This window comes from Achromobacter sp. HZ01 (assembly GCF_003267925.1).
Taxonomy (GTDB): domain Bacteria; phylum Pseudomonadota; class Gammaproteobacteria; order Burkholderiales; family Burkholderiaceae_B; genus Achromobacter; species Achromobacter pulmonis_A.
The window spans coordinates 1-56,207 of sequence record NZ_LWKV01000005.1 but is presented as its reverse complement, the minus strand read 5'-3'; the positions used below and the strand labels follow the sequence as shown (position 1 = coordinate 56,207).

Annotated in this window: 52 protein-coding genes and 3 tRNA genes (1 of these 55 running past the window's edge); 17 read left to right on the top strand and 38 right to left on the bottom strand. The window is 67.6% G+C overall.

Going from position 1 to position 56,207, the window contains the following annotated elements:
• From A6B37_RS22950 to A6B37_RS22930, 5 genes are all read left to right on the top strand, one after another.
• Positions 1-321, top strand: the 3' portion of a protein-coding gene (locus tag A6B37_RS22950) for a hypothetical protein (protein ID WP_102774776.1). It extends 282 nt beyond the left edge of the window; 321 of the gene's 603 nt are visible here — the last part of the coding sequence; its start codon lies beyond the left edge, outside the window; its stop codon occupies positions 319-321.
• Between the two features lie 3 nt (positions 322-324).
• Positions 325-783: an Lrp/AsnC family transcriptional regulator gene (locus A6B37_RS22945; RefSeq protein ID WP_102774777.1), complete on the top strand. Its 459-nt coding sequence runs from the start codon at positions 325-327 to the stop codon at positions 781-783.
• 54 nt (positions 784-837) lie between these two features.
• Complete coding sequence (locus A6B37_RS22940) at positions 838-1,146, top strand: hypothetical protein (protein WP_102774778.1); 309 nt, start codon at positions 838-840, stop codon at positions 1,144-1,146.
• Positions 1,147-1,207: 61 nt separating this feature from the next.
• The gene (gene pdxA / locus A6B37_RS22935; protein ID WP_111827012.1) at positions 1,208-2,188 is read left to right on the top strand and encodes a 4-hydroxythreonine-4-phosphate dehydrogenase PdxA; all 981 of its coding nucleotides are present in this window, start codon (positions 1,208-1,210) and stop codon (positions 2,186-2,188) included.
• A 111-nt stretch (positions 2,189-2,299) separates the two neighbouring features.
• Positions 2,300-3,277: a bile acid:sodium symporter family protein gene (locus tag A6B37_RS22930; RefSeq protein ID WP_111827011.1), complete on the top strand. Its 978-nt coding sequence runs from the start codon at positions 2,300-2,302 to the stop codon at positions 3,275-3,277.
• 58 nt (positions 3,278-3,335) lie between these two features.
• Here the strand turns inward: A6B37_RS22930 and A6B37_RS22925 are convergent, their stop codons facing one another.
• The 12 genes from A6B37_RS22925 to A6B37_RS22870 form a co-directional block, all read right to left on the bottom strand.
• A complete protein-coding gene (locus tag A6B37_RS22925; RefSeq protein WP_006388372.1) occupies positions 3,336-4,718 on the bottom strand; it encodes a replicative DNA helicase in 1,383 nt (460 codons plus the stop codon).
• Positions 4,715-5,554, bottom strand: coding sequence for a hypothetical protein (locus A6B37_RS22920; protein ID WP_111827010.1), 840 nt, complete (start codon positions 5,552-5,554; stop codon positions 4,715-4,717). The genes A6B37_RS22925 and A6B37_RS22920 overlap by 4 nt, the downstream gene beginning before the upstream one ends.
• Before the next feature lie 80 nt (positions 5,555-5,634).
• Positions 5,635-6,090 (bottom strand): 50S ribosomal protein L9, encoded by a 456-nt coding sequence (rplI, locus tag A6B37_RS22915; RefSeq protein WP_102774782.1) that lies wholly within the window; start codon positions 6,088-6,090, stop codon positions 5,635-5,637.
• Positions 6,091-6,104: 14 nt separating this feature from the next.
• Positions 6,105-6,377, bottom strand: coding sequence for a 30S ribosomal protein S18 (rpsR, locus tag A6B37_RS22910; RefSeq protein ID WP_006218308.1), 273 nt, complete (start codon positions 6,375-6,377; stop codon positions 6,105-6,107).
• A gap of 97 nt (positions 6,378-6,474) precedes the next feature.
• A complete protein-coding gene (priB, locus tag A6B37_RS22905; protein ID WP_102774783.1) occupies positions 6,475-6,798 on the bottom strand; it encodes a primosomal replication protein N in 324 nt (107 codons plus the stop codon).
• Between the two features lie 51 nt (positions 6,799-6,849).
• On the bottom strand, positions 6,850-7,224 hold the full coding sequence (gene rpsF / locus A6B37_RS22900) for a 30S ribosomal protein S6 (RefSeq protein WP_102774784.1): 375 nt from the start codon (positions 7,222-7,224) through the stop codon (positions 6,850-6,852).
• A gap of 224 nt (positions 7,225-7,448) precedes the next feature.
• The gene (locus tag A6B37_RS22895; protein WP_102774785.1) at positions 7,449-8,363 is read right to left on the bottom strand and encodes a DUF817 domain-containing protein; all 915 of its coding nucleotides are present in this window, start codon (positions 8,361-8,363) and stop codon (positions 7,449-7,451) included.
• 7 nt (positions 8,364-8,370) lie between these two features.
• A complete protein-coding gene (gene folE2, locus A6B37_RS22890) occupies positions 8,371-9,168 on the bottom strand; it encodes a GTP cyclohydrolase FolE2 (protein WP_102774786.1) in 798 nt (265 codons plus the stop codon).
• Positions 9,169-9,357: 189 nt separating this feature from the next.
• Entirely contained in the window at positions 9,358-11,220 is a 1,863-nt protein-coding gene (gene dxs / locus A6B37_RS22885) for a 1-deoxy-D-xylulose-5-phosphate synthase (protein WP_111827009.1), read from the bottom strand.
• A 53-nt stretch (positions 11,221-11,273) separates the two neighbouring features.
• A complete protein-coding gene (locus A6B37_RS22880; protein ID WP_111827008.1) occupies positions 11,274-12,185 on the bottom strand; it encodes a polyprenyl synthetase family protein in 912 nt (303 codons plus the stop codon).
• A gap of 6 nt (positions 12,186-12,191) precedes the next feature.
• Positions 12,192-12,458, bottom strand: a complete 267-nt coding sequence (locus A6B37_RS22875) for an exodeoxyribonuclease VII small subunit (RefSeq protein WP_102774788.1) — start codon at positions 12,456-12,458, stop codon at positions 12,192-12,194.
• A 77-nt stretch (positions 12,459-12,535) separates the two neighbouring features.
• Positions 12,536-13,390: an IclR family transcriptional regulator gene (locus tag A6B37_RS22870; protein ID WP_102774789.1), complete on the bottom strand. Its 855-nt coding sequence runs from the start codon at positions 13,388-13,390 to the stop codon at positions 12,536-12,538.
• A gap of 140 nt (positions 13,391-13,530) precedes the next feature.
• On the opposite strand from A6B37_RS22870, the gene A6B37_RS22865 reads away from it, so the two are divergent.
• The 3 genes from A6B37_RS22865 to A6B37_RS22855 all read left to right on the top strand — a co-directional run bounded on the left by A6B37_RS22865 (position 13,531) and on the right by A6B37_RS22855 (position 17,071).
• Entirely contained in the window at positions 13,531-14,499 is a 969-nt protein-coding gene (locus A6B37_RS22865; RefSeq protein ID WP_102774790.1) for a tripartite tricarboxylate transporter substrate binding protein, read from the top strand.
• 113 nt (positions 14,500-14,612) lie between these two features.
• The gene (locus A6B37_RS22860; RefSeq protein WP_102774791.1) at positions 14,613-15,623 is read left to right on the top strand and encodes an acyltransferase family protein; all 1,011 of its coding nucleotides are present in this window, start codon (positions 14,613-14,615) and stop codon (positions 15,621-15,623) included.
• A 299-nt stretch (positions 15,624-15,922) separates the two neighbouring features.
• Entirely contained in the window at positions 15,923-17,071 is a 1,149-nt protein-coding gene (locus A6B37_RS22855; RefSeq protein ID WP_102774792.1) for an aromatic ring-hydroxylating dioxygenase subunit alpha, read from the top strand.
• 77 nt (positions 17,072-17,148) lie between these two features.
• Here A6B37_RS22855 and A6B37_RS22850 read toward each other — a convergent pair whose 3' ends face one another.
• The 5 genes from A6B37_RS22850 to A6B37_RS22830 form a co-directional block, all read right to left on the bottom strand.
• Positions 17,149-18,279, bottom strand: coding sequence for a TIGR03364 family FAD-dependent oxidoreductase (locus A6B37_RS22850; RefSeq protein ID WP_111827007.1), 1,131 nt, complete (start codon positions 18,277-18,279; stop codon positions 17,149-17,151).
• A 57-nt stretch (positions 18,280-18,336) separates the two neighbouring features.
• Complete coding sequence (locus A6B37_RS22845) at positions 18,337-19,359, bottom strand: putative 2-aminoethylphosphonate ABC transporter substrate-binding protein (protein ID WP_111827006.1); 1,023 nt, start codon at positions 19,357-19,359, stop codon at positions 18,337-18,339.
• A gap of 94 nt (positions 19,360-19,453) precedes the next feature.
• Positions 19,454-20,284, bottom strand: a complete 831-nt coding sequence (phnX, locus tag A6B37_RS22840; protein WP_111827005.1) for a phosphonoacetaldehyde hydrolase — start codon at positions 20,282-20,284, stop codon at positions 19,454-19,456.
• 16 nt (positions 20,285-20,300) lie between these two features.
• Complete coding sequence (locus tag A6B37_RS22835) at positions 20,301-22,052, bottom strand: putative 2-aminoethylphosphonate ABC transporter permease subunit (RefSeq protein WP_111827004.1); 1,752 nt, start codon at positions 22,050-22,052, stop codon at positions 20,301-20,303.
• 7 nt (positions 22,053-22,059) lie between these two features.
• Positions 22,060-23,133, bottom strand: coding sequence for a putative 2-aminoethylphosphonate ABC transporter ATP-binding protein (locus A6B37_RS22830; protein WP_102774797.1), 1,074 nt, complete (start codon positions 23,131-23,133; stop codon positions 22,060-22,062).
• A gap of 171 nt (positions 23,134-23,304) precedes the next feature.
• Between A6B37_RS22830 and A6B37_RS22825 the strand changes: the two genes are divergently transcribed.
• Positions 23,305-24,168 carry a LysR family transcriptional regulator gene (locus A6B37_RS22825; RefSeq protein ID WP_102774798.1) on the top strand — a complete coding sequence of 288 codons (864 nt, stop codon included), beginning with the start codon at positions 23,305-23,307 and terminating at the stop codon, positions 24,166-24,168.
• Between the two features lie 54 nt (positions 24,169-24,222).
• The gene (locus A6B37_RS22820) at positions 24,223-24,792 is read left to right on the top strand and encodes a phosphonate degradation HD-domain oxygenase (RefSeq protein WP_111827003.1); all 570 of its coding nucleotides are present in this window, start codon (positions 24,223-24,225) and stop codon (positions 24,790-24,792) included.
• A 37-nt stretch (positions 24,793-24,829) separates the two neighbouring features.
• Here the strand turns inward: A6B37_RS22820 and A6B37_RS22815 are convergent, their stop codons facing one another.
• Both A6B37_RS22815 and A6B37_RS22810 read right to left on the bottom strand, forming a co-directional pair.
• Positions 24,830-25,681: a sulfurtransferase gene (locus A6B37_RS22815; RefSeq protein ID WP_111827002.1), complete on the bottom strand. Its 852-nt coding sequence runs from the start codon at positions 25,679-25,681 to the stop codon at positions 24,830-24,832.
• Positions 25,682-25,721: 40 nt separating this feature from the next.
• Positions 25,722-26,576: a DMT family transporter gene (locus tag A6B37_RS22810; RefSeq protein ID WP_111827001.1), complete on the bottom strand. Its 855-nt coding sequence runs from the start codon at positions 26,574-26,576 to the stop codon at positions 25,722-25,724.
• 151 nt (positions 26,577-26,727) lie between these two features.
• Between A6B37_RS22810 and htpX the strand changes: the two genes are divergently transcribed.
• Positions 26,728-27,609 (top strand): protease HtpX, encoded by an 882-nt coding sequence (htpX, locus tag A6B37_RS22805; RefSeq protein WP_111827000.1) that lies wholly within the window; start codon positions 26,728-26,730, stop codon positions 27,607-27,609.
• A gap of 65 nt (positions 27,610-27,674) precedes the next feature.
• Here htpX and A6B37_RS22800 read toward each other — a convergent pair whose 3' ends face one another.
• Positions 27,675-29,066: an L-serine ammonia-lyase gene (locus A6B37_RS22800; protein ID WP_111826999.1), complete on the bottom strand. Its 1,392-nt coding sequence runs from the start codon at positions 29,064-29,066 to the stop codon at positions 27,675-27,677.
• A 178-nt stretch (positions 29,067-29,244) separates the two neighbouring features.
• Between A6B37_RS22800 and A6B37_RS22795 the strand changes: the two genes are divergently transcribed.
• A complete protein-coding gene (locus A6B37_RS22795; RefSeq protein WP_102774804.1) occupies positions 29,245-30,906 on the top strand; it encodes a Na/Pi cotransporter family protein in 1,662 nt (553 codons plus the stop codon).
• Positions 30,907-31,060: 154 nt separating this feature from the next.
• On the opposite strand, the gene A6B37_RS22790 is transcribed toward A6B37_RS22795, so the two are convergent.
• From A6B37_RS22790 to polA, 3 genes are all read right to left on the bottom strand, one after another.
• Positions 31,061-31,852, bottom strand: a complete 792-nt coding sequence (locus tag A6B37_RS22790; RefSeq protein ID WP_102774805.1) for a dienelactone hydrolase family protein — start codon at positions 31,850-31,852, stop codon at positions 31,061-31,063.
• A gap of 49 nt (positions 31,853-31,901) precedes the next feature.
• Positions 31,902-32,741 carry a ZIP family metal transporter gene (locus A6B37_RS22785; protein ID WP_102774806.1) on the bottom strand — a complete coding sequence of 280 codons (840 nt, stop codon included), beginning with the start codon at positions 32,739-32,741 and terminating at the stop codon, positions 31,902-31,904.
• A gap of 97 nt (positions 32,742-32,838) precedes the next feature.
• Positions 32,839-35,556 carry a DNA polymerase I gene (polA, locus tag A6B37_RS22780; RefSeq protein WP_111826998.1) on the bottom strand — a complete coding sequence of 906 codons (2,718 nt, stop codon included), beginning with the start codon at positions 35,554-35,556 and terminating at the stop codon, positions 32,839-32,841.
• Between the two features lie 64 nt (positions 35,557-35,620).
• On the opposite strand from polA, the gene A6B37_RS22775 reads away from it, so the two are divergent.
• A complete protein-coding gene (locus A6B37_RS22775) occupies positions 35,621-36,247 on the top strand; it encodes a TIGR00730 family Rossman fold protein (RefSeq protein WP_102774808.1) in 627 nt (208 codons plus the stop codon).
• A 33-nt stretch (positions 36,248-36,280) separates the two neighbouring features.
• Here A6B37_RS22775 and A6B37_RS22770 read toward each other — a convergent pair whose 3' ends face one another.
• Both A6B37_RS22770 and A6B37_RS22765 read right to left on the bottom strand, forming a co-directional pair.
• Complete coding sequence (locus A6B37_RS22770) at positions 36,281-37,705, bottom strand: M20 family metallopeptidase (protein ID WP_111826997.1); 1,425 nt, start codon at positions 37,703-37,705, stop codon at positions 36,281-36,283.
• Between the two features lie 40 nt (positions 37,706-37,745).
• On the bottom strand, positions 37,746-38,729 hold the full coding sequence (locus A6B37_RS22765) for a tripartite tricarboxylate transporter substrate-binding protein (protein WP_111826996.1): 984 nt from the start codon (positions 38,727-38,729) through the stop codon (positions 37,746-37,748).
• Positions 38,730-38,848: 119 nt separating this feature from the next.
• On the opposite strand from A6B37_RS22765, the gene A6B37_RS22760 reads away from it, so the two are divergent.
• Both A6B37_RS22760 and cynR read left to right on the top strand, forming a co-directional pair.
• Entirely contained in the window at positions 38,849-39,790 is a 942-nt protein-coding gene (locus tag A6B37_RS22760) for a LysR substrate-binding domain-containing protein (RefSeq protein WP_102774811.1), read from the top strand.
• Between the two features lie 153 nt (positions 39,791-39,943).
• A complete protein-coding gene (cynR, locus tag A6B37_RS22755; RefSeq protein ID WP_111826995.1) occupies positions 39,944-40,852 on the top strand; it encodes a transcriptional regulator CynR in 909 nt (302 codons plus the stop codon).
• A 7-nt stretch (positions 40,853-40,859) separates the two neighbouring features.
• Here the strand turns inward: cynR and A6B37_RS22750 are convergent, their stop codons facing one another.
• The 10 genes from A6B37_RS22750 to scpB all read right to left on the bottom strand — a co-directional run bounded on the left by A6B37_RS22750 (position 40,860) and on the right by scpB (position 53,033).
• Entirely contained in the window at positions 40,860-41,075 is a 216-nt protein-coding gene (locus A6B37_RS22750; protein ID WP_246842549.1) for a hypothetical protein, read from the bottom strand.
• Positions 41,076-41,079: 4 nt separating this feature from the next.
• On the bottom strand, positions 41,080-41,370 hold the full coding sequence (locus tag A6B37_RS22745) for a hypothetical protein (protein ID WP_111826994.1): 291 nt from the start codon (positions 41,368-41,370) through the stop codon (positions 41,080-41,082).
• 171 nt (positions 41,371-41,541) lie between these two features.
• Complete coding sequence (typA, locus tag A6B37_RS22740) at positions 41,542-43,365, bottom strand: translational GTPase TypA (RefSeq protein WP_102774815.1); 1,824 nt, start codon at positions 43,363-43,365, stop codon at positions 41,542-41,544.
• Positions 43,362-44,111, bottom strand: a complete 750-nt coding sequence (truB, locus tag A6B37_RS22735) for a tRNA pseudouridine(55) synthase TruB (protein ID WP_111826993.1) — start codon at positions 44,109-44,111, stop codon at positions 43,362-43,364. Before truB ends, typA begins: the two co-directional genes overlap by 4 nt.
• 37 nt (positions 44,112-44,148) lie before the next feature.
• Positions 44,149-44,550, bottom strand: a complete 402-nt coding sequence (gene rbfA, locus A6B37_RS22730) for a 30S ribosome-binding factor RbfA (protein WP_102774817.1) — start codon at positions 44,548-44,550, stop codon at positions 44,149-44,151.
• A gap of 24 nt (positions 44,551-44,574) precedes the next feature.
• Positions 44,575-47,613 (bottom strand): translation initiation factor IF-2, encoded by a 3,039-nt coding sequence (gene infB / locus A6B37_RS22725; protein ID WP_111826992.1) that lies wholly within the window; start codon positions 47,611-47,613, stop codon positions 44,575-44,577.
• 96 nt (positions 47,614-47,709) lie between these two features.
• A complete protein-coding gene (nusA, locus tag A6B37_RS22720) occupies positions 47,710-49,188 on the bottom strand; it encodes a transcription termination factor NusA (protein ID WP_111826991.1) in 1,479 nt (492 codons plus the stop codon).
• The gene (gene rimP, locus A6B37_RS22715) at positions 49,185-49,688 is read right to left on the bottom strand and encodes a ribosome maturation factor RimP (RefSeq protein ID WP_102774820.1); all 504 of its coding nucleotides are present in this window, start codon (positions 49,686-49,688) and stop codon (positions 49,185-49,187) included. Before rimP ends, nusA begins: the two co-directional genes overlap by 4 nt.
• Before the next feature lie 406 nt (positions 49,689-50,094).
• Positions 50,095-51,867, bottom strand: a complete 1,773-nt coding sequence (rluB, locus tag A6B37_RS22710; protein ID WP_168202302.1) for a 23S rRNA pseudouridine(2605) synthase RluB — start codon at positions 51,865-51,867, stop codon at positions 50,095-50,097.
• A gap of 35 nt (positions 51,868-51,902) precedes the next feature.
• On the bottom strand, positions 51,903-53,033 hold the full coding sequence (gene scpB / locus A6B37_RS22705; RefSeq protein WP_111826989.1) for an SMC-Scp complex subunit ScpB: 1,131 nt from the start codon (positions 53,031-53,033) through the stop codon (positions 51,903-51,905).
• A 64-nt stretch (positions 53,034-53,097) separates the two neighbouring features.
• Here scpB and A6B37_RS22700 point away from each other — a divergent pair.
• A tRNA-Met gene (locus A6B37_RS22700) sits at positions 53,098-53,174 on the top strand.
• Positions 53,175-53,728: 554 nt separating this feature from the next.
• Here the strand turns inward: A6B37_RS22700 and A6B37_RS22695 are convergent.
• The 3 genes from A6B37_RS22695 to A6B37_RS22685 form a co-directional block, all read right to left on the bottom strand.
• The gene (locus A6B37_RS22695) at positions 53,729-54,634 is read right to left on the bottom strand and encodes a LysR family transcriptional regulator (RefSeq protein WP_102774823.1); all 906 of its coding nucleotides are present in this window, start codon (positions 54,632-54,634) and stop codon (positions 53,729-53,731) included.
• 76 nt (positions 54,635-54,710) lie between these two features.
• Entirely contained in the window at positions 54,711-55,715 is a 1,005-nt protein-coding gene (locus A6B37_RS22690; protein ID WP_246842548.1) for a GTP-binding protein, read from the bottom strand.
• A gap of 70 nt (positions 55,716-55,785) precedes the next feature.
• A tRNA-Asn gene (locus tag A6B37_RS22685) sits at positions 55,786-55,861 on the bottom strand.
• A gap of 162 nt (positions 55,862-56,023) precedes the next feature.
• Here A6B37_RS22685 and A6B37_RS22680 point away from each other — a divergent pair.
• Positions 56,024-56,099 (top strand) — tRNA-Thr (locus A6B37_RS22680).
• The last annotated feature ends 108 nt before the right edge of the window (positions 56,100-56,207 follow it).

Here is a 56,207-nt window from a genome sequence, read left to right as displayed (position 1 = left end):
GCGCAGCCGGCCCCCGAACCGGTGGCCGACGAAGAACGCAAGTTCGGCATGCTGCTGGTCAGCCGCAACGGCGCCTTCCACGAAATGGAGCAGCTGCGCGAGTTCGCGCATTTCGCGCACGAACTCGGCGTCAGCCGCCACGTGCACTCCGCCTTCTATGACAGCGACATCGACCTCTGCCGTTTCAGCTTCGCCGACCACGACGACCTGGACGCCGCCAGCCGCGACCGCATTTTCGACGCGGCGCGCAAGACCATCACGCGCTTCGAATTCGACGGGCGCATCTATCAGGGCGGCATTCCTCCGGAGTCGGACGGTTAGGCCATGAACCAGAGACTGGATGACATCGACCGCAAACTGCTGAGCCTGCTGCAAGCCAACGCGCGCGAACCCGCGGCGATCCTGGCGCGCAAGCTGGGGCTGGCCCGCACCACGGTGGTGGCGCGCATCGCAAGGCTGGAGCGCGAGCACATCGTGAGCGGCTACGGCGTGCGCCTGGGACGCCTACTGGAAGAGGCCGCGGTGCGCGCCTACTGCTTCATCAGCGTGCTGCCCAAGACCCCTGCCGCCGTGATCCGCGAACTTGAGAAAATGCCCGAGGTCGAGGAGGTCTCCTCCGTCAGCGGCCCCTACGACTACCTGATTTTTTTGCGCTGCGAAACCCATGAGCAGCTGGACGAGCTGCTGGACCGCATCGGCCTGATCGACGGCGTCAAGCAGACGCAGACTTCCATCGTCCTGAGCCGCAAGCTGGACCGGCGCAGCGCCGTCGCCGCGCCCTGAAATAATGGTGTAATGACGATTGCTCCGACGATTGCCCCGATTTCAGGATTTTCCATGCTCGTACGCCTAGTCCCCGCCGCCGCCCTGCTCGCCGTCCTGGCAGCCTGCTCCAGCATGAGCGAGGTCAAGCAGGTCGACAAGGACACCTACAGCGTCACCTACAGCTCCGGCAGCCAGCTGCTGACCTGGGTGGAGCTCAAGAACCAGGCGCTGCAGCGCGCCGAGCAGCATTGCGAATCCATGGGACGCAAGCTGCTCAAGCCGGAGATCACCTCCAACCACGCCACCGGCCTGGGCTCCAAGCGCGCCACGGTCACCTTCGAATGCGGCGTCATCGAACCGCCGAAAAACGGCAAGCAGTAAGCCCGGCCGCGCCCGCGAACGGGTGTAGCATTATCCGCAACGCAATCCCATTCCCAGCACCGTGAACCCCTCCCTGCCCGTGGGCATCACCATGGGCGATGCCGCCGGCATCGGCCCCGAAATCGTCGTCAAGGCCTGCGCGCAGGGCCTGGGCGCGCCCTGCGTGGTGTATGGCGACGCGGCCCAGTTGCGCCGCGCCGCGGCCCAGCTGGGCGCCAGGCTGACGATCAAGGAAATCGCCGAGGTCGGCCAGGCCAGCGCCGCGGCCGGACACATCGACGTCATCGCATGCAGCCCCGCCCTGCCCGCCGACCTGCCGCTGGGCCAGGTCCATGCGGCCGCCGGGCGCGGCGCCTACGACTACGTCTGCGCGGCCATCGACGATGCGCAGGCCGGCCGCATCCGCGCCATCGTCACCGCACCGCTGAACAAGAAATCCATGCACGCCGCCGGCATCGACTATCCGGGCCACACGGAGATCCTGGCCGACCGCTCGGCCACGCGCGACTTCGCGATGATGCTGGCCAACGACGAGCTGCGCGTGCTGCTGGTGACCATACACGTGGCGCTGGCCGACGTGATCGCGCGCATCACGCCGCAAGCGGAGCTGCGGGCCATGCGCCTGGCCGACCGGGCCTGCCGGCAGATGGGCATCGCCCATCCGCGGGTGGCGGTCGCGGGCCTGAACCCGCATGCCGGCGAAGGCGGCAAGTTCGGCCGCGAGGACGTCGACATCATCGAGCCGGCGATCGCCGCCGCGCGCGCCGAAGGCATAGACGCCAGCGGCCCCTGGCCCGGCGACACGGTGTTCATGCGCGCGCGCCGCGGCGAGTTCGACATCGTGGTGGCGCAATACCACGACCAGGGCCTGATCCCGGTGAAATACCTGGGGCTGGACCACGGCGTCAACGTGACGGTGGGCCTGCCCTTCGTGCGCACCAGCGTGGACCACGGCACGGCCTTCGACATCGCCGGCAAGGGCGTGGCCGACCAGGCCTCGCTGGTGGCGGCATTCGACCTGGCGCTGGCGATGACGCCCTGAGGCGCGCCGGGCCGACACCTGGCTGTCAGGAAAGCCGGACGGCCCGGGACTACAATACGCCCCGTTTCCAGCGCCCCCGCGGCGCTTTTCGTCCGTATTCCCATCCCCCTCATGTCACGCCTCGCACGCCTGTTTCCCGACCGCTTCACGCTCTACCTGATCTGCACCGTCATCATCGCCAGCATCGCGCCCGCCCACGGCCAGGGCGTGGAGGTGTTCGGCTGGATCACGAATATCGCGGTGGGCCTGCTGTTTTTCCTGCACGGCGCGCGCCTGTCGCGCGAGGCCGTCATCGCGGGGCTGACGCACTGGAAGCTGCACCTGACCATCTTTTCGGCGACCTTCCTGATGTTTCCGCTGCTGGGCCTGGCGCTCAAGCCGGTGCTGGAGCCGCTGGTCACGCCCGAGCTGTACCTCGGCATCCTGTTCCTGTGCTGCCTGCCGGCCACGGTGCAGTCGGCCATCGCCTTCACCTCGATGGCGCGCGGCAACGTGCCGGCCGCGGTGTGCAGCGCCTCGGCCTCCAGCCTGCTGGGCATCTTTCTGACGCCGCTGCTGGTGGGCGCGGTGGTGGCCAACGCCGGCAGCGCGCCGATTTCGTTCGACGCGGTCGGCAAGATCATGCTGCAGCTGCTGCTGCCCTTCGTGCTGGGCCAGTTCGCGCGCCGCTGGATCGGCGCCTGGGTCCACAAGCGCAAGGCCATGCTCAAGTTCGTCGACCAGGGCTCGATCCTGCTGGTGGTCTATACGGCCTTCTCCGAGGCCATCAACGAAGGCCTGTGGAGCGCCACGCCGATTCCGGCCCTGCTCGGCCTGCTGGTGTGCTGCGCGGTGATCCTGGCCCTGGCGCTGGGCCTGTCGGCCCTGGCCGGCAAGGTGCTGGGCTTCAACGTCGAAGACCGCATCACGCTGCTGTTCTGCGGCTCCAAGAAAAGCCTGGCCAGCGGCATCCCGATGGCGCAGGTGCTGTTCGCCGGCCACGCCGTGGGCGCGATCGTGCTGCCGCTGATGCTGTTCCACCAGATCCAGCTGATGGTCTGCGGCGTGCTGGCCGCGCGCTTCGGCAAGCGGCCCGAAGGCAGGGACTGAACGCCGCGGCAGCCCAACGAAAACGCGCCCGAGGCGCGTTTTTTGTTGGTGCGGAGGATCAGTACATGTCGCGCGGCTGCGCGCCGGAGAAGTTCAAGAAGCGCGTGCTCGATCCCTGGAAGGTCAGGCGCACCGTGCCGATGGGGCCGTTACGCTGCTTGCCGATGATGATCTCGGCCGTGCCCTTGTCCGGCGAATCGGGGTTGTAGACCTCGTCGCGGTAGATGAACAGGATCACGTCCGCGTCCTGTTCGATGGCGCCGGATTCGCGCAGGTCGCTCATCACGGGACGCTTGTTGGGACGCTGTTCCAAGCTGCGGTTCAACTGCGACAGCGCGATCAGCGGACAGTTGAGCTCCTTGGCCAGGCCCTTGAGCGAACGGCTGATTTCCGACACTTCGGTGGCCCGGTTCTCGCCCGAGCCGTTGCCCGACATGAGCTGCAGGTAGTCGATGATGATGAGGCCGAGCTGGCCGCACTGGCGCGCCAGACGGCGCGCACGCGCCCGCACTTCCATGGGGCTGAGCGCGGGGGACTCGTCGATGTAGACCTGGGCGTCCTGCATGAGCTGGACCGCGTGGGTCACGCGCGGCCAGTCCTCGGCGATGAGCTTGCCGGTACGCATGCGGTGCTGGTCGAGCAGGCCGACCGAACCCAGCATACGCATCGCCAGCTGCACCGCGCCCATTTCCATGGAGAACACCGCCACCGGCAGCCCTTCCTCGATGGCCACGTGCTCGCCGATGTTCATGGAGAACGAGGTCTTGCCCATGGACGGGCGGCCGGCCACGATGATGAGGTCGCCGCCCTGCATGCCCGAGGTCATCTTGTCCAGGTCGGTGAAGCCGGTGGGCACGCCGGTCACGTCGGACGTGCTTTCGCGGTGGTAGAGCTCGTCGATGCGCTCGACCACCTGGGTCAGCAGCGGCTGGATCTCCTGGAAGCCGGCGGCGCCGCGCGCGCCTTCCTGGGCGATCTGGAATACCTTGGACTCGGCCTCGTCCAGCAGCTGGCGCGCTTCCTTGCCCTGCGGGTTCATGGCGGCCGAGGAGATTTCGTCGGCAATCGACACCAGCTTGCGCAGCATGGCGCGCTCGCGCACGATTTCGCCGTAGCGGCGGATGTTGGCGGCCGACGGCGTGTTGTGCGCCAGCGCGTTCAGGTAGGCCAGGCCGCCGGCGTCCTCGGCCTTGCCGGCGCTGACCAGCGACTCGTGCACGGTGATGACGTCGGCCGGGCGCGCCAGCCCGATCAGGCGGGCGATGTGGTGCCAGATCAGCCGGTGGTCGTGGCGGTAGAAGTCTTCTTCGACCAGCACGTCGGCGATGCGGTCCCAGGCCGCGTTGTCCAGCAGCAGGCCGCCCAGGACCGATTGTTCCGCCTCGATGGAATGGGGAGGAACGCGCAGGTATTCGAGCTGGGAATCGGCGGGTGTGTTCATGGCTTCAATAGTAACGGCTGCAGGATGTCCGCGACGCGGAAGAACCCTTGTACATCGCGCGAGGGCAGGCGCGCCAGCACGGCGCGCAGGGGCGCGGCGATGCTGCACAGAAGCCGCGCCAGCCGCGTCAGGCGGGCCCTGACTTCGGGGTCCGGATTGTGTTCGAAGTAGACCTGGAGCGCCAGTTTACCCAGCGTGCGGGCGTCGTCGTCCGGCAGCTTGCGCAGCGACGCCAGCGAGGCCAGCATCTGGAACAGATCATAGGCCTGGGCCAGCGGGCGCGACAGGGTCGAGCCTATGTTTTCTTCGAAATCGATGCGCCACAGCTCGCCGTCGCGCAACGTCACGTTGCGGATCTGCGCGCCGCCGTGCCACATGCCGCGCACATGGAACGCGGCCAGGTCGGCCGCCGCCGCGCGCGCCAGCCACAGCCGCGCGGTGGAATCCTCGTTGCGGATCAGGTCGGCCAGGTCCTCGCCCACGTATTCCAGCACGAGCAGATCCTGCTCCTGCCACCACACTTCGGGCACCCGGCAGCCGGCCTGCAGCAGCTGCGCAAGGCGCTGCGACTCGTGCGCCAGGCCGTTGCGCAGCAGCACGCCGGGGCACGGAAACTCCCCCAGGAACAGCTTGCAGCCCACACCCAGGAACAGGGCGCGGACATAGCGCGCCACGTAGCCCAGGCCCCGGCCCAGGCTGGGCCGGCGGCGCTTGATGATGCAGCGCACGCCGTCTATGGTCACGTCCCGCACCGACGGTTCACGCGATGCATCCACGCTGTCGAGCCAGGCTCGCAGGCCGGCAGGGGCGTTCTGGTGAACGGGTGGCTGGGTCAAAAAAGGCCTCTGAGGAAAGGTTCGCGCCGGGAAAAAAAAAGCCGGCGCGCGGGCCGGCTTTTTGTCACTGCGGTACCGGCTTAGGACAGTTCGCCTTCGACCAGAACCGTCACGTCGACCAGCACGTCGGCGTGCAGGGCGATCTGGGCCGGGAACTCGCCGACCGACTTCAGCTGGCCGTTGGGCATGCGGACCTGGGCCTTTTCGACGGCGTCGAAGCCAGCCTTGCGCAGGCCGTCGGCGACGTCGGCGTTGGTGACCGAGCCGAACAGGCGGCCGTCGACGCCGGCCTTCTGGACGACCTTCAGCTGGAAGCCGGACAGGCGCTCGCCCAGGGCTTGAGCGGCGGCCAGCTTTTCAGCCTGGGCCTTTTCCAGCTCGGCGCGGCGGGCTTCGAATTCCTTCATGGCGGCGTCGGTTGCGCGACGGGCCTTCTTCTGGGGGATCAGGAAGTTACGGGCGTAGCCATCGCGCACGCGCACGACTTCGCCGAGGTTACCCAGGTTGACGACTTTTTCGAGCAGAATAACTTGCATTTCAGTGCCCCGGATTAGTTGTGGTTATCGGTGTAAGGCAACAGGGCCAGGAAGCGCGCGCGCTTGATGGCGGTGTCCAGCTGGCGCTGGTAGATTGCCTTGGTGCCGGTCAGGCGAGCCGGGATGATCTTGCCGTTTTCTTGCACGAAGTCGCGCAGGGTGTCCAGATCCTTGTAGTCGATCTCTTCCACGCCGGCGGCGGTGAAGCGGCAGAACTTGCGGCGCTTGAAGAGCGGGTTCTGCTGCGTGAATTTGCGTTTTTCCTTGCGTTTTCCGAAGAAAGCCATGATATGTGCCTCTTTGTTTGAGGGGCCGGGCCTTGCCCGCATCCCCATAACCTATCCGTTTTCAGAAGGCGCTCATCGCGCCCCTTGCTCATTCCCTTCAGGCCACCAGCGGGTCGCGCCCTGCGCTGCCGGCTATCCTGCGCGCCTGCTGCAGATGCAGCTTGAGTTTCACCGAGTCCTTGCGCACGGGGGCCAGAAACCCCTGCACCAGCAATTCGGACCCTAAGGCGGTGTCCTTCAACAGCAGCGCCAGATCGCCCAACGCCACGGCCGCGATCGTCAGTTCCACACGGCGCGCAAGGCCGGCTTCGATGACTTCGGACTCGTGCGCCAGCAGCATTTCCAGCGCTGGCAATCCGGCGGGAGTGTGGCGCAAAGGCTCGCATTCGAGAACGCGGGCGCTGAGTTCCAGTTTGTTCATCCTGCCAGGCACCGGGGGGACCAGATGGAACGAGCTCTGCGTGAGCCCTGCTTACTCGGCCTGAGCCGCGGCCGCTTCCGCCGAAGCCTTGCGGGCTTCTTCGCGCTCGACCGACTTCATCATGATCGAGGGAGCGGTCTGGGCCTTCTTGGTCTTGATGACCAGGTGGCGCAGCACGGCGTCGTTGTAGCGGAACGAGTGTTCCAGCTCATCCAGCGTGGCTTGGCCGCACTCGATGTTCAGGCAGACGTAGTGAGCCTTGACGAGCTTCTGGATCGGGTAGGCCAGTTGACGGCGACCCCAGTCTTCCAGGCGGTGGACGGTGCCGCCTTGACCCGTGACCAGCGTTTGGTAACGCTCGACCATGGCGGGCACTTGCTCGCTCTGGTCGGGGTGAACGATAAACACTACTTCGTAGTGACGCATGAGTAAAACTCCTTGAGGATGTCTCGCTGGCCGGTAACCCCCACTTCCGCACCTCCGCGCTTTCCACCACGAAGGCTTTTTTTCTTTCAAAAAAAGGGATATGCCGGCCCGCAAGGGGCAGCCCGCTGCCAGGGGTTTTTTAAAACCAACCCAGCGGTCGAGCAAGAAAGCTCTCGATTATCGCCGATTGGGCGGCTGGAATCAAGCCGCCCTGCTGTGAACAATCAGGGACGGGCCATTTCACCGACAGCGGCGGCGGCCGGACCGGCGTCGGCCGCCTCGATTTCCCGCGGCCGGTTGACCACGCTGACCATCACGTAGCTGATGATCATGAGCAGAAACCACGAGCCCAGCTTGGCGATGGACACCCACTCCCAGCCGGCCGCCTGGTTCGGGTAGCGCCAGGCATGGGCGAAGGTGCCGATGTTCTCGGCGAGCCAGATGAACAGCGCCACCAGCGTGAATCCCAGCAGCAGCGGCATGCGGCGGTAGTCGCGCCAGATCCGGAAGTACACCCAGCAGCGGGCGAACAGCACCGCCGTCAGCGCGAACAGCAGCAGCCTGAAGTCGGCGATGAAATGGTGGGCGAAGAAGTTCACGTAGATCAGCGTCGACAGCGCCAGCGTGGCCGGCAGCGGCGGATGCGCCCGGAAGCGGAAGTCGAACAGGCGCCAGACCCGCGCCAGATAGCTGCCGACGGCCGCGTACATGAAGCCCGTGAACAGCGGCACGCCGCCGATGCGCAGCACGCTGGCCTCGGGATAGATCCAGGAGCCGGCCGCGGTCTTGAACAGTTCCATCGCCGTGCCCACCACATGGAACATCAGGATCACGCGGGCCTCGCTCCAGGTTTCCAGGCGCAGCGCGAGCAGCGCCGCCTGGATGCCCAGCGCGGCCAGGGTCAGGAAGTCGTAGCGGGCCAGCCAGACGTCCTTGGGGTACCACCAGTAGGTCGCCAGGAGCAGCGCGCACATCAGGCCGCCGAACAGGCAGGCCCAGGCCTGTTTCACGCCGAAGCGGAAGAACTCGTAGAGCGCGACGCCGAAACGGCCGCGGCCGGCCAGGTTGCCGGCCAGCCGCGATTCCCAGCCCTGCAGCCGCGCAATGAGCGGCCAGTCGTGGGCCGCCGGATGGCGCACGGCAGGCTCAGCCTTCGACGACGGCGTAGGCCGAGTGGTTGTGGATCGATTCGAAGTTCTCGGCCTCGACGCGGTAGCGCGCGATGCCGGGATGGGCGTTCAGGCGGGCCGCCACGTCGCGCACCAGGTCCTCGACGAACTTGGGATTGTCGTAGGCGCGTTCGGTGACGAACTTCTCGTCGGGGCGCTTGAGCAGGCCCCACAGTTCGCACGAGCCCTCTTCTTCGATCAGGCGGATAACGCTGTCCATGCTCAGGTCGCCGTCCAGGATGGCCGAGACGGTGACGTGCGAGCGCTGGTTGTGCGCGCCGTATTCGGAAATGGCCTTGGAGCACGGACAGAGGCTGGTGACGGGCACCTGCACGACCAGTTCGAACTCGACCTCCGCGCCCTGGGCGCGGGCGATCCACTGGACTTCGTAGTCCAGCAGGCTCTGCACGCCGGAGATCGGGGCGGACTTGTTGATGAAGTACGGGAAGGCCGCCGTGATGTCGCCGCGCTCGGCGTGCAGCAGCGGCAGCATGTCGGCCGCCATGGCGCGGAACAGGGCCGGCGTCATGGGGGTGCTGCGGTATTTTTCCAGCAGCGCCACGAAGCGGGACATGTGCGTCCCCTTTTCTTCGGCGGGCAGCGCCACGGTCAGGGTCCAGTTGGCCACGGTGCCCTGGGGCGCGCCATCGCCGCCCTGGATCAGCATGGGGTGGCGCACGCCACGGATACCCACGCGCTGGATCGGGATGTGCCGGGTGTCCGCCGAGCTCTGGACGTCGGGCATCACGATGGCGGGGTCGATCGGAGAATTCATTTCGGCTTACCTGTCCAGGCGTACAGCCGTCAATATGCTGGGAGCCTGGGAATCTAGATGAAGGGGGCCATTATCGCCCATAAGGCCGCATTCGCCAGTGAAAACCCTTTGCCGGGTAGGTTGACGGGGCCGGAACAGAGTGTTTCATCCGCGGACCCGGGCATGCCGCCCCGGTCCGCGGGCCGGGCTTCAGCCCAGCAGGTCGGCGTAGCGCGCGCGGATCGAGCGTTCGATGCCGGCCGCGTCCAGGCCGATGCCGGCCAGCAGCGCCGACTGCTCGCCGTGGTCGATGAATTCGTCGGGCAGGCCCAGCTGCAGCACCGGAATCTGCACCCCGGCGGCGCTCAGCGTTTCCAGCACCGCGCTGCCGGCCCCGCCCATGACGGAGGCGTCCTCGATCGTGACCAATGCATCGTGGCGAGCCGCCAGGTCCAGCACCAGATCGCGGTCGATGGGCTTGACGAAGCGCATGTCGGCGACGGTCGCGTCCAGTTTCTCGGCCGCGCCCAGCGCGGCCTGCACCAGCGTGCCGAAACCCAGGATGGCGATGCGGGCGCCCTCGCGGCGCACCACGCCGCGGCCCAGCTCGACGGTGTCCAGGCCGGGCGCGGGCTCGGCGCCGCAGCCCGCGCCGCGCGGATAGCGCACCGATGCGGGGCCGGGATACTGGTAACAGGTCGACAGCAGCAGGCGCGTTTCGTTTTCGTCCGAAGGCGTGGCCACCACCATGTTCGGCACGCAGCGCAGGAACGCGATGTCGTAGTTGCCGGCATGGGTGGCGCCGTCGGCGCCGACGATGCCGGCGCGGTCCAGCGCGAAGGTGACGTCCAGGTTCTGCAGGGCGACGTCGTGGATGAACTGGTCGTAGCCGCGCTGCAGGAAGGTGGAGTAGATCGCGACCACCGGCTTCTGGCCTTCACAGGCGATGCCGGCGGCGAAGGTCACGGCGTGCTGCTCGGCGATGCCGACGTCGAAATAGCGCTGCGGGAAGCGCTTTTCGAATTCCACCAGCCCGCTGCCTTCGCGCATGGCCGGCGTGATGGCGACCAGGCGGGTGTCCTGCTCGGCCATGTCGCACAGCCACTGGCCGAACACCTGAGTGAAGGTGCGCTTGCCGGGCGCCTTGGACTGCTGGATGCCGACGGCCGGGTCGAACTTGCCCGGGCCGTGATACAGCACCGGGTCGGCCTCGGCCAGCTTGTAGCCTTGCCCCTTGCGCGTCACCACGTGCAGGAACTGCAGGCCTTGCAGGGCCTTGAGGTTCTGCAGGGTCGGCACCAGCGCGTCCAGGTCGTGGCCGTCGATGGGGCCGACGTAGTTGAAGCCGAATTCCTCGAACAGCGTGGCCGGCGTGACCATGCCCTTGGCGTGTTCCTCGAAGCGGCGCGCCAGTTCAAGAACCGGCGGCACGTGCTGCAGCACCGCGCGGCCGACGTTCTTGGCCGCCGCGTAGAAGCGGCCCGACATCAGGCGGGCCAGGTAGCGGTTCAGCGCCCCGACCGGCGGCGAGATCGACATGTCGTTGTCGTTCAGGATCACCAGCAGGTTGATGTTGGGCGTGACGCCGGCGTTGTTCATGGCTTCGAAGGCCATGCCGGCCGACATCGCGCCGTCGCCGATGACGGCGATGTGCTGGCGCTGCACGCCGGCGTTGCGCGAGGCCACCGCCATGCCAAGCGCAGCCGAGATGGAGGTCGACGAGTGCGCGGTGCCGAAGGCGTCGTACTCGGACTCGCTGCGCTTGGGAAAGCCCGAGATGCCGCCCTGCTGGCGCAGGCGGGCCATGCCGGCGCGGCGGCCGGTCAGGATCTTGTGGGGATAGGACTGGTGGCCCACGTCCCAGACGATGCGGTCATGGGGCGTGTCGAACACCTGATGCAGCGCCAGCGTGAGCTCGACGGTGCCCAGGTTGGACGACAGGTGTCCGCCCGTTTTGGATACCGATTCCAGCACGAAGCCCCGCAGCTCGTCGGCAAGCTTTTTCAGCTCGCGGCGATCCAGGCGCTTGAGGTCTGCCGGGGATTGAATGCGGTCCAGTAAATCTGTCGTCATGCTTTTATTCGGTTCGTTGGCCCGGACTGCCTGCCGTCCGGGCTAGTCTCGGCTCAGCGGTCCCGAAGGACGATGAAGTCGGCCAGCTCGGCCAGGCGCTTGCCTCCCTCGCCCAGCGGCGCCAGCGCGGCCAGCGCGTCCTCGCGCAATGCTTCAGCAAATGCCCGCGCCTCGTCAAGCCCGAGCAGCGATACGTAGGTGGGCTTGTTCTCGGCCGCGTCCTTGCCCGGCGTCTTGCCCAGGCTGGCGCTGTCGGCGGTGACGTCGAGGATGTCGTCGACCACCTGGAACGCCAGGCCCACGGCCTGCGCATAGGCGTCCAGCGCCTGGCGCGTGGCCGAACTGGCGCCCGCCACGATGCCGCCCAGCGCCACACTGCACGCGAGCATGGCGCCCGTCTTCATGCTGTGCATGGTCTGGAGCTCGTCGCGCGACAGCGCGCGCCCGACGCTGAACAGGTCGATGGCCTGGCCGCCCGCCATGCCCTGGCTGCCGGCGGCGCGCGCCAGCGACTGAGTCGCCTGCACGATGAGCGCCGGCGCGATCGGCATGGAAGCCAGCAGGTCGAACGCCAGCGGCTGCAGCGCGTCGCCGGCCAGCATGGCGGTGGCCTCGTCGAACTGCACGTGGGTGGTGGGCCGGCCGCGGCGCAGCGTGTCGTCGTCCATGCAGGGCAGGTCGTCGTGCACCAGCGAATAGGCGTGGATCAGTTCGACCGCCGCGGCGGCGCGGTCCAGCGAAGCCTCGATGGCGAGGACGCTGCCGCTGACCGGGCAGGCCTGCCCCGCCGCATAGACCAGCGCGGCCCGCACCCGCTTGCCGCCGCCGAGGACGGCGTAGCGCATGGCTTCGTGCAGGCGCGCCGGCAGCGCGTCCGCGGGCGGCAGCAGATCGTCCAGCACGTCTTCGACGTGCCGCACGCGCCCCTGCAGCCACTCCGGGAAGGGGAGTTGTATTTGCTTCATCGGTTCTTATTCGTCATCCAGCGCCGCCGGGTCCAGCGGGCGCAGCAGGTCGCCCTCCAGGACCTTCACCTGCTGCTCGGCCTGCGCCAGACGCTCCTGGCAGACCCGCGTGAGCGCCACGCCGCGCTTGTAGGCGGCCAGCGATTGCTCGAGCGGCAACGACCCGTCTTCCATGGCCGCGACCAGCGCTTCGAGTTCGGCCAGCGCCGTTTCGAAATCCTGGGGCAAGGAGGAGTCATCGACCTGCGGGTCGGCTTGTGGGGAGTGGGCCAAACGGGTCTCCGAGGACGCTAGGGGTGGATCAATCCGTGAATTGTACGAGATACCCAAACCCTGTCGCGGCACGCATTTCAGGCGGGGGTTCCGGCCAGCCCCGCGACGGCGGCGCGCAGCAGGGGCGCCACCTGCGTGCGCAGCTGCGCCTCGGGCAGCAGGCCGGCCGGGCCGCCGCAGCTCATGACGAACACGCCCTCGCCCGTGACCGAGGCGAACGGCACCGCGGCCGCGTGGATGCCCGACTGCCACTCGCCGATGGCGTAGCAGCAGCCCGACTCGCGCAGTTCCGCGCGGGCGCGCTCGATGGCGGCGGCCGGCGGCGCGGCCTCGCCCAGCCGCGCCAGCGCTTCGTCGCAGGCCGGCGCCGGCAGGCTGGCCAGGTAGGCCCGCCCCATGGCGCTGTCCAGGCTGGCCCGGTAGCCGACCGGCAGGCGCAGATAGAGCGCGGACGAGCCGTGGATGGCCTCGACGTAGGTCATGGCGTCGCCGTCGAAGGCGCCCAGGGCGACGGCCGCGCCCGTGGCGCGGGCCAGCTCCGTCATGGAGGCCTTGGCCAGTTCGCGCACCTCCAGGCCGGCCAGCAGGCCGAAGCCCAGCGCCAGCACGCCGTAGCCGGGCGAGTACTTGCCCGTGTCGGGGTGATAGCGCAGATAGCCCAGCTCGGTCAGCGTGTAGGTGATGCGGCTGATGGTGGGCTTGGGCAGGCCGGTCAGCCGCGCCAGGTCCAGGTTGCCCAGCGCGGTCACGCCGTGGCGGAAGCAGCGCAGCACCTCCAGCCCGCGCGCCAGGGCGGTGATGAAGTCCGGCGAATTGGCGCCCTCTCCTGCGCCGGCGGCGCGCTTGCGGCGCGCGGGCAGGCTGAGCTCGACCTTGCCGTCGGGTTTGGCGGCGGGATGCGCGATACGCCTGGCGTCAGAAAAAGATTGCATTTCTATTCGCTTCGTTTTTATAGTTTATTTCGAATAACAAAATAAAATTCCATAGTTCGGAATTTAAAGCATGCCGGCCCGGATGACAAGCGGGCCCGCGGCCGGCCATCCACACCCGTACGCGAACCAAGGGGAAACACATGATGCGCACGAGCTTCAAATTGCTGGCTACCCTGGTCCTCGGCGCCGCCGCACTGAGCGCCCAGGCCGACACCTATCCGTCCCGCCCCATCAAGGTCATCTCGCCCTTCCCGGCCGGCGGCGCCACCGACGTGCTGACCCGGGTGCTGGCCGAGCGCATGGCCAAGACGCTGGGCCAGCCCATGATCGTCGAGAACAAGGCCGGCGCCGGCACCTCCATCGGCGCGGCGTTCGTGGCGCGCGAGGCGCCCGACGGCTACACCATCCTGATGGCCACCAACTCCACGCTGGTGACCAACCGCTACCTGTACAAGGACCTGCCCTACGATCCCGACAGCTTCGCCCGCATCGGCATGGTGGGCGTGGGGCCGCTGGTGCTGCTGTCCAGCCCCAAGCGGCCCTTCGCCGGCACGCAGGACGTGGTGGCCTACGCCAAGCAGCACCCGGGCAAGCTGACCTTCGCCACGTTCGGGCCCGGCACCTCGTCGCACCTGGCCGGCGAGCTGTTCAAGAAGCGCGCCGGCATCGACATCCTGCACGTGCCCTTCAAGGGCGCCACCCAGGCCCTGCCGGCGCTCATCAGCGGCGAAGTGGACCTGTTCTTCGACATGGTGGCCACCGGCATGCCGCAGGCCGACGCGGGCAAGGTCAAGGTCTTCGCCATCACCAGCCCCACGCGCCTGCCCACCCAGCCCAAACTGGCCACCATGGCCGAACAGGGCTATCCGGATTTCGACCTGACCGCCTGGTTCAGCTTCGTGGCGCCCAAGGGCACGCCCGCCCCCGCCATGGACAAGCTGCGCCAGGCCCTGGCCGAGACGCTGCAGGACGAGGCGATCAAAAAGCGCATGCTTGAAATGGGCATAGACCCGCGCTCGGGCACGCCGGCCGAACTGGACCGCCAGATCGCGAGCGAACAGCCCATCGTCGCGCAGCTGGTCAAGCAGGCCAACATGGCGCCGCAGTAAATACACGGGGCGGACCCTTGTTGTCAGCCCCTGTTACCAGGCCCTAACGCCTGGATACACCGGCCCCGCCGGCCCGGCTGCTATGGTGAAACAAACCCCATAGCGAATGCCCGATGCCGTACCTCGAAGAAAGATATGCACGGCTGGACGCTGCGCGCTGGCTGGCGGCCCTGGCCGTCGTCCTGCTGCACAGCGCAGCCATGATCGTCAGCAATCCCGCCGCCTATGGCGGCGGCGCGTGGCTGGCCGCCAACCTGTACGATTCGGCGGCGCGCTGGTGCGTGCCCGTCTTCGTCATGGTCAGCGGCGCCCTGCTGCTGGACCCCGACAAGCCCCAGGACGCGCGCCAGTTCTACAGCCGGCGCATGGCGCGGATCTGCGCGCCGCTGCTGTTCTGGACGCTGTTCTACCTGGCCTGGCGCACCGGGCTGGACTGGTGGGACGACGGCCGCATCGATTTTTCGTTCTGGCCGCGCAAGGTCGCCCAGGGCGAGCCCTATTACCACCTGTGGTACCTGTACATGATCGTGGGGCTGTACCTGTTCGCGCCCCTGATCCGCCTGCTGTATGCGCGCAGCACGCCGCGGGCGCGCGCGCTGTGGGTGGTCGGCATCCTGGGCGTGGCGATCCTGGACTCCCTGTACCGCCGCGCGCTGGGCGCGCCCGCCGGCTTCTTCCTGACCTGGTTCCTGCCGTATCTGGGCTATTTCGTGGCCGGCCGCCTGATCTTCGACGGCCAGATGCGGGTGCCGCGTCCGCGCCTGATGCTGGCGGCCAGCGTAGCCGCGACCGCGCTGGGCGTGTATGCCATGTCCAACAGCCGCACGCTGGACACGTATTTCTATGACTATTTCAGCCTGACCGTCCCGTTCATGTCGCTGGCGGCCTTCCAGTGCATCGTGTCGTCGCCGCGCCTGCCGCGGCTGGCTTCGCTGGCCCCGCTGACCTTCGGGGTCTACCTGATCCATCCGCTGTTCCTGGACGTGGCGCGCCGGGCCGGCGCGATCACGGGCGCGCGCAGCGACGCGTGGGCGGTGCCGCTGCTGGCGGCCGCCGTATTCGCATTGTCGGCAGCCAGCAGCTGGCTGCTGAGGAGGCATCCAGCCACCCGCAGACTGGTCTGAATTCTGCGGCGCCAGGACTTCGTCCGTGCTTGCGTATCATCGCGGGCGCGGGTCTGGCCCTTGGGGTACAATTCACGGCTTATTTGATCGGCCAGACACCGATTTTTCTTCGCGCCAGAACGGAATTCACCCAGCGGATTTCACTTGGCGGACTTGCCCAGCGGAATTCAGGCGGCGGATTTGGCCAGGCCATCAGGCCCGGCCGGACGAGATTGCCGCGCACGCCGGGCGAGCCACCAGGCAAAGCTGCTCGGCGACAGCTCAACCGTCCTGGCTTTTTTATCCGAGCGGAGGGAATCATGACCGACATCGGTCGGATGGCACATGTAGTGCCAGCTCGCACCCAGCTACCCGTCAGCGCATATTTTGACGAAGCCCTCTTTGCCCGCGAGCAAGAACTCATTTTCAAGCAATCCTCGCAATACGTCGGCCACCAGAAATTGGTGCCCGAGGTCGGGGACTGGCGCACGCTGGTCCAGGAAAACGGAGGTCGCCTGCTGGTCCGCAACCAGCAAGGCGTCGAACTCATCTCAAATGTCTGCCGCCACCGGCAGGCATTGATGCTTGGCGGCGAAGCCGGCAACGTGGCCGGCAACTGCAATACCAAGGGCAACCTGAAGGCGACCGGCGGCAACATCGTGTGCCCGCTGCACCGTTGGACGTACAACAACAAGGGCGAGTTGTTGGGCGCGCCCCAGTTCGACACCACGCCCTGCATGAACCTGCAGAAGTTCCGCCTGCGCGACTGCCACGGCCTGCTGTTCGAAGGCCCGCGCGACCCGGCCGCCGACATGGCGCCGCTGTTCGCGCGGCCCGAGTTCGACTTCGGCGACTACGTGCTGGACCACGTCGAGGTGCACCAGTGCAACTACAACTGGAAGACCTTCATCGAGGTCTACCTCGAGGACTACCACGTCGGTCCGTTCCACCCCGGCCTGGGCCGCTTCGTCACCTGCGACGACCTGAGCTGGGAGTTCAACGACTGGTACAGCCTGCAGCGCGTCGGCGTGCACAACGCGCTGGCGCAGCCGGGCTCGGAGGTCTACAAGCAGTGGCATGACCGCCTGCTGGCGTTCCGCGAAGGCGACGCGCCCGATTTCGGCGCGGTCTGGGTCACGTATTTCCCGACCCACATGATCGAGCTGTATCCGCACGTGCTGGTGCTCTCCACGCTGTATCCCAAGAGCCCGCAGGAAACCGTGAACGTGGTCGAGTTCTACTACCCCGAGGAAATCGCCGCCTTCGAGCGCGAATTCGTCGAGGCGCAGCGCGCCGCCTACATGGAGACGGCCATCGAGGACGACGAGATCGCCGAACGCATGGACGCCGGCCGCAAGGCCCTGATGCAGCGCGGCGTCAACGAAACCGGCCCCTACCAGTCGCCCATGGAAGACGGCATGCAGCACTTCCACGAATGGTATCGCCGCATCATGCAGGACCGGGTCTGAGGCCCTGCCGTGCAAACAAAAAAGCCTTGCTTGCCCGCAAGGCTTTTTTTTTTCGCCGGTGAGCCGGGCTGCGCGGATCAGCGGCCGAGCGTCCCGGCCACGGCGCGCTCGCCGATGGCCAGCCCCACCGTCATGCCCACGCCCGAGTGCATCACCGCGACGGTCGTGGCCGCATCCACGGCCATCACCGAGAACGGCGCCGGGCCGTGCGCGCCGTACACGCCCTGCCAGCGCTCCAGCACCCGCAGCCGCGCGCCCAGGGCCTGCGACGCCAGGTCCAGCATCGCGTCGTCCACGGCCTCGTCGTTGAACGGCGGGGCATCCTGGCCGTAGCGGTGCGAATCGCCGATGATCAGTTCGCCGTAGGGCGTGGGGCTGATCAGCAGGTGGATGCCGTTTTCCAGCAGCATGGGCGTGCGCGCCTGGATCACTTCGCGCAGCGCCAGCGCCGACGGCAGGTCGGAGAACGCGCCGTAATGCACGCAGGATAGGCCAGTGAGCAGGGGCCGATCGAGCGCGATGGGATCGGCCTCGAACGCGGCGCGCAGCATCTGCAGGCGCGTGACCTCCAGGTTCAGCGGCGCGAACAGCTCCGGCAGCAGGGTCAGGTAATCGTGGCCGGGGCAGACGAACACGTGCCCGCCCTGGAATTCGCCGGCCGACGTGCAGACCCGGCCGCCTTCGACGGCGCGCGCCAGCGTGCCGGTGATGAAGGTGACGCCCAGCGACTCGGCCAGGTAGCGCGTGATCGCCGGCAGCGCCTCGCGCGAATAGATCTGCAGGTCGTCATGGCCTTGCAGCGCGGCGCAGTGATGCGCCAGCCGCCCGCCGTACAGGCGCGCGACCTCGCGGCCCGACAGCAGTTCGGCGCGATAGCCTTCCTGCCGCATGCGGGTTTCGGCGAATTCCTGCAGCACGTCCGCCTCGTCGGCGTTGCGCGCCAGCACCAGCGCGCCGTTGGCCCGCACGTGGAAGCCCGCCTTGCCCGCCAGGTCCAGCCACAGCTCGCGCGCCTGCTGGGCGTGCGACAGCATCGTGCCCGGCGCCTGGCCGGTCACGATCACCTGGCCGAAATTGCGGACCGTGGCGCCATGCGCCTGGCGGCTGCGCTCGATCACGGCCACCGACAGGCCGCGCTTGGCGGCCGCCCAGGCGTGGGCGATGCCCAGCATGCCCGCGCCCACCACGATTACGTCAAAGTTCTTCATTTCTGGACCACTGGAAAGAATTGGGGGCCACCCTTGCGGCGGCCCCGATAACGCTGCTTACTTCTTCTTCGGCTCGGACTTGCCGTCGTAGCGCTTGGTCCATTCCGCGATGATGCGTTCGCGGTTCGTGGCGGCCCACACGAAGTCGTTCTTGATCATGCGCTTGGTCAGGTCGGACGGCAGGTTGGGGTTGACGGTCGCCACCGAGGGAATCGCCAGCACCGCGAAGTTGGCCTTGTACAGCTCGTTAGCTTCGCGGCTGGCCGAGAAGTCGGCCAGCTTGCGGGCGGCCTCGAGGTGCTTGGTGCCCTTGACGATGGCGGTGGCCTCGACTTCCCAGCCCAGGCCTTCCGACGGGAACACGGCCTCGACCGGCGCGCCGTCGGCCTTCAGCTTGGCGGCGCGGTAGTCGAACGACACGCCGATCGGGAATTCGCCGGCGGCGGCCAGGTTGCAAGGCTTGGAGCCGGAATGCGTGTACGAACCGATGTTCTTGTGCAGCGCGTCCATATAGGCCCAGCCCTTTTCTTCACCGAAGATCTGCAGCCAGGCGCTCACGTCCAGGAAGCCCGTGCCCGAGGAGGCCGGGTTCGGCATCACGATCTTGCCGGCGTAGACCGGCTTGGTCAGGTCCTGCCACGAGGTGGGCTTGGGCAGCTTTTGCTTTTCGGCTTCGATGGTGTTGAAGCAGATGGCGGCGGCGTAGCCGTCCATGCCGACCCACGAAGGCTCGGCCTTGGCGTCGCGCATGTTGGGCGCGATCTGGTCCAGGCCCTTGGGCGCGTACGGCAGCAGCATGCCTTCCTTGTCCATCAGGCCCAGGGCCGTACCGGCCAGGCCCCAGATCACGTCGGCCTTGGGATTGCTTTTCTCGGCCAGCAGCTTGGCGGCGATGATGCCCGTGGAATCGCGCACCCACTGGATCTTGATGTCGGGATGGGCCTTTTCGAAGGCGGCCTGGTAGGCCTTGATCTGGTCGGCTTCCAGCGCCGTGTAGACGGTCAGGGTGGTCTCGGCGGAAGCGGCGCCCATCACGCCCGTCAGGGCGGCGGCCAGTGCAAGCAGCTTGTAGCGATTCATGGAGTACTCCGTTGGTAGGCGGAAAAAGGCTGCAAAACCCCGCGGGGCCGGCGCAAGCCGGTCCCGTGTGCAGCGAACGCGGGGCGGTGAAGGGTCAGGGACGCTTGCCTGCCGACAAGCGGGATTCGATATCGGCGATCACACCGGGCAGGTCGGCGACGGTGTCGATCAGGTAGTGCGGCGCGGCCGGGGAAAGCTCGGCGCTGGCCCTGGCCCGCACCTGCTGGCGCCCGGCCTCGTCCAGGCTCAGGTACTGCTCCAGGGTCAGGCCGGCGGCATTGCCGGAAAGCAGCAGGCCCACGGTCCACATGCCGGCGCGGCGGCCCTCTTCGATGCCGGGCGCGGTGTCGTCGACCTTGATGCAGGCGGCCACGTCCGACAGGCCCAGCTCGACCACGTTCTTCAGCGCCATGGCGGGCGCCGGACGGGCGCGCGGCACGTCGTCGCTGGCCACGATGCAATCGGGTTCCAGGCCCTCGGCGGCGGCGCGCTCGACCACGCGGCGCATGACGCTGTCGGGGTAGCCCGAGCACGAACCGATCTTCAGGCCGCGCTGGCGCAGCACGCGCAGCAGTTCGGCCGCGCCGGGTATGGCCGCGGAATACTGGGCGACCTTCTCCAGCTGCATGGGCAGGAAGCGCTCGTAGATGGCGGTCACGTCATCGTCGGTGGGCAGGCGGCCGAAGCGTTCCTGGTACTGGCTGGCGATGGCAGGCTCGTTGCACAGCGTGCGGATGTGGTCCCACTTGCCCATGCCCATGGGGCCGCGGGCCTGCTCCAGCGACACGTCCATGCCGAACTGGGAGAACGCATCGACGAAAACCTTGGTGGGCGCGAAGGAACCGAAATCGACCAGCGTTCCGGCCCAGTCGAAGATCACCGCTTCCAGGCGGACGGGCAAAGGGGAAACTGTCATGGGGGTCATCCTTGAGAACAATCGGTCAATGGGCCGCCGGGCGGCGCCAGGCCTGGCTGCGCGCCACCAGCGCGCGGCTCGCCAGATGCAGGGCCAGGGCCGCCACGGCCGAGCTGGCCATGATCACGGTGCACATGGCGGCGGCCGGGCCGATAAAGCCGGCGTCGTCCATGTTCAGCACGGCCACCGCGGCCAGCACCGTGGAGGGGCTGTACAGGAACACCACGGCGGACACCGTCGTCATGGCGGAAACGAACAGGTAGCGGGCCACGTCCAGGGCGGCCGGCAGGCACATCGGCAGCGTCACGCGCAGGAAGGTGGTCAGGCGCGGCACCTTCAGCGACGCGGAAGCGGCTTCGAACTCCGGGTCCAGCGCATTGAGCGCCGTGGCCGCCGTCAGGTGCGCGCTGGTGTAGAAGTGCACCACCGTGCACAGCACCAGCAGCGGCATGGTGCCGTACAGCACGTTCAGCGGATTGAGCGGGCTGTTGAAGAAGAAGATGTAGCCCAGGCCCAGCACCAGGCCCGGCACCGCCATCGGCACCAGCGCCAGCATGCCCACCATGCCGCGCAGGCCACGGGCCAGCGCGCCGCGGGCCGGCACTTTTTCGACCATCCAGGCGCCGGTGAAGACTACGGCGGTACCGGCCACGGCGGTGTAGAACGCCAGCTGCAGGCTGTTGCGCCAGGCCAGCCAGCCGCCGCCGTCCATGTTGTCGAAGTCGTAGGAACGCAGCGACAGCGACAGGTTGTACGGCCACATCTTGACGAACGAGGCCCATACCGCCACGCCGATGATGAGCAGCAGGAACGCGGCCACCGCGCCGGCCAGCGCCAGGAACGCGGCGTCGCGGCGGCGGTCGGGGCCGGCGGCGTAGGGCTGGGCCCGGCCGTTCATCTGGGCGCCCTGGCGGGCGCGCAACCGCCGGTCCAGCGCGAAGGTCAGGACCGCGGGCAGGAGCAGCAGGATGCCGATGGCCGCCCCCTTGGGGAAGTTCTGCTGCCCCACCACGGCCTTGTAGGCCTCCATCGCCAGCACGTTGTAGTCGCCGCCCACGACCTTGGGCACGCCGAAATCGGTGACGGTCAGGGTGAACACCACGCAGCACGCCGAGAACACGGCGTAGCGGGTGCCCGGCAGGGTGACGGTGAGGAAGGTGCGCCAGGGGCCGGCGCCCATGGCGCGGGCGGCGTCGTAGAGACGGCCGTCGGCCAGCGTCAGGCCGGTCAGCAGGATCATCAGGGCGTGCGGGAAGGTATAGAACGCCTCGCCCGCCACGATGCCCCAGAAGCCGTAGATGGTGGCGCCGCCGAACAGGTCCTTGAGCAGACCCTGGTTGCCCAGCAGGTACACCAGCGCGATGCCGGGCAGCAGCGACGGCGCCAGCAGCGGCAGCAGCGCAACGGTGCGCAGCAGCCCCTTGCCCGGCAGGCGCGTGCGCGTCAGACCGTAGGCGAATCCGTAGGCGCAGGGCACGACCAGCAGCATGGTCACCGCGCCGACCGCCAGGCTGCGCCCGACCATGCCCAGGAAGCCTTCGCCGCCGATGATGCCGGCGACCACCGACAGCCCGGCCCAGGCGCCGTCGCCGTCGGTCACGGACTTGACCAGGATCGCCGCCAGCGGCAGCGCCAGGAACAAGAGCAGGCACAGCGCCAGCGCGCCCTGCCCGCCGGCCAGGCCGGCGGCGCCGACCCAGGCGGGCAAGGGACGCCGGCCCAGGGACGGCGCGGGCGCGGCGCAGACCGCCGGCGCGGGGGAAGCGGAACGGGTCATCGCCGGATCAAGCGTAGGCGCGTATCGCATGGCGCGGCAGCTCCACCCAGCAGCGGCTGGCGGCGTGAGGGCCCAGCAGGGCGTCTCCGATTTCGGGGGATACGACGGAATGCACGGTGGCGCCGGGCACGCCTTCGAGGCGCAGGGCCAGGCGGTAGCCGCGGCCCAGGAACACGCCGTCGAGCACGTCGGCCAGCATGGCGTTGGGCTGCTCCGGGCGGGCGGTGCTCACGCGCACCGCCTCCGGACGCACGAAGAGCCGGCCGCTGGCGGCGTCCAGCGCCTCGTCCACGGCCAGTTCCTGGCGGCCGACGCGGGCGCGGTGGGCGTCCAGGCGCTCGAACGGCAGCCAGTTCGCCTCGCCCACGAAGTCGGCGATGAAGGCCGAGCGGGGCTGGCGGTAGAGCTCGGTGGGGGTGCCGTACTGTTCGATGACGCCGCCGTTCATGACGGCGATGCGGTCGGCCATCACCATGGCCTCTTCCTGGTCGTGCGTCACCATCAGCGTGGTGATGGACAGGCGCTTTTGCAGCGCGCGCAGTTCGATGCGCAGGTGTTCGCGCACGCGGGCGTCCAGCGCGGACATGGGTTCGTCCAGCAGCAGCAGCGACGGCGAAGGCGCCAGCGCGCGCGCCAGGGCCACGCGCTGCTGCTGGCCGCCGGAGATCTGCCCGGGGTATTTGTCGGCCGCGCCCGCCAGGCCCACCAGCGTGAGCATTTCCTCGACGCGGTTGGCGACGTGGTTGCGGTGGGCGCGCTTGCCGCTCAGCCCGTAGGCCACGTTCTGGGCCACGGTCAGGTTGGGAAACAGGGCGTAGGACTGGAACAGGATGCCGTAGTCGCGCGCCTGCGGCTCGGCGTGGGAGATGTCGCGGCCGGACAGCACGATGGCGCCGCTGTCCTGGCGCTCCAGGCCCGCGATGGCGCGCAGCAGGGTGGTCTTGCCGCAGCCCGACGGGCCCAGCAGGCACACCAGCTCTCCGGCGCGGATGTCCAGCGAGACGTCCGACAGCGCGGTGTGGCTGCCGAAGCGCTTCACGAGATGCCTGACAGAGAGAAATGCGTTGTCGCGTTCGGCCATGGGGCCTCCGGTATGGGAACGCTCGCAGTATGGAAGGCGCGTATTGAGTGTTTATGACACTTCGCGCAAATGCAGTAATAAAAACATCAAATTATTTTGGTGTACTGGCGGTCTCGTGCATTGGGCCCCTGCCGCGCCCAGTGCCGCCCCCATTTACCGCCCCCCTGCCCCGTGCTCGTCGCCGAACTCAAATCCTTCTATGCCGTCGCCCGCTGCGGCACCGTCACCAAGGCCGCCGCCCAACTGGGCGTCAGCCAGCCCACGGTCACGGGGCAACTGCGCCAGCTGGAATCGCGTTACGGCGTCGAACTGTTCCATCGCCAGGGCCGCGGCATGCGGCTGTCGGACGCCGGCCACAGCCTGATGCCCATGGTCGAGAAACTGGTCCAGCAGGAAACCGAGATCGACTTCCGCCTGCGCGACGCCAGCGACCTGCGCGAAGGCAATCTGCGCATCGGCGCCACCGGCCCCTACTACATCATGGACACGGTGCGCACCTACAACCAGCGCTATCCCGGCATCGACCTGACCCTCACCATCGGCAATTCGCAAAGCATGCTGCAGGCGCTGCACGATTACCGCATCGAGATTGCCACATCGTCCTTGCTGATGGATGACAAGCACCTGTACCGGCGCATGATCGCCGCCGATCCCATCCGGGTGGTCACGCATCGCGACCACCCGCTGGCCCGCCGCAGCGAGGTGCGCCTGGCCGAGCTGGCCGACCACGCGCTGCTGGTGCGCGAGCCCGGCTCCATGACGCGCCAGCTGACCGAAGACGCGCTGCAGCAGGCCGGCGTGACCGTGCGGCGCACGCTGGAGATCGGCAGCCGCGAATCGATCCGCCAGGCCATTCTGTGCGGGCTGGGGGTCAGCCTGATTCCCTCGCGCGAGATCCCGTCGCACCCGGACCTGGCGGCGCTGAATATCCAGGGCGCCGACATCCTGATGCACGAATACCTGTACTGCCTGCGCGAGCGCCAACCGGTGCAGCTCATCGCGCGCTTCCTGGAGATGGCGCCGGCCGCCGGCTGACCGCCCGCAGCCCCGCTGCGCCCCCTCCCCCTTGCGGCCAATCCGGAGACAACCATGGCCTTGACCCTGCAAGACATCGAACAGATCTTCCTGGAGCGCGGACACCGCTCCTATGACGGCGAGTCCGTCAGCCACCTGCGGCACGCGCTGCAGACCGCGGCGCTGGCCGAGCGCAACGGCGCCGGCCCGCACCTGATCACGGCCTGCCTGCTGCACGACCTGGGCCACCTCATCGCCGACCGGCCCGGCACGCCGACCCTGCGCGGCATCGACGACAAGCACCAGTACTTCGTGCTGCCCTTTCTGCGCGGCCTGTTCGGCCCGCCCGTGCTGGAGCCGATCCGGCTGCACGTCGAGGCCAAGCGCTACCTCTGCTATGTGGAACCGCACTATGAAGCGTCGCTGTCGGAGGATTCCAGACGCAGCCTGGCGCTACAGGGCGGTAGCTTCGATGCGGGCCAGGCGGTGGATTTCGCCAGCCTGCGGGGCGCGCCGGACGCGATCCGCCTGAGGCGCTGGGACGACCATGCCAAGGTGCCGGGGCTGGCGACGCCGCCCCTGGATCACTTCCTGGAAATCGCCGAGGTCGCCTCGGAACGGGTCAAGCTGACGGCCGCGTGGTAGGGCTGGCTGGCAAGCCATGCCCGACTGGCGGGGACGCCTAGGCGCCCTTGGCCACCGGACGCGACGGGTCGCTGCACCACTCGCTCCAGGACCCCGGATACAGGCGCGAGCCCGACAGGCCGGCGATCTCCATGGCCAGGAGGTTGTGGCAGGCGGTGATGCCCGAGCCGCACTGGTGCACGATGGCGGCGGGATCGCGGCCGGCCAGCAGGCCGGTGAATTCCTCGCGCAGCTGCGCGGCCGGCTTGAAGCGGCCGTCGGCCTGCAGGTTCTCGCCGTTGGGGCGGTTCAGGGCGCCCGGAATGTGGCCGGCCACCGGGTCCATGGGCTCGACCTCGCCGCGGTAGCGGTTGGCCGCGCGCGCGTCGATCACAGTGAATGCGGGGCGGGAGATATTGTCCAGCACCGTCCGGGCGTCCACCGTGGCGGCCAGCGACGGCCCCGGTTCCACCGGCTGGCCGGCCTGCACGGCGGGGGCCGCCTCGGTCGTGGTCGGCAGCCCGGCCGCGGTCCAGGCCTGCCAGCCGCCGTCCAATACCGCCACCTGGTCGTGGCCCAGCCAGCGCAGCATCCACCACAGGTGGGCGGCATACATGCCGCCGCTGGCGTCGTAGGCCACCACCAGGGTCTGCGGCGTGACGCCGTGGGCCGCCATCAGCGCGCCGAAGTCCGCGCGCGAAGGCAGCGGATGGCGCCCGTTGGCGCCGGTGCGCGGCGCCGCCAGTTCGGTTTCGTGGTCCAGGTAGCGGGCGCCGGGGATGTGGCCGGCCTCGTAGGCCTGGCGGCCGGCCGCATGGTTGGTCAGGTCGTGGCGCACGTCGAATACGCGGACGTCGGGCGAATCGAGGCGCTTGGCCAGGTCGGCGGCGGAAATCAGTGTCATCGTCATGCGCTGTGCTCCTGTAAGAGATAGAGACGGCCCGCCGGGCTCATGCCGCCTTGGGGTCGCGCATGGTGCGCCACACCGACAGCAGGCCGGCGAATATGATCAGGCCCATGCCGGCCCAGGCCAGGGCGTCGAGCCGGTCGCCCCACAGGCCCATGCCCAGGAGCGCCGCGAAAATAATGGTGCTGTACTGCAGCGCCGCCGTCAGCAGCGCCGAACCCACGCCGAACGCGCGCGTCATGGCCAATTGGCCGAACAGGCCCGCCACGCCCACACCGATCAGTGAAAGATAACCGCTCCAGTCGGCCTGGCCCCAGCCTTCATACGCAATTCCGCCGATACTCGACAGACACACCCCCACCGAGAAGAACAGCACGGTGCGCCATTCCGGTTCGCCGATGCGGCCCAGCTGGCGGATCTGCAGCATGGCGATGGCCGACATGGCGCCCGCCCCCATGCCCAGCAGGGCGGCCAGCCACTGGTCCTCATTGATGCTGGGGCGCAGCACGGCGATCACCCCCAGAAAGCCCAGCGCCACCGCGATAATGCGCACGGCGTCGCGCTGCGCGCCGCCCCAGCCCAGCATCCAACAGGCGATGAACAGCGGGGCCGTGTAGTTCAGGCTGGTGGCGGTGGCCAGCGGCAGGTGGGAAATGGCGAAAAAACCCAGCCACATCGAGGTGACGCCCGACAGGTTGCGCCACAGGTGCAGCTTCCAGCTACTCGGGACGATGGACTGGCGTCCGGCGCGCGCCCAGATCAGCAGCAGGATTACGGAGGGCAGCCCGCGAAACAGCACGACCTGCGGCAGCGATGCGCCATGCTCGGTGGCCAGCTTCACGAACGATCCCATGGCGGCGAACATGGCGGACGCCACTAACATCCAGAGAGCCTGCATGGGGATCTGCGCTAAGGGAAAGGTGAGTAGGACTAAGGGAAAGCGATACTATACTCTTCGTCACCGCGGAGGCGCCGCCGGCTCGGGGAACTGGCGGGCCGCCGCCGGGTCGAATTCGGGCAATTCCCGCTCGCAGAGGAAACAAAAAAACATGAAACGCATCATCCTATTCGTCGTCACCAACCTGGCCGTCATGCTGGTGCTGTCGGCCACGCTGCGCATCCTGGGCGTAGACCGATACATCACCGCCAATGGCCTGAACCTGAACGCCCTGCTGATCTTCTCGCTGGTGGTCGGCTTCACCGGCGCCATCATTTCGCTGCTGATCAGCAAGCCCATGGCCAAGTGGAGCACCGGCGCCCAGGTGCTGGACCCGAATTCGCCGCGCAACCAGCGCGAGGCCTGGCTGGTCGACACCGTGCACCAGCTGGCCGACCGCGCCGGCATCGGCCGCCCCGAGGTCGCCATCTACGAAGGCGCGCCCAACGCCTTCGCCACCGGCGCGTTCAAGAACGATTCGCTGGTGGCCGTCTCGACCGGCCTGCTGGAAAGCATGAGCGAAGAGGAAGTCGCCGCCGTGCTGGCCCACGAAGTAGCCCACATCGCCAACGGCGACATGGTCACGCTGACCCTGATCCAGGGCGTGGTCAACACCTTCGTGGTGTTCCTGGCCCGGGTCGTCGGCTACTTCATCGACCGCGCGGTGTTCAAGAACGAACGCGGCGTGGGGCCCGGCTACTACATCACGGTGCTGGTCTGTGAAATCATCTTCGGCGTGCTGGCCTCGATCATCGTGGCCTGGTTCTCGCGCCAGCGCGAGTACCGCGCCGACGCCGGCTCCGCCCACCTGATGGGCGCGCGCGAGCCGATGATCCGCGCCCTGGCCCGCCTGGGCGGGCTGGAGCCCGGCGACCTGCCCAAGTCCTTCGAGGCCTCGGGCATCACCGGCCGCGGCGGCATCGCGGCCATGTTCGCCTCGCACCCGCCGATTCCGGCCCGCATCGCCGCGCTGCAGAACGCCCGCGTGATCTGACGCCGCCGAAGGCAGCAAAAAGCCGCCAGGCCCGCAGGGGCCTGGCGGCTTTTTTCATTGCGCGCTCAGCATTCGACGATGTTGACCGCCAGGCCGCCGCGCGCCGTTTCCTTGTACTTGGTCTTCATGTCGGCGCCGGTCTCGCGCATGGTCTTGATGACCGAATCCAGCGACACGTAGTGCTGGCCGTCGCCGCGCAGCGCCATGCGCGCCGCGTTCACGGCCTTGATCGAGGCCATCGCGTTGCGCTCGATACAGGGGATCTGCACCAGGCCGCCGACCGGGTCGCAGGTCAGGCCCAGGTTGTGCTCCATGCCGATCTCGGCGGCGTTCTCGACCTGCTCCACCGTGCCGCCCAGCGCCGCGGCCAGGCCGCCGGCGGCCATCGAGCAGGCCACGCCGACTTCGCCCTGGCAGCCGACCTCGGCGCCCGAGAGCGATGCGTTGTACTTGTAGAGCAGGCCCACGGCCGCCGCCGTCAGCAGGAAATCGCGCACGCCGTCGCGGTTGGAGCCGGGCACGAAACGGTCGTAATAGTGCAGCACGGCCGGGATGATGCCTGCCGCGCCGTTGGTCGGCGCCGTGACCACCCGGCCGCCGGCGGCGTTTTCCTCGTTGACCGCCATGGCGTACAGGTTGACCCAGTCCATCACGGACAGCGGGTCGGATAGCGTGCGCTCGGCGCGCTGCGTCAGGTTGCGGTACATCTCGGGCGCGCGGCGGCGCACGCGCAAGGGGCCGGGCAGCTCGCCGTCGGCCTCGGGGTAGTTGATGCCGCAGCCGCGCGAAACGCAGTCCTGCATGACCTGCCAGATGCGGTCCAGCCCGGCGTGCACCTCGGCCTCGTCGCGCCAGGTCAGCTCGTTCTTCATCATGAGCTGGGCCACCGACAGGCCGCTGTCGCGGCACATGGACAGCAGCTCGCGGCCCATGCGGAAAGGATACGGCAGCTGGTCATGCGCGGCGATGACCTGGCTGTTGGAGGCCCCCGCGGTCACGACGAAACCGCCGCCGACCGACAGGTAGCGCGCTTCGCGCAGCCGCTCGCCCTCGGCGTCGAAGGCGTGGAATTTCATGCCGTTGGGATGTTCGGCCATGGCTTCGCGGCGGTAGAACAGCATGTGTTCCTTTTCCACGAAAGGCACCGGGTAGCGCCCCAGCAGGGGCAGCTGGCGGCTGGCCCGCACCGAGGCGATCATGCCGGCGATGGCCGCGGGGTCCACGGTGTCGGGGGCCTCGCCCATCAGGCCCAGCAGCACGCCCTTGTCGGTGCCGTGGCCCTTGCCGGTGGCGCCCAGCGATCCGTACAGTTCGGCGCGCACGGACGCCACGCGCGGCATCAGGCCGTCGCGCTCCAGCCCCTGGGCGAACAGCAGGGCCGCCCGCATGGGTCCCACGGTGTGGGAACTGGACGGGCCTATGCCTATCTTGAACAGATCGAAAACGGAAACCGCCACGCAAAACTCCAGTGCATCTGACGAATGGTGAGGCAATGATACGCGCTGCCCCCGCGGCGCGCAGCAAAGGCCCCGACAGGCGTATGCTGTATTGTGGGGACAGGCTCCCCAGCCTGGCCCGCGCATGCGATCATTACAGAATTATTTCTTGTCATAAAAAGAATGGAAACACCCCAGGATGTCCGGACTCATCACGCTGCTTGATTTTGCGGGCTACGTCGCCCTCCTCCTGTGGGGCGTGCACATGGTCCAGACCGGCGTGCAACGCGCCTTCGGCGCGGCCCTGGGCGCGGCGCTGGGTCGCGCCCTCGGAACCCGGCTGCGGGCCTTCGCCGCCGGCCTGGGCATCACCGCCGCGCTGCAGAGCAGCACCGCCACCGGCCTGATGATCACCGGCTTCGCCGCCGGCGGGGTCGTGAGCCTGGCGCCGGCCCTGGCCGCCATGCTGGGCGCCAACGTCGGCACCACCCTCATCGTCCAGCTGCTGTCGTTCGACCTGACCTCGCTCGCCCCCATCCTGATCCTGGCCGGGGTCTGGATGTTCCGCCGCTACCCGCCGGGCCGCACCCGCGACCTGGGCCGCGTCTTCATCGGCCTGGGGCTGCTGCTGCTGTCGCTGCACCAGCTGGTGCAGCTGTTCCAGCCGTTCCAGACCGCGCCCATGCTGGGCCTGATCCTGGACGCGCTGGCGACCCAGCCGGTGGCCGCCGTGCTGCTGTCGGCCGCCTTCACCTGGGCGGCGCATTCCAGCGTGGCCGTGGTGGTGCTGGTGATGTCGCTGGCCACCCACCACATGGTGGCGCCGCACGTGGCGTTCGCGCTGGTGCTGGGCGCCAACCTGGGCACCGCCATCAATCCCATGATCGAGGGCGTGACCGGCGACGACCCCGCCGCGCGCCGCCTGCCGCTGGGCAACCTGCTGACCCGCGTGATCGGCGTGCTGGCCGGGCTGATGCTGCTGCCTTACCTGCAGCCGATGATGAGCGAGCTGGCCGACGACCCGGCCCGCGCCGTGGCCAACTTCCACACGCTGTTCAACGCCGTCATCGCCGTGGTGTTCCTGCCGCTGCTGACGCCCTACGCCGCCCTGCTCACCCGCTGGCTGCCCAAGCGCGCCGACCCGAACGACCCGTCGCGTCCCCAGTACCTGGACGAATGGGCCCACGACGTGCCGGCCGTGGCGCTGGGCAACGCCGCGCGCGAAGGCCTGCGCATGGCCGACATGCTGCAGACGCTGCTGCTGTATGCGCGCGCCGGCTTCAAGCGCGACAACCGCCACCGCATGGTGCAGGCGCGCCAGCTCGACAGCGCGCTGGACAAGCTGGAGAACGCCATCACCACCTACCTGGCCACGCTGGACCAGGAGAACATGACGCGCGAAGACCTGCAGCGCCTGGACGACATCCTGGCCTTCATCAGCAACGTCGGCCATGCCGGCGACATCGCCCACCACGGCCTGCTCGGCCACATCGCCAAGCTGCGCAAGCAGGGCTGGACCTTCTCGCCGGAACAGCGCGCCAGCCTGGACGAGACGCTGGGCCAGCTGATCGCCAACCAGCGCACCGCCGCCGCCCTGTTCGTCAACGACGACCTGCGCCAGGCGCGTTCGCTGGCGGAGGAAAAGGCGCGCTTTCGCACCATAGAGACCGCCGCCGCGGACACGCACCTGCAGAAGATCAAGGCCGGCCAGGTCGACGCGGCCGAAGTCGGCGCGCTCTACCTGGATATCCTGCGCGACATGAAGGGCATCAATTCGCACCTGGTGGGCGCCGCCGCCTACCCGCTGCTGGCGCGGCACGGAGAGTTGCTGCCGAGCCGGCTGCGGGAAGCGGGGAATTGAACGGATGGCGGGTGGTGGCGCCTGATGGGTTTCGCGCGCTCGCGATCGGTGTTCTTGCTTAAGGGCTCTCGCGCTGCACCCATCCTACGGGACGCGACGAATGCCGTAGGATGGGTGCAGCGCGAGCGCGCGAAACCCATCATCCGCAAAAACCTCACAAATACCGCTTGAACCAATCCAGCATCCGCCCCCAGCCGTCCTTGGCCGCCTCGGCCTGGTAGCTGGCGCGGTAGTCCGCCATGAAAGCGTGGTCGGCCTGCGGGTACACCACGAACTCGGAACGCCGGGCGTTTTCATTGCCGGAGGCGGCCAGCTTGCCCTTCATGGTTTCGACGTCGGCCAGGGGGATGCTGGCGTCCTTGCCGCCGTACAGGCCCAGCACCGGCGCGTGCAGCTCGTCCACCACGTCGAAAGCCACGCGCTTGATCAGCGGGCCGTGGCCCACGCTGAGCTTGCCGTACCAGGCCACCGCGGCCTTGACGTCCGGGTTGTGCGCCGCGTACATCCAGGTCAGGCGGCCGCCCCAGCAGAATCCGGTGACCGCGACCCGCCTGGCGTCGCCGCCGTGCGCCGCGGCCCAGGCCACGCTGGCGTCCAGGTCGGCGTAGACCTGTTCGTCCGGCACCTTGCTGACCAGTTCCGAAATGAGCTTGGGAATGTCGGTATAGGCGGAGGCGTCGCCCTGGCGTTCGTACAGGTTGGCGGCCACGGCCAGGTAGCCGGCCTTGGCGACGCGGCGGCACAGGTCCTTGATGTGTTCGTGCACGCCGAAGATTTCCTGCACCACCAGCACGATGGGCAGGTCGCGCGCGCCCTCTGGGGCGGCGTAGTAGGCGTCGATCGAGCCGTCGGCCACCGGCAGCTTGAAATCGCCGTGGGCCAGCCCCTGCGCGTCGGTATGGATCACCGTGGGAGCGACGTTGCCGGCTGCTGCGGAAAAACTCATGGGAACCTCCTGTGTAGGGTCGACGAAGCCTGGGTTCCCGGCGGCCCGCCTAGTGGCGGTGGACGTGTTCGACCTGCGGCGCGCCATGGCCGGCTTCGGCGCCATGGTCGTGCCCGTGGTGCATCAGCGAGGTCACGCTGTAGATCAGCGCCACGCCCACCCCGACCAGCAGCAACTGCGGGACGGCGTCGGCCAGGGATACCCTTTCGTGCATTTGCGGCATCAGATCGGCCACCGAGATGTAGAGGAAGCTGCTGGCCGCCACCACCAGAATATACGGCACCCAGCCCTGCGCCTGCTGCAGCACGAAGAACCCTATTATGCCGCCCACGGCTGAACACAAGCTGGTGAACAGGATCAGCGCGAACGCGCGCCGGCGCGCCAGCCCGGCGTTGAGCAGCACCACGAAATCGCCGAGCTTGTGCGGCACTTCGTGGATGATGATGGACGCGGCGGTCAGCACGCCCAGCAGCGGATCGGTCAGGAAGGCCGCCGCCACCAGCACGCCGTCGGCCAGGTTGTGCAGCGAGCTGCCGATCAGGATCAGCACGCCGCCGCGGCCGGCCTCGTGGCGGTCGTGGCCCTTGTGGTGGTGATGGCCGTCGCCCTCGTGATGATGGCTGTGGCGCAGGAGCGCGATCTTCTCCAGCACGAAAAATCCGATCAGCGAGGCCAGCATCAGCGCGAACAGCACATGGGCGTCGGCCACGCCGGCCTCGAAGGCTTCGGGCAGCAGGTGCAGCAGCGCCACCGACAGCAGCACCCCCACCGACAGGCTCACCATGTGGTGCAGGTATTTGGCGAAGACCTTGTAGGCCAGCCAGCTCGCGATGAGTACCGCGATGAGCCCGCCGGTGATGGTGGCGAGCAGAACCCAGAGCAGTAGCATGTTGGGGAGTGTGTAGTAGGTGGGCGGGAAGGCGCAACATTATATCGTTGCAAGCCCAAAACGGGAAATGGGCTGGCCCATTGGGGCCGGCCCCGTCCTAGTGCGCCTGTTCCCAGTTCCTGCCGACGCCGACCTCGGCCACCAGCGGCACCCGCAGGCTGGCCACGTCGCACATCAGGCCGGGCAGCGTGCTGCGCACCAGCTCCAGCTCGGCGTCGGGCGCTTCCAGCACCAGTTCGTCGTGCACCTGCATGATCATGCGCGTCTGCAGCTTTTCGGCGTCCAGCCAGTCCTGCACCGCCACCATGGCCATCTTGATCAGGTCGGCCGCCGTGCCCTGCATGGGCGCGTTGATGGCCGCGCGTTCGGCGGCCTGGCGGCGCGGGCCGGAGCCGCCGCGGATCTCCGGCAGCTGCAGGCGGCGGCCGAAGACGGTTTCCACATAGCCCTGCTCGCGCGCGCGCCGGCGGGTGTCGTCCATGTACATGGCCACGCCGGGATAGCGGGCGAAGTAGCGGTCGATGTAGGCCTGCGCGGCGTCGCGCGTGATGCCCAGGTTGGACGCCAGGCCGAACACCCCCATGCCGTAGATCAGGCCGAAGTTGATGGCCTTGGCGGCGCGGCGCTGCTCCGAGGACACCTCGGCCAGCGGCACGCCGAACACCTCCGAGGCCGTGGCGCGGTGGATGTCCTCGCCCGCGGCGAAGGCGCGCTGCAGGTTGGCGTCGTCCGAGACGTGGGCCATGATGCGCAGCTCGATCTGCGAATAGTCGGCCGACAGCAGCATGCCCTGCTCGGCCACGAAGGCTTCGCGCACACGGCGGCCCGCCTCGGTGCGCACCGGGATGTTCTGCAGGTTGGGATCGGACGAGGCCAGCCGGCCGGTGATCACCGCGGCCTGCGAGTAGTGCGTATGCACCCGTCCGGTGTCCGGATTGATCATGCGCGGCAGCTTGTCGGTGTAGGTGGACTTCAGCTTGGACAGGCCGCGGTATTCCAGCAGCACCTGCGGCAGCGGATAGTCCTGCGCCAGCTTGCTCAGCACTTCCTCGTCGGTCGAAGGCGCGCCGCTGGCGGTCTTGCGCACCACCGGCAGCTCCATGCGGCCGAACAGGATCTCGCCCAGCTGCTTGGGGGAATTCAGGTTGAACGGCTGGCCCGCCAGTTCATAGGCCTTCTGCTCCAGCTGCAGCATTTCCTGGCCCAGCTTGTGGCTTTGCCGGCCGAGCTCGGCGGCGTCGACCTTGACGCCGTTGCGCTCGATCGTGGTCAGCACCGCCGACACCTGCATCTCCAGCCGGTAGATGCGCTCCAGGCCGGCATCGGCGGCCACCATCGGACGCAGCACCCGGTGCAGCTGCAAGGTGAAGTCGGCGTCCTCGGCGGCATAGTGGCCGGCCTTGTCGACCGCCACTTCGTCAAATCCGATCTGCTTGGCGCCCTTGCCGCACAGGTCTTCGTAGGACACGCCGCTGCGGCCCAGGTAGCGCTGGGCCAGGTCGTTCAGGCCCACGCCGCGGTGCGACTCCAGCACATAGGCCTGCAGCATGGTGTCTTCGGCCACGCCGCCCAGGCGGATGCCTTCGTTGGCGAACACGTGCGTGTCGTACTTGGCGTGATGCAGCAGCTTGGCGCGCGATGCGTCCTCCAGCCACGGCTTCAGGCGCGCCAACACCTCGTCCTTGGGCAGCTGGGCCGCGCCGTCCGGGCCGCGGTGCGCCACCGGGATGTAGCAGGCCACGCCGGGCGCCACCGACAGCGACAGGCCCACCAGGCGGGCCTGCATTTCGTCCAGCGAGGTGGTCTCGGTGTCCAGCGCGACCAGCTGCGCGCCGTCCATCAGCGTCATCCAGTCGTCGAAGGCGGCCCAATCGGAAATGATGCGGTAATCCAGCTCGGTGGGCGCGGCCGGCGCGTCGTGGGCGATGCGCGCATCGCCCGTGGGCACGCGCTCGGCGTCGCCGGTCAGCTCGCGCAGCCAGGTGCGGAAACCGTAGCGTTCGTAGAGTTCGGTCAGGGCCTCGATATCGCGCGGGCGCGGCGTCAGGTCGTCGATGTGGTCGACGTGGCCGGCCAGGTCGCAGTCGTACTTCACGGTCAGCAGCTGGCGCGTGAGCGGGAAGCGCGGAATCGCGTCGCGCAGGTTATTGCCCGCCACGCCCTTGATGCCTTCGGCGCCTGCTATCAGCTTTTCGATGGAGCCGAATTCCGTAATCCATTTGGCTGCCGTCTTCGGGCCGACCTTGGTCACGCCCGGGACGTTGTCGACGGTATCGCCCACCAGCATCAGGTAATCGACGATACGGTCCGGCGGCACGCCGAACTTGTTCAGCACGCCGGCCTCGTCCAGGGTTTCGCCGCTCATGGTGTTGACCAGCGTGACATGGCTGTTGACCAGTTGCGCCAGGTCCTTGTCGCCGGTGGACACGATGGTGTGCACGTCGAGTTCGGCGGCGCGCCTGGCCAGGGTGCCGATCACGTCGTCGGCTTCCACCCCTTCGATGGCCAGCACCGGCCAGCCCAGCGCGCGCACGGCGCGGTGGATGGGCTCGATCTGCGCGGCCAGGTCTTCGGGCATGGGCGGGCGGTGCGACTTGTATTCCGGGTAGATGTCATCCCGGAACGTCTTACCCCGGGCGTCGAAAATACATGCGGCATACTCTGCCTTATGATCAGATACCAGTTTGCGCAGCATATTCACCACGCCGTAGAGCGCACCCGTAGGTTCGCCTTGCGCATTGCGCAAATCAGGCATAGCGTGGAAAGCGCGGTACAAGTAACTTGAACCGTCGACCAGTAATAAGGTTTTTTTCATGGTTACAAAGGCAGATATGGCAATCGCTGCGGAAACACCCGCCAACAAACAAATTCCGCTGATTATGTCAGAGATACGGACGGCGGCAGACAAGCTCGCGCACATCGGGCCCGCCGTCAGCGTCTTCGGCAGTGCTCGGGTCAGCCGCAATTCCCCTCACTATGAGACCACCGTCGCGATCGCGGCCGCTCTGGCCGACGCAGGTTTCGCAGTCATCGCCGGCGGCGGTCCCGGCATCATGGAGGCAGCCAACAAGGGCGCATTCGAAGCCGGCGGCACCAGCATCGGGCTGAACATCAGCCTGCCGCACGAAGCGCACAACAACGAATACCAGACCATCAGCCTGTCGTTCGAGTATTTTTTCTCGCGCAAGGCCACGTTTTTCATGCACAGCTTCGCCTACGTGGCGATGCCCGGCGGTTTCGGCACGCTGGACGAGCTCTTCGAAGCGCTGACGCTCATCCAGACGGGCAAAGTGCCACCCGCTCCCATCGTCCTGGTGGGCAGCGAATACTGGTCCGGCCTGGTGGAATGGCTGGGCGACCAGGTGCTGGGCAATGGCATGATAGGCGCACACGACCTGGATCTCTTCATCATCGAAGACGATCCCGTCAAGGTCGTGCGCAAGGTGGTGGAATTCCACGCCAAGGTCAATTCCGACGCGCAATACGCGCCGTCCCTGCCCGCCTGATCCCGCACCGGGCAGGCGCGGCGTGGGGAGTTCTTATCCTCGCATGAACGAGGGCAGCACGTCGGCCGGGATCGGGCAGACATAAGGCTGCCCGCGCCGCGCCTGCAGCAGTTCCTCCCTGGCGCGCGCCAGCGCCTCGGGCTGGACATACAGATCGGCGGCGGTCGCCGCGATGATCTTGGCGGCGTGCACCATGCCCTTGTGCGCCATGGACATCTTGCCCTGGGCCACCATCTGCCACGAATGGAACGGCGTGCCGTAGGCATAGCAGGCGCCCCAGCATTGCGCGGTCGGGGCGACCCAGCTCACGTCGCCCACGTCGGTCGAGCCGTAGGTGAGTTCGGTCTTGTCCGGATCGTACGGCGCCACGCCGGCAAAGAGCGGCGTGGGATTGCGCAGCACCGCGCCCAGGTTCTTGCCGGCGTTGTCGATATCGTCTTCGGAGATCGCGTCCCACATGCGGCGCGCGGCCTGCTGTTCGCCCTCGGTATAGGCCGGCCCCTGCAAGGCTTGCATATTGGCGTACATGATGCGGTTGAGCACGCTGTTGGGGATGTAGTTCGAACAGGCCTTGTCGAATACGATTTCCAGCTCGCAGCCCGTCATCAGCGCGGCGCCGCGCGCCACGTTCTGCACGCGCTCGTACAGTTCCGCCGCCTGCGAGTTGATGGGCGCGCGCACCAGGTAAAGCACTTCGGCGCGGGCCTGCACCACGTTGGGCGAAATGCCGCCGCTGTTGGTCACGGCGTAATGCACGCGCGCGTCCGGCACCATGTGCTCGCGCAGATAGTTCACGCCCACGTTCATCAGTTCCACCGCGTCCAGCGCGCTGCGACCCAGGTGCGGCGAGTTCGCCGCATGCGCCGCGATGCCGCGGAAGCGGAAATAGGCCTGGATGTTGGCCAGCGACGACTGGTGGAAGATGCCGGTATGCGAGGCCGGATGCCAGGTCAGCGCCGCGTCCAGGTCGTCGAACAGGCCGGCGCGCGCCATGAAGGTCTTGCCCGAGCCGCCCTCTTCCGCGGGACAGCCGTAGAAGCGGATGGTGCCGGGCAGCCCGTTGGCTTCCAGGAACTCCTTGACCGCCACCGCCGCGAAGTGCGCGGCCGTGCCCAGCAGATGGTGGCCGCAGCCGTGGCCGTTGCCGTTGGGCGTTTCCGGCGAGGGCTGGCAGGCGTAGGCGCCGCTTTCCTGGCTCAGGCCGGACAGCGCGTCGTACTCGCCCAGGATGCCGATCACCGGGCCACCGCTGCCGGCCTCGGCCACGAACGCGGTCGGAATGCCGGCGGCGTCGCGCGTGACGCGAAACTCCGCCTGCTCCAGCATGGCGATATGCAGTTCGGCCGACTTGTGCTCGTCGTAGCGCAGTTCGGCCAGGCTCCAGATGCGGTCGCTCAGCTCCGCGTAGCGCTCGCTGCGCGCGTCGATGAACGGCACGAGTTTGTCGATGGCACCCATAGTGTCTCCAGTGGCGGGAATGGCCTGTGAACCGGTCACGTCACTCGTCGAGCTTGATCCCGGCAGTTTCGATGATTTTCCGGTTGGCGGCCAGCGTGCCCGCGATGCGCTCGGCGAACGCCTGCGGGCTGCCGATGTCGGGCTGCGCGCCCAGCGTGGCCAGGCGCTGCACCAGCCCCGGGTCGGCCAGCGCCCGCGCCACCGCCTGGTTCAGTTGCTGCACCACGGCGTCCGGCGTCCCGGCCGGCGCAACCAGTCCGAACCAGGTCTGGCCCAGCGCATTGAGCTGCGGATAGCCCAGCTCCTGCATGGTCGGCAGCTCCGGCATGCCGGCCAGCCGCGCGGGCGCCGACACGGCGATGGCGCGCAGCTTGCCGGCCTTGATGAGCGATTGCGCCGAGGCGTACTGGTCCTGCTGCACCTGCACCTCGCCGCCCACCGCGGCGGTCAGCGCCGGCCCCATGCCGCGGTACGGCACGTGCAGCACCTCCACTTTCAGGCTGGCGTTCATGGCCGCCAGGTTCAGGTGCCCCAGCGAACCCACGCCCGGCGAACCGTAGGAATACTTGCCCGGGTTGGCGCGCAGCTCGGCCAGGAACTGCGCGAAGTCCTGGGCCGGGAAGGACGGGTTCACCATCCACACGACCGGCACCGTCGCCACCTGCGCCACCGGCTTCAGCTGGGTCGCCGGGTCCACGCGCCTGGTGCCGTACAGCAAGGGATTGACGGCCATGGTGCTGACCGTGGCCATGCCCAGCGTATAGCCGTCGGGCTCGGCCCGCGCCACTGCCTCGGTGCCGAGCAGCCCGCCGGCGCCCGCGCGGTTTTCCACTACCACGCTCTGGCCCAGCTCCTTGCGCATGCCCTCGGCCACCGCGCGCGCCAGCACGTCGGTGGAGCCGCCGGGCGCGAACGGCACGATCAGGCGCACGGGCTGGGACGGATATGCACCTTGCGCGGCCGCGCAGGCGGAAGCGCCGACGGCGGCGGCGCAGACGAGGGCATGCAGCAAGCGGAACTTCATGGACCAGCCACTCCTGACGGAAGCGATGAACGGAATCGCTGCATTGTGGCCAGGGCATATCCTTATTTCAAATACATTAATGCCTCGATATATTCGAATTTTGAATACCTGGAACGCCCATGGACGTCGCGCCCGCCACCCTGCTGTCGCGCCTGCTGGCCAAGGGCCGGCTGCGCCACCTGCAGCTGCTGGCCAACATCGCCGACCTCGGCAGCATCCAGCAGGCGGCCAGCCAGATCGGCCTGAGCCAGCCCGCCGCCACCCACGCGCTGGCCGACATCGAAACGCTGCTGGGAGTACGGCTGTTCGAGCGCCATGCGCGCGGCATGCGCACCACCCGCAGCGGCCAACTCATGGCCGAATGCGCCCGCGCCATGCTGACCACGCTGCGCGCCACCACCGACTCGGTCGCCGCGCTGCGCCAGGGCGCCACCGGCAGCCTGCGCCTGGGCGCCATCCCGGCGGCCAGCGGCGGCCTGCTGGCCGAGCGCCTGCCCGCCTACATGCAGGCGCATCCCGGCCTGCAGGTGGAGGTGCTGGAAGGCAGCCGCGAGCAGCTGCTGCCGCAGGCGGCCGGCGGCAGCCTGGACATGCTGCTGTGCCGGCGCCCGGAAGCGGTGCCGGCCGGCCTGGAATTCGTGCCGCTGCAGCAGGACGCGGCCCTGATCGTGGCCGCGGCCGGCCATCCCCTGCTCGCCGCCGGCGCCGCGCCCACGCTGGCCCAGGTGGCCGCCCAGCGCTGGATCGAGCCGCGCCCCGAGCTGGCCATCCACGCCGTGTTCCGCGCTTTCTTCGAGCGCGCCGGCGTGGTGCCCCGGGTCTGCCGGCTGGCCAGCGCCGCGCCGCCCATGCCGCTGCTGATCGCCATCATGCAGGCCCAGCAGGCCCTGGCGATGGTGCCGCAGACCCTGGCCAGCTGGTACCTGCAGCACGGGCATTTCGAACGGGTGCGGATCGAGGCGGCGGGCTCGTTCCAGCCCATCGGCGCCATCGTCCGCGGCGATGGCCCGGGCCGGGAGTTCCTGGACTGGCTGCTGGCGGCCGGACCGGCGCGGTCATAACGTCCTGCCGTGGACGACGCCGGGCAAGATTAGGACGCGCTCCAATGCGCGCGCGATGCTTTGTTTAGTACCTTGCCTTCGACAGGATCGAACAATGGCGACACTGCCATCGACGGCCATTTCGGATTTCGCCCGGCCGGCAAAGGAGTTCCCATGGAAATGCGCCAGCTCCGGTACTTTCTCAGCGTGGCCGAGACAGAACATCTGACCCGTTCGGCGGATGCGCTGCACGTCACGCAATCCACGCTGTCGCACGGGCTGCGCCAGCTGGAGGACGAGCTGGGCATGCCGCTGTTCGACCGCATCGGCCGCGGACTGCGGCTGTCGCAGGCCGGCCGCGTGCTGCGCGGCCACGCCAGCCGGGCGCTGCAGGAAGTCGAGGCAGGGAAAATGGCGCTGGCGGACATGGCCGGCCTGCAATCGGGCTCGCTGACCCTGGGCGTCATCCCTACCTTCCTGACCCATTTCGTGCCCGACGCGGTGGCCGAATTCAGCCTGGCCTTTCCCCGGGTCCAGGTGCACGTGCGCGACCTGCGCGCCGGCCCCATCGAAGACCTGCTGATCGCCGGAAGGCTGGATTTCGGCATTTCCTTCCATCCGCCGGCGCGCGGGGAAATCGAGGCCCAGCCCCTGTTCGAGGAACGCCTGCACGTGGTGGTGGGCGAGCAGCACCCGCTGGCCGCGCGGCGCCATCTGCGCGTGCGCGACCTGGCCGGCGTGCCGCTGGCGCTCTTGCCGCGCAGCTTCGCCACCCGCCGGATGATAGACGCGGCCTGCGCCGCGGCCAGGCTGAGGCCGGCCGTGCGGGTCGAAATGGAATCGGTGGACGCGCTGATCCACCTGTGCCGGCTTGGCGAACTGGCCACCATCGCCGCCGAGCACGCGGCCCGGCAGGCCGCCGGCGCGCCGGGGTCCGGCCTGGCGAGCATCGCGCTGACCGACCCCGCCACCGTCCGGCGCGCCGCCATCCTGTGGCGCAAGGACGCCTCGCGCAGCCGCGCAGCCCAGGAATTCGCCGCCAGGCTGCTGGACGCGGTCAGGCGCCGCGCCGGAGGCTGTTAAGGCGCGCTCATTCCTTTGCCTTCAACGGGTAGACACGTGCCCCGAACTCCGCGTCCACGTCCGTCGTAACACGGCTGGCCGTGTAGAGATGAACGGCTATTCCCCCTGCCAGGTAGACGTTCAACGGGCTGCGCAGCGAAAGCCGTTTCTCGAGCTGCTTGAACAGTTCCCGCAAGCCTTCGGCCAGCGCGGTGCGGGTATGGAACGCCTGGTTCGCCGCCATTGATTCAGGTACCGCAGAGCCGGTGGCTCAGCATGTCGCGCAGGCGAGGCAGACTCGATACCCAGCCTTTCCTGACCACCTCAGCCGGCGCCAGTTTTTCGTCCGGATGCGAGGCGAAGTATTGATCGCTTGCCTGCATCAAACACATCGACTCGCGGGGGAATCGGGAGCGGACGACCATCGCGGCCAGGCGGAACACATTGGCTTCGCGCTGGTCCTGGGCCGATTGCGCGGCCTCCCGGGCGACGACGGAGCATCTGGCAAGCAGCGCTGATTCAGCATCTCTGGCAGTCATGGAACCAAACTCCGTCACGACAGGGAATTGCCGGTTTCGATGCAATAACTCTACATCCTATCGATGATCGCGACAACGCGGGCTGTGCTTCCACTCATCAAAAACAAAACCGCGCGCCCGAAGGCGCGCGGCTTGGTCCTGCATGCAAGGGCTTCGAGCCCCCGCCGCGCTTTACATCGCGGCTTCGCGGGCAGCGCGCTTGCGCTCGTTTTCCAGCAGGTGGCGCTTGCGCAGGCGGATCGACTTGGGGGTGATTTCCACCAGCTCGTCGTCGTCGATGAATTCCACGGCGTATTCCAGCGACATCTGGATCGGCGGAACCAGGCGCACGGCTTCGTCGGTGCCCGAGGCGCGCACGTTGGTCAGCTGCTTGCCCTTGATCGGGTTCACGACCAGGTCGTTGTCGCGGCTGTGGATGCCGATGATCATGCCTTCGTACAGCGCTTCGCCGGGGCTGACGAACATGCGGCCGCGGTCCTGCAGCTTCCACAGGGCGTAGGCCACGGCGTCGCCGTTGTCCTGGCTGATCAGCACGCCGTTGCGGCGCTCGCCGATGGAGCCTTCCTTGACGGGCGCGTATTCATGGAAGATGTGGCTCATCAGGCCGGTGCCGCGCGTCAGCGTCAGGAACTCGTTCTGGAAGCCGATCAGGCCGCGGGCCGGGATCAGGTATTCCAGGCGGGTGCGGCCGCGGCCGTCCGGCTGCATGTCCTGCAGGTCGCCCTTGCGGCGGCCCAGCTCTTCCATCACGCCGCCCTGGTGGGCGTCTTCGACGTCGATGGTCAGCGATTCGAACGGCTCGCACTTCACGCCGTCGATTTCCTTGAACACCACGCGCGGACGCGACACGGCCAGCTCGTAGCCTTCGCGGCGCATCGTTTCCAGCAGGATGGTCAGGTGCAGTTCGCCGCGGCCCGACACTTCGAACACGGTGTCGTCGCCCGTGTCGCGCACGCGCAGCGCCACGTTGGACTTCAGTTCGCGGTCCAGGCGGTCGCGCAGCTGGCGGCTGGTGACGAACTTGCCTTCGCGGCCGGCCAGCGGCGAGGTGTTGACCATGAAGTTCATGGTCAGCGTGGGCTCGTCGATGCGCAGCATGGGCAGCGCTTCCTGCGTGACCGGGTCGGTCACGGTGCAGCCGATGCCCAGGTCTTCGATGCCGTTGATCAGCACGATGTCGCCGGCTTCGGCTTCATCGACCACGATGCGCTCCAGGCCGTGGAACTTCAGCACCTGGTTGATGCGGCCGCGGCCGCCCTGGCCGTCGGGGCCGAACTTGTAGGCCACTTCCATGCCGGGACGCATGCGGCCGCGGTTGATGCGGCCCACGCCGATCTTGCCGACGTAGCTGTTGTAGTCCAGCGAGATGATCTGCATCTGCAGCGGGCCGTTGGGGTCGTCGTCGCGCTGCGGCACGTGTTCGAGAATGGCTTCGAACAGCGGGCGCATGTCGCCTTCGCGCACGTCGGGCTCCAGGCCGGCGTAGCCCGACAGGCCGGAGGCGTACACCACCGGGAAGTCGAGCTGCTCGTCGGTGGCGCCCAGCTTGTCGAACAGGTCGAAAGTGGCGTTGATGACGTAGTCGGTGCGCGCGCCCGGGCGGTCCACCTTGTTGACCACGACGATGGGCTTCAGGCCCAGGGCCAGCGCCTTGCGGGTCACGAAGATGGTCTGGGGCATCGGGCCTTCGACCGCGTCGACCAGCAGCAGCACGCCGTCGACCATGGACAGCACGCGCTCGACTTCGCCGCCGAAGTCCGCGTGTCCCGGGGTGTCGATGATGTTGATGTGCGTGCCCTGGTATTCGACGGCACAGTTCTTGGCCAGAATGGTGATGCCGCGTTCCTTTTCCAGGTCGTTCGAGTCCATGACCCGTTCGGTCAGCGCCTGGTTTTCGCGGAAGGTGCCGGATTGGCGCAGCAGCTGGTCGACCAGCGTGGTTTTACCGTGGTCGACGTGGGCGATGATGGCGACGTTGCGCAAGGCGCGAGTCATAGCGAGTCCTTTAAGGTGGTGGCGGGCAGCAAGCCCGCCGGCAATTCGTTCAGTGCAAGCAATGCCTGCTTGGGATCTGGCATGGCCTGCAAGGCTTCCAGCGCGACGGCGCGTTCCAGCGAAAACGGCCCGACGTGCGTGCGCCGCAACGCCGTCAGGTGGGCATAACAGCCCAGCACGCGCCCGATGTCCTGGGCCAGCGTCCGGATGTATGTGCCTTTACTGCAAGCCACATCGATTTCTGCCTGCGTCCCGTTCAGGGACAGCAGCTCGATGCGGTAAATCGTGACCTGGCGCGGCGGGCGCTCCAGTTCGATGCCGGCGCGCGCGTACTCGTACAGCGGCTTGCCGTCGCGCTTGAGCGCCGAATACATGGGCGGAATCTGCTCGATCGTGCCCGAGAAACGTGACAGCGCTGCGCGCAGCGCCGCCTCGTCCACCGCGTAGCCCGGTTCGGCCGTGGCCACCACGTTGCCGGTCAGGTCGCCCGAGTCGGTTTCCGACCCAAATTGCAGCGTAGCGCGATATGCCTTGTCGGCGTCGAGCATGGCGCCGGAAATTTTTGTTGCCCGCCCCATGCAGCACACCAGCAGGCCGGTGGCGAAGGGGTCGAGGGTGCCGGTATGGCCGGCTTTCGCCGCGTCCATGGCACGTTTGGCCCGCTGCAGGGCGTGGTTGCTGGACAAACCCACGGGTTTGTCGAGCAACAGCACACCGTCGAGCGCAAGCCCGCGTCGTTTAGCCATCGTCGGAATCCGGTTTAAAGCAGTGACGACAGCCCGATCAGGACTGGTCTTCAGGTTCGTCGGGCACGCCCGAGTGCGGGCCGGGCCGGTTTGCGCGGTCGATCAGAATCGACATTTCGATGCCACGGGCAATCTGCTCGTCGTGGATGAAACGCAAAGTGGGGACAGTATGAATGTGCAGCAGCTTGTAAAGCTGGGAGTGCAGCCAGCCGGCCTTCTCGTTCAGCAAGGCGGTCGCGGCCTCGGGCTCGGCGCCCAGGACCGTGAAATACACCTTGGCATGCGCGTAGTCGGTCGACAGCTCCACGCCGGACAGCGTGATCAAGCCAGCGCGGGTCGTATCGATCTCGCGCTGGATGATCCCGGCCAGATCCTTCTGGATCTGGTCGGCCAGCCGCAGATTGCGGCCGGGGATGGCTTTGGACTTGTGACGGCTCATTGGAAGCAATGCCTGGCGTGCGCTTTACAGCGTACGCGCGATTTCCTTGATTTCAAAGACTTCCAGCTGGTCGCCCACCTGGATGTCGTTGTTGCCGCGCAGCGTAAGGCCGCAGTCGAAGCCCGACTTGACTTCCTTGACGTCGTCCTTGAAGCGGCGCAGCGAATCGAGCTGGCCGGTCCAGTGGACCACGTTGTTGCGCAGCAGGCGGACCTGCGAATCGCGACGCACGATGCCGTCGAGCACCATGCAGCCGGCGATGTTGCCGATGCGCGAGATGCTGTAGACCTCGCGGATCTCGACCAGGCCGATGACCTCTTCTTTCTTCTCGGGCGCCAGCATGCCCGACATGGCCGCCTTCACCTCGTCCACGGCGTCGTAGATGATGTTGTAGTAGCGCACGTCGATGCCGTTGGTCTCGGCCAGCTTCTTGGCGCTGGCTTCGGCGCGGACGTTGAAGCCGATGACCACGGCGTTGGAGGCGATCGCCAGGTTGATGTCGCTTTCCGAGATGCCGCCCACGGCCGCGTGCACGACCTGCACGCGCACTTCGTCGGTCGACAGCTTGACCAGCGACTGCACCAGCGCTTCCTGCGAACCCTGCACGTCGGTCTTGACGATGAGCGCCAGGGTCTGGGTGCCTTCGCCCAGGTTGTCGAACATGGACTCCAGCTTGGCGGCCTGCTGGCGGGCCAGCTTGACGTCGCGGAACTTGCCCTGGCGGAACAGCGCGATTTCGCGCGCCTTGCGCTCGTCGGCCAGCACCATCAGCTCGTCGCCGGCGGCCGGCACTTCGGTCAGGCCCTGGATCTCGACGGGGATGGACGGGCCGGCTTCCTGGATGGGCTTGCCGTTCTCGTCCAGCATGGCGCGCACGCGGCCGAAGCTCGCGCCGGCCAGCACCACGTCGCCGCGATGCAGGGTGCCGCTTTGCACCAGGATGGTGGCGACCGGGCCGCGGCCCTTGTCCAGGCGGGCTTCGATCACGATGCCCTTGGCGGGCGCGTCGACCGGAGCCTTCAGCTCCAGCACTTCGGCCTGCAGCAGCACGTTTTCGAGCAGGTCGTCGATGCCCTCGCCGGTCTTGGCCGACACGGACACGAACGGCACGTCGCCGCCGTATTCTTCCGGCACCACTTCCTCGGCGACCAGCTCCTGCTTGACGCGGTCGGGGTTGGCGGTGGGCTTGTCGATCTTGGTCATGGCCACGACCATCGGAACGCCGGCGGCCTTCGCGTGGTGGATGGCTTCGCGGGTCTGCGGCATTACGCCGTCGTCGGCCGCGCAGACCAGGATGACGATGTCGGTGGCCTTGGCGCCGCGCGCACGCATGGCGGTGAACGCCTCGTGGCCCGGGGTGTCCAGGAACGTGACCATGCCGCGCTCAGTCTGGACGTGGTAGGCGCCGATGTGCTGCGTAATGCCGCCGGCTTCGCCCGCGGCGACCTTGGCGCGGCGGATGTAGTCCAGCAGCGAGGTCTTGCCGTGGTCGACGTGGCCCATGACGGTCACGACCGGGGCGCGCGGCAGCATTTCCGCTTCGGTGCCGGCGGCCGATTCGTCCAGGAACGCTTCCGGATCGTCCAGCTTGGCGGCGATGGCGACGTGGCCCAGTTCCTCGACCACGATCATGGCGGTTTCCTGATCCAGCACCTGGTTGATGGTGACCATCTGGCCCAGCTTCATCAATTGCTTGATGACCTCGGCGGCCTTGACGGACATCTTGTGGGCCAGGTCGGCCACGCTGATGGTTTCCGGCACGTGGACTTCACGCGCGATGAATTCCTGCGGCGCCGGCTCGTTGCGGCGATCGTTCTGCTGGTTGCGGCCGCCACGGCCGCCGCCCTTGCCGCCCTTGCCGCCGGCGCGCCAGCCGTCGCGGCTGGCCGGCGCGGCCGCCTTGTCGGCAGGCTTCTTGCGCGAGGCGTCCTCGGACCAGGTCGAAGCGACTTCGGCCGTCTTGATGGTCTTCTTGTTGCCGGGCGCGGCGGGCTTGGCGTCCTTCTTGGCGCCGGGCGCGGCGCCGGGCTTGCCGGCCGGCTTGTGCAGCGTGCCCGAAATCGGCGCGGCGGCAGGCGCCTCCGGCTCGGGGGCGCGCAGCACTTTGCGCGGACGGTTCAGCATTTCGCGCAGGGCGGCGGCTTCGGCCTCGGCGGCGCGGCGGGCTTCGTCGCGGGCCGTCGAGGAAGCGGAAGCGGCCAGCGGCGGCGCGGCGCGGCGGTTGCCGGCCTTGGCGGCGGGCTGGGACGCGGCCGGCTGCGGCGCGGCGGCCTTGGCGGGTTCGGACTTCGCGGCAGGCTGGGCCTGGGCGGCAGGCATCGAGGCCTGGGAGGAAGATGGTTCGGACTTATTAGCTAGCACAACGGGTTCCGGCTTGGCTTCTTCAGCCTTGGGCTCGGTGGATTCAGTCTTGACTTCGGGCTTGGCCTCTTGGGCCACGGGCTCGGCAGGAGCAGGCGCCGGCGTCGGTTCGGGCTCAGGCTGGGCCGGGACTTCGGCGGGCTTCGCCTCGACGGGGGCGGGCGCTTCGGCCGCGACGGGTTCAACGGGCGCGGGCGCTTGTTCCGGCGCGGGCGCTTCTACGGCGGCGGGCTCTTCCGCCTTCTTGGCCGGGGCCTCGGCCTCGGCCTGCACGGGAGCCGCCTCGCGGGGCGCGGCCACGGCCGGCGCCTCGGGAGCCGCCGGCGCGGACACCTGCTGCGCCTCTTCGGCGGCGGTTTCCTCTTCGGCGCGTGCGGCAGCCGCCTGCTCCAGGGCGATTTCGGAGGGATCACGCTTGACGAACACGCGCTTCTTGCGCACTTCGACCTGGATCGTGCGCGACCGGCCGGTGGCGTCTGCCTGGCGGATCTCGGACGTCTGGCGTCGCGTCAGGGTGATCTTCTTGCCTTCGGTCGCGCCGTGGGCGCGGCGCAGCGATTCGAGCAATTTCGCCTTGTCGCTGTCGGTGACGGCATCGTCCACCGATTTGAGGTCAACGCCGGCCGAGCGCAGCTGTTCCAGCAGCACATTGGCAGGCATTTTCAGCTCGGTAGCGAACTGGGCGACGGTGTTACTCGACATTAGGCTCTCTCTTCCCTATATGCAGCTATTACAAACAACGTGAACTTGCGGCGGGGACGGATGGCGTCCATCCGCCGCAGACCCGTGTCCTTTTGGTTATTCTTCGTCGAACCAATGGGCGCGGGCACGCATGATGAGGTCGCTGGATTCCTGTTCGGACAGGCCGGAAATCTCCGCCAGTTCGTCCGTGGCCAGTTCAGCCAGATCGTCACGCGTATGCACTTGACGCTCGGCCAGCTTGGCGGCCAGTTCGGGCGTCATGCCTTCGAGTTCAAGCAAATCCTGCGCGGTCTCAAGGCGCTCTTCCTGGGCGATCGCCTCGGTCAGCAGCGCATTGCGGGCGCGGGCACGCAATTCATTGATGGTGTCTTCGTCAAACGCCTCGATCTCCAGCAGCTCCTGCAGCGGGACGTAGGCGATTTCCTCGATACCGGTGAAACCTTCGTCGATCAGGATGTCGGCCACCTCTTCGTCGACGTCCAGCTTGCTCATGAACGTGCTGCGCAGGCCCGAACGTTCGACTTCCTGGCGGTTCAGGCTTTCTTCCGGCGTCATGATGTTGATCTGCCAGCCGGTCAGCTCGGAAGCCAGGCGGACGTTCTGGCCCTTGGCGCCGATGGCCTTGGGCAGGTTTTCCTCGTCCACCACGACGTCCATGGCGTGCTTGTCTTCGTCCACGACGATGGATTCGACGTTGGCCGGCGCCAGCGCGCCGATGACGAACTGCGCCGGATCTTCCGACCACAGCACGATGTCGACCTGCTCGCCGCCCAGCTCGTTGCGCACCGCGGTCACGCGCGAACCGCGCATGCCCACGCACGTACCGATCGGATCGATACGCTTATCGTATGCCACCACGGCGATCTTCGCACGCACGCCGGCGTCGCGGGCCGCGGCCTTGATCTCGAGCAGGCCCTGCTCGATCTCGGGCACTTCATTCTCGAACAGCTGGCGGATGAACTCCGGCGAGGTGCGCGACAGGATCACCTGCTGGCCGCGCGCGGCGTGGTCGACGCGCAACACAAAGGCGCGGACGCGGTCGGCCACGCGCAGGTTTTCCTTCGGGATCATCTCGGAGCGCGGCAGGCGCGCCTCGATCTTGCCGGTCTCGATGATGGCGTCGCCCTTGTCCATGCGCTTGATCGTGCCGGACACGATGGTCTCGCCGCGCTCCAGGAAGTCGTTCAGCACCTGTTCGCGCTCGGCGTCGCGGATCTTCTGCAGGATGGCCTGCTTGGCGGCCTGCGCACCGATGCGGCCGAACTCGATGGGTTCGAGCGGCTCTTCGATGTATTCGCCTTCCTTGATGCCGGGGACGATTTCCTGCGCGTCCGACAGCATTTCCTGCTTGTCGGGTTCCTGCAGGCCCGCCTCGTCGGGCACGACCAGCCAGCGGCGGAAGCCTTCGTGATCGCCGGTTTCCCGATCGATGGCGACACGGATGTCCGCATCATCTTTGAAGCGCTTTTTCATTGCCGAGGCCAGCGCGCTTTCGAGCGCGCCGAACACGACGTCGCGCGTGACGTTCTTTTCACGCGCCAAGGCATCGACCAACAGAAGAATTTCGCGACTCATCGCTTTTTGCCCTTGAAATCCAGAACGGGATCCAGTTTTGCACGTTCGATATCTTCGACCGTGAAATTCAACACCTGGACTTCGTTCTTTTTTGCCTCAAATTCGAGACCGAACACGGTCTTTTGCACTCCAGCAGCCGCATCCGAGGCCGCGGCGTCTTCTTCGGGCACGGTCAACGTGCCGGAAAAGACCTTGCGTCCGTCCAATGCCTCGCGCAGCTTGATTTCGATGCGCTCGCCTGCGAACCGGCGGAAATCGGCCTCGTTGCGCAGCGGGCGGTCCACGCCCGGCGAACCGACTTCCAGCCGCTTGTAGTCGATGTTCTCGACTTCAAACACCCGCGACAGCTGGCGGGATACCTGCTCGCAGTCTTCGATGCGCACACCGCCGACCCGGTCGATCGTGACGCGCAAAAGGCCCAGGGCGGCACGCTCGACGTCCACGAGTTCGACGTCCATGCCGGCCAGAGCCTCTTTGGTCAATGCGAATAAATCAGCCATATACTCAAAAAAAATGGGCTGCACGCCCAGCCCACCGTATTGCACAGCGCCCAGCCGCTACCCTACTGCACGTAAGGAGCAATGCCGGGCGGTGCCCTATATTGCGACCTAATATTTGGCTTGGCGCCGGGCGCCCCGGACCCGTAATCGCTTTCTATGCTGCCGTTATTGCCGGCGCCGTTCAAGCGTGGTTGCAATAGTGTTTACAACACCGGGTTTGCAACACAGCACCGAACGCGTCCCGGCAAACATCCAGGCAAAAGCAAAGACGCGAAGCCATGAAAACCATTGATTTTACCAGATAAACTGAAAAAACGCCTGATTCGTCACGGGCTTACGTCCAGACCCACGTTTATCTGGGACATATCTCACCCGGCGGCGTAGCCAGCGCGCCGGGTCGCGGCCATCAACGGCCCCGGTGGCTGCGCCCGCCCATCATGCCCAGGCGGGATTCGTGCGCCGAAGCGCCACGGGGTTGCCAGTCGTCGCCGCGCGGCGCGGCGCTGCGCGGCGCGCGCGGCTTGCCGCCAGCGCCCGGGCCCTTGTTGCCGCCGGAACGCGCGCCCTCGGTCTTGTTGCCGCCCCGGCCGCCGGCCGCCGGCTTGCCGCCGCGCGCAGCATTGCCGCCGCGCGCGCCTGCCGGCTTGCCGCCGCCCGGTTTGCCGGACTTGCGGCCGGCGCCGGCCGGCGCCTCGGCCACATTGCCGGCTGCGACGTTGCCCGGCTGGCCGCCGGCCGCCGCGGCGCGCACGCCACGGCCCTTGTTGCCGCCCGGCTTGCCGGACTTGGAACCCGGCTTGCCGCCGCCCTTGCCGCCCGCGGCCGCGCCGCGCCCGCCGCCGGACTTGCCGCCCTTGCGGTTGCCCGTGTCGCCGCCCAGCGGATGGCCGTTGGCGTAGCCGCCGGCGAACATCAGACCGGTGCCGAACGGATCGGACGGACAAGCCAGCGTCTGGCCGGCGCTGCCCTTGCCGCCGCCCTGTAGCTTGCCGCGGCGGCCGATGCGCGCGCCGTTCATGCCGTTGCGATCCATGGTGCCGAATCCCGGCGGCAAGGCGCTGTCGTGCGATTGCGGCTGCTTGGAGCGGCGGCGGTTGCCGCCCGCGTCGTCGTCCTCGCGCAACAGGCCCAGCTGGACCATCAGCGCGGTGACCAGCGAGGAATCCAGCTCGTCCCAGCGGCCGCGGCGCAGCGTGCGCGGCAGCACGATGTCGCCGAAGCGCGTGCGGATCAGGCGGCTGACGGTGACGCCCACCGCCTCGAACATGCGGCGCACTTCACGGTTGCGGCCTTCCTGCAGCGTGACGCGATACCAGCGGTTGCTGCCGTCGCCGCCCAGGTAGTCCAGCGAACCGAACGCGGCCAGGCCGTCGTCGAGTTCGATGCCGTCGACCAGGGACTGGCGCTGCGCCTCGTCCATCTCGCCCAGCACGCGCACCGCGTACTCGCGCTCCGTGCCGTAGCGCGGATGCATGATGCGGTTGGCCATATCGCCGGAGGTCGTGAAGATCAGCAGGCCTTCGGTGTTCAGGTCCAGGCGGCCGACCGACAGCCATTTGCCGGTGCGCAGCTTGGGCAGGCGCGCGAAAACGCTGGCGCGGCCGCCCGGATCGTCATGGCTGACGATCTCGCCAGCGGGCTTGTGGTAGAGAATGACGCGCGGCGGCTTCTTGGTGTTGGCGCGCACGATGGGCTTGCCGTTGACGCGCACCTGGTCGTTGGGGGCCACGCGCTGGCCGATGTGCGCCGGCTCGCCGTTGACCGACACGCGGCCGGCCACGATGAGTTCTTCCATTTCGCGGCGCGAGCCGATGCCCGCGTCCGCCAGCACCTTGTGCAGCTTGGGCATGACCGCTTCGCTGTTGAGGTACTTGCCGAGACGCTGCTCCATGCGGTCGGCCGTCTCCAGGTAGGCCAGCGCCTGCTCGGCTTCCTGCTCGGCGCCGCGGGAGTCCGCGGACTCGACCGGGGCGGCGGCCTCGGCCGCTGCGGGCTGGGCTTCGCCGGCGGCGGCCGGCTCGGCCGACGCGTCGCCGCGGCGGCGGCGGAACGGCGTCCTCAGCTTGCGGCCGCGGCCGCGCACGCCGGCTTCGCCCTCGGCCGCCGGCTCGCGCGCCGTGGCGGCTTCCGGCTGGCCGCCGGTAACGGCGTCATCTGAACGGGGATTGTCATCCTGCATTGTTGTATTCGTTGTCACTGGGACAGCTCCGAATTTCAAACTTGGGTAGGCCTGCCGGGGGCAGGCTCGTCATCATCTGGGGACACCGGCTCTTGGTCGGCCTCGGGCCGCCGGAGATCTGCCTCGTCCGATTCCGGCGAGGCGGCGTCCGGGCCAGGCCGAACAGGATCGGCAAGACCGGAAGCGGGCTCATGCCCGGCAGCGGCTGGCGCCGCGTGATCGGTCTCGTCAATCGGGTCGGTCGGTTCCGCGTGTTTTGCGTTCTCGACGCTTTCCTTTGCAGCACCGGCCTCAGGGGCGTCGGCGGCCATATCGGAAATGTCGCTGCCAGCCTCGCTCCCGGGAAAACCGGGCATGGCTGGCGTATCGGACAAGCCTTCGGCTTGCTCCCGGACGGTGGATTCGTCGGCGGGTTCCGCGCTTTCTTCTGTGCGCGAAAGCGGGAATTCTACGCTATCGACCGGCCCTATGGGTACATCCTGTTCCGAAACAGACAATTCCGCAACCGGGATAACCGCGGCGGCGTCGGCGGCGGCTTCGGAATCTTCTTGTTTTTCTTCCTGGGCGCCCTCTTCCGGGCCGCCCTCGCCCATCACCTGCTGCACTTCGCCCAGGTCCAGGCCGGCCAGCGCGGCTGCGGCCTGGGCCGATTCCAGCGCCGGCAGTTCGTCCAGCGCGCGCAGACCAAGGTCGTCGAGAAACTGCCGCGTGGTGCCGAACAGCGCCGGGCGTCCGGGCGCGTCGCGATGGCCGATGACCTCGATCCATCCGCGATCCTCCAGGGCCTTCACGATCTGGGAAGACACGGTCACGCCGCGTATGTCCTCGATGTCGCCCCGGGTCACCGGCTGGCGCCAGGCCACGATGGCCAGCGTTTCCATCACGGCGCGGGAGTACTTGGGCGGCTTCTCGGGATTGAGCCTTTCCAGGTAGCGCTGCATGCTGGGACGGCTCTGGAAGCGCCACCCGCTCGCCAGCTGCACCAGCTCCAGGCCGCCGTCGGCCCAGTTGTTCTGCAGTGTCTCCAGCAGCCCGCGCAACGCGCTGTTGTCGAATTGCTCATCGTCCCCGAACAGCTTGCGCATTTCGGACAGTTGCATGGGCTGCGCCGCGCACAAGAGCGCGGTTTCCAGCACGACTATTGCCTCGCTATCGTTCATCGACATTCAAATTCAAAAAGGCTCGAAACTTGCGCCAGGTTAAAAATAAGGCTATGATTCATTTCTCAGACGCGGGGTGGAGCAGTCTGGCAGCTCGTCGGGCTCATAACCCGAAGGTCGTAGGTTCAAATCCTGCCCCCGCAACCAATTGATCAAGGCCTGGCGCATTTGCCGGGCCTTTTTCTTTGGTTTTTCGGTATGGCCGGCTGCAGACAGCATGGGTTTGCGTAGTTTTCACTGGATTCCTGTATTTACGCCGCGTCCGCCACCGACCGCATGGGCAGACCAAACGATCGCGCCTGTCGGGCCTGGCAGAACGCCCGCCGCGGCTCTGCGCGGCAAACACTAAGCAATTTCTGGATAAGCCGGCATAAATCGCCGGCTGGGCTGCGGAAACACGACCACAAAGCACGCCGGCCACCCGGCGCCGCCATTTTCCGCGGCAATCGATATCAAGACCTGAATCGCCAGGCATCGAACTTCGCGGCGCGACGGCTGGACCGCCAGCTTCCGCAAGGCCGATATGCCCCCTTTTTATGCGCCCGGAAATCCATTCCGTGGCGCTGCGGCACTTCCCCGAGCCGAACTACGATTCTTAGATATTTTTCCAAGACCACATATATGGCGGCTTGCACCGCCCGCCGCACCAGGCGCCAGGGCGTTCAAGCCGTCGCCAAATTATACCGTCAACTCCCCTGCCCTCAAGCGGCCGGCTTGTCCCAAGGTGTGGATTCCAGCCGCTCGACCAGAAAATCCAGCATCGAGCGCAGAATCAAGGGCATCTGGCGGCGTGACGCGTAAATGCCGTAAATGCCCAGCTCTTGCGGTTTGCAATGGGTCAGAATGGCGCGCAGGCGGCCATCGGCCAGATATTCGGACGCATAGTAGGTCGGCAGCATGGCGATGCCCGCGCCTTCCAGCGCCGCCTGGGCCAGCACCGACACCTCGTTGGCGCTGATATTGCCGCTGACCGGAACGTCCACCGGCTCGCCGTCGCGCTCGAAACGCCACAGGCTCTTGCCGAAATACGAATGGGTCAGGCAATTGCGCAGGGACAGGTCCTCGATGCGCGCCGGCACGCCCTCCTGCTGCAGGTATTGCGGCGAGGCGCAGACCACCGAACGGCACACCGCGAGCTTGCGGGCGATCAGGTTGGGGTCCAGGTCATTGGTGATCCGCACGGCCAGATCGACGCGCTCCTCCACCAGATTGACGGCGCGGTCGACCAGCATCAGGTCGACCGAGGCGCCCGGATGCCGCTTGACGTATTCGGTCACCGCGCTGGCCAGGTGGCGCGACCCGAAAGACATGCTGGTGGTCACGCGCAACAGGCCGCGCGGCGTATCGTCCGGAGTCGCGACCGCATGGTGCAGGTCGCCCACCATATCCAGCATCTGCCGGCAGCGCGGCAAGGTCTCGGCGCCTGCGGGCGTGAGGCTGAGGCGGCGCGTCGTGCGATGCAGCAGGCGCACGCCCACCCATTGCTCCATTTCCGCCAGATAGCGCGACACCATCGCGCGCGACATGTCCAGATGCACGGCCGCCGCCGACAGGCTGCCCCGGTCGGCGACTTCCACAAACACCTGCATGGCCTTCAGACGATCCATGATTGTCTCGGTTTCTGCATCAGACTTGACGGTTATACCGTACTCCGTCCGACACAAAAACCCGCGCCGGCCAGGTTCAGGCCGACGGCTGGCCCAGGGCCTGCGCCACGGCGTCGCGCAACTCGCCGCCATCCAGGCCGCGCGCGATACAGACCAGCCGCGAACGGCGGTCGTCGTCCGGCCACCCATCCAGCCGGCGCAGCGGATACAGCTCGCCATGCACCCCGTGCACTTCGCTGGGCGCAGGCTCCCCGTCGAAACAGACCAACCCCTTCAGGCGCAGGATGCCCTCGCCATAGCGCTCCTGGACCCGCGAGATCCCGGCAAGAAAAGCCGCGCGGGTCACCGGCGCCGACAGGATCAGCGCGACACTGGCGATCTGGCCATGCCCGCCCGCGACCGCCCCGGAGAACGGCCTCAACCAGTTCGCCAGCGCGACGCCGTCGCGCCCGGCATGCGCCAGCGGCCCGGTTTGCAGCACCTCGGCCAGCGGCGCGTCGGGCCGCTGCACGCAGCGCTGCGCGCCCGGATTGACCGCCGCCACCGCCTGCTCGGTGCGGCGCAGCTGCGCCGCGTCGGCCAGATCCGCCTTGCTCAGCACCACGGCGTCGGCCAGCGCGAGCTGGCGCGCGGCCTCCGGCTGCCCGGCCAGCTGTTGCGCGCCGTGCAGCGCGTCCACCAGCACGATGGCGCCCTGATAGGCATAGCGTTCCGCGAGAAACCTGTCGTGTTTGAGCGTGAAGAGTATGGGCGCCGGATCGGCCAGACCGCTGGTTTCGATCAGCACGCGGCGAAACGGCTTGATGCGCCGGCCCAGCGCCATCATGAACAGATCGCGCAAGGCGTCGACCACCGCGCCGCTGACCGCGCAGCACAGGCACCCGCCCTCGACCAGGACCACATTGTCGCGAGCCTGGCGCACCAGATGATGGTCCACGCCCACTTCACCGTATTCATTGACGATGACGACCGCGTCCGCAAAGGCCGGGTCGCGCAGCAGGCGATTGAGCAGCGTGGTCTTGCCGCTGCCGAGAAAGCCCGAAATCACCGTAACGCCGATGCGGCTGTTGCTGTTTTCCACACCGCCTCCACCAGGCTGGGGACCAAAAGCCAAAAGGGCCATTCACTTGCGTGAATGACCCTGAATTCCTTGGCTCCCCGAGCTGGGCTCGAACCAGCGACCTGCGGATTAACAGTCCGTCGCTCTACCGACTGAGCTATCGGGGAACTGCTAAGAAGAGAGATTATGACCGAAAATTCCGGCGTGTGCAAGTCGGCGCTTTTTTTGCCTTTTTCGCCCGCCCGGTTTCCCACCGGCCAGAATCTCTGATATTATCTCGGTCTTTCCAGATCCGGCCCTTTCAAGGGGCAGGCGCTGGAAGTGGTTTAGCCGGCATAGCTCAGTTGGTAGAGCAGCGCATTCGTAATGCGAAGGTCGTAGGTTCGACTCCTATTGCCGGCACCAGAATTCAAACGCCCGCCAGGTCCTCGACCCGGCGGGCGTTTTCATTTTGGCGCAATACGGCGCCAGCATATGACTTCGGCGGTCATGCGGCGATCGCGCCGGCCAGCT

Coding starts and splice junctions, on each gene's coding strand:
- rpsF (WP_102774784.1), bottom strand. CDS start 7,224: ATGCGTCACTACGAAGTAGTGTTTATCGTTCACCCCGACCAGAGCGAG.
- A6B37_RS22745 (WP_111826994.1), bottom strand. CDS start 41,370: ATGACTGCCAGAGATGCTGAATCAGCGCTGCTTGCCAGATGCTCCGTC.
- A6B37_RS22860 (WP_102774791.1), top strand. CDS start 14,613: ATGCCGTACCTCGAAGAAAGATATGCACGGCTGGACGCTGCGCGCTGG.
- A6B37_RS22765 (WP_111826996.1), bottom strand. CDS start 38,729: ATGAAGTTCCGCTTGCTGCATGCCCTCGTCTGCGCCGCCGCCGTCGGC.
- A6B37_RS22850 (WP_111827007.1), bottom strand. CDS start 18,279: ATGAAGAACTTTGACGTAATCGTGGTGGGCGCGGGCATGCTGGGCATC.
- cynR (WP_111826995.1), top strand. CDS start 39,944: ATGGAAATGCGCCAGCTCCGGTACTTTCTCAGCGTGGCCGAGACAGAA.
- A6B37_RS22820 (WP_111827003.1), top strand. CDS start 24,223: ATGGCCTTGACCCTGCAAGACATCGAACAGATCTTCCTGGAGCGCGGA.
- infB (WP_111826992.1), bottom strand. CDS start 47,613: ATGTCGAGTAACACCGTCGCCCAGTTCGCTACCGAGCTGAAAATGCCT.
- phnX (WP_111827005.1), bottom strand. CDS start 20,284: ATGACCCCCATGACAGTTTCCCCTTTGCCCGTCCGCCTGGAAGCGGTG.
- typA (WP_102774815.1), bottom strand. CDS start 43,365: ATGACTCGCGCCTTGCGCAACGTCGCCATCATCGCCCACGTCGACCAC.
- scpB (WP_111826989.1), bottom strand. CDS start 53,033: ATGTCGATGAACGATAGCGAGGCAATAGTCGTGCTGGAAACCGCGCTC.
- A6B37_RS22940 (WP_102774778.1), top strand. CDS start 838: ATGCTCGTACGCCTAGTCCCCGCCGCCGCCCTGCTCGCCGTCCTGGCA.
- dxs (WP_111827009.1), bottom strand. CDS start 11,220: ATGACGACAGATTTACTGGACCGCATTCAATCCCCGGCAGACCTCAAG.
- A6B37_RS22770 (WP_111826997.1), bottom strand. CDS start 37,705: ATGGGTGCCATCGACAAACTCGTGCCGTTCATCGACGCGCGCAGCGAG.
- nusA (WP_111826991.1), bottom strand. CDS start 49,188: ATGAGTCGCGAAATTCTTCTGTTGGTCGATGCCTTGGCGCGTGAAAAG.
- A6B37_RS22930 (WP_111827011.1), top strand. CDS start 2,300: ATGTCACGCCTCGCACGCCTGTTTCCCGACCGCTTCACGCTCTACCTG.
- A6B37_RS22865 (WP_102774790.1), top strand. CDS start 13,531: ATGATGCGCACGAGCTTCAAATTGCTGGCTACCCTGGTCCTCGGCGCC.
- rpsR (WP_006218308.1), bottom strand. CDS start 6,377: ATGGCTTTCTTCGGAAAACGCAAGGAAAAACGCAAATTCACGCAGCAG.
- A6B37_RS22760 (WP_102774811.1), top strand. CDS start 38,849: ATGGACGTCGCGCCCGCCACCCTGCTGTCGCGCCTGCTGGCCAAGGGC.
- A6B37_RS22695 (WP_102774823.1), bottom strand. CDS start 54,634: ATGGATCGTCTGAAGGCCATGCAGGTGTTTGTGGAAGTCGCCGACCGG.
- A6B37_RS22810 (WP_111827001.1), bottom strand. CDS start 26,576: ATGCAGGCTCTCTGGATGTTAGTGGCGTCCGCCATGTTCGCCGCCATG.
- A6B37_RS22750 (WP_246842549.1), bottom strand. CDS start 41,075: ATGGCGGCGAACCAGGCGTTCCATACCCGCACCGCGCTGGCCGAAGGC.
- A6B37_RS22815 (WP_111827002.1), bottom strand. CDS start 25,681: ATGACGATGACACTGATTTCCGCCGCCGACCTGGCCAAGCGCCTCGAT.
- A6B37_RS22870 (WP_102774789.1), bottom strand. CDS start 13,390: ATGCAATCTTTTTCTGACGCCAGGCGTATCGCGCATCCCGCCGCCAAA.
- A6B37_RS22945 (WP_102774777.1), top strand. CDS start 325: ATGAACCAGAGACTGGATGACATCGACCGCAAACTGCTGAGCCTGCTG.
- A6B37_RS22795 (WP_102774804.1), top strand. CDS start 29,245: ATGTCCGGACTCATCACGCTGCTTGATTTTGCGGGCTACGTCGCCCTC.
- htpX (WP_111827000.1), top strand. CDS start 26,728: ATGAAACGCATCATCCTATTCGTCGTCACCAACCTGGCCGTCATGCTG.
- rimP (WP_102774820.1), bottom strand. CDS start 49,688: ATGGCTGATTTATTCGCATTGACCAAAGAGGCTCTGGCCGGCATGGAC.
- polA (WP_111826998.1), bottom strand. CDS start 35,556: ATGAAAAAAACCTTATTACTGGTCGACGGTTCAAGTTACTTGTACCGC.
- A6B37_RS22785 (WP_102774806.1), bottom strand. CDS start 32,741: ATGCTACTGCTCTGGGTTCTGCTCGCCACCATCACCGGCGGGCTCATC.
- A6B37_RS22855 (WP_102774792.1), top strand. CDS start 15,923: ATGACCGACATCGGTCGGATGGCACATGTAGTGCCAGCTCGCACCCAG.
- folE2 (WP_102774786.1), bottom strand. CDS start 9,168: ATGAATTCTCCGATCGACCCCGCCATCGTGATGCCCGACGTCCAGAGC.
- A6B37_RS22790 (WP_102774805.1), bottom strand. CDS start 31,852: ATGAGTTTTTCCGCAGCAGCCGGCAACGTCGCTCCCACGGTGATCCAT.
- A6B37_RS22925 (WP_006388372.1), bottom strand. CDS start 4,718: ATGAACACACCCGCCGATTCCCAGCTCGAATACCTGCGCGTTCCTCCC.
- truB (WP_111826993.1), bottom strand. CDS start 44,111: ATGGCTAAACGACGCGGGCTTGCGCTCGACGGTGTGCTGTTGCTCGAC.
- A6B37_RS22835 (WP_111827004.1), bottom strand. CDS start 22,052: ATGACCCGTTCCGCTTCCCCCGCGCCGGCGGTCTGCGCCGCGCCCGCG.
- A6B37_RS22830 (WP_102774797.1), bottom strand. CDS start 23,133: ATGGCCGAACGCGACAACGCATTTCTCTCTGTCAGGCATCTCGTGAAG.
- rluB (WP_168202302.1), bottom strand. CDS start 51,867: ATGCAGGATGACAATCCCCGTTCAGATGACGCCGTTACCGGCGGCCAG.
- A6B37_RS22880 (WP_111827008.1), bottom strand. CDS start 12,185: ATGAAGCAAATACAACTCCCCTTCCCGGAGTGGCTGCAGGGGCGCGTG.
- A6B37_RS22845 (WP_111827006.1), bottom strand. CDS start 19,359: ATGAATCGCTACAAGCTGCTTGCACTGGCCGCCGCCCTGACGGGCGTG.
- A6B37_RS22775 (WP_102774808.1), top strand. CDS start 35,621: ATGTCAGAGATACGGACGGCGGCAGACAAGCTCGCGCACATCGGGCCC.
- rplI (WP_102774782.1), bottom strand. CDS start 6,090: ATGCAAGTTATTCTGCTCGAAAAAGTCGTCAACCTGGGTAACCTCGGC.
- rbfA (WP_102774817.1), bottom strand. CDS start 44,550: ATGAGCCGTCACAAGTCCAAAGCCATCCCCGGCCGCAATCTGCGGCTG.
- priB (WP_102774783.1), bottom strand. CDS start 6,798: ATGAACAAACTGGAACTCAGCGCCCGCGTTCTCGAATGCGAGCCTTTG.